The sequence below is a fragment of the Mesorhizobium sp. M4B.F.Ca.ET.058.02.1.1 genome (assembly GCF_003952505.1).
Classification (GTDB): Bacteria; Pseudomonadota; Alphaproteobacteria; order Rhizobiales; family Rhizobiaceae; genus Mesorhizobium.
The window spans coordinates 564606-619520 of record NZ_CP034450.1; the positions used below are offsets into that span (position 1 = coordinate 564606).

General features: G+C 63.6%; 57 protein-coding genes, 1 tRNA gene and 2 pseudogenes (2 of these 60 running past the window's edge). 30 read left to right on the plus strand and 30 right to left on the minus strand.

Annotation, left to right across the window (positions count from 1 at the left end; all coding sequences use genetic code 11):
* Positions 1 to 115, plus strand: the 3' end of a protein-coding gene (locus tag EJ073_RS02700; protein WP_245455456.1) for an alpha/beta fold hydrolase. 542 nt of this gene lie to the left of the window's left edge; the window shows 115 of its 657 coding nt (coding positions 543-657); the start codon falls outside the window, past its left edge; its stop codon occupies positions 113 to 115.
* On the plus strand, positions 112 to 426 hold the full coding sequence (locus EJ073_RS31940; RefSeq protein ID WP_245455457.1) for a hypothetical protein: 315 nt from the start codon (positions 112 to 114) through the stop codon (positions 424 to 426). The genes EJ073_RS02700 and EJ073_RS31940 overlap by 4 nt, the downstream gene beginning before the upstream one ends.
* 454 nt (positions 427 to 880) lie before the next feature.
* Here the strand turns inward: EJ073_RS31940 and EJ073_RS02710 are convergent, their stop codons facing one another.
* Both EJ073_RS02710 and EJ073_RS02715 read right to left on the minus strand, forming a co-directional pair.
* Positions 881 to 1120, minus strand: coding sequence for a DUF2188 domain-containing protein (locus tag EJ073_RS02710; RefSeq protein WP_126054328.1), 240 nt, complete (start codon positions 1118 to 1120; stop codon positions 881 to 883).
* 31 nt (positions 1121 to 1151) lie between these two features.
* Positions 1152 to 1430 (minus strand): DUF982 domain-containing protein, encoded by a 279-nt coding sequence (locus tag EJ073_RS02715; protein ID WP_126054329.1) that lies wholly within the window; start codon positions 1428 to 1430, stop codon positions 1152 to 1154.
* 238 nt (positions 1431 to 1668) lie between these two features.
* Between EJ073_RS02715 and EJ073_RS02720 the strand changes: the two genes are divergently transcribed.
* The 4 genes and pseudogenes from EJ073_RS02720 to EJ073_RS02735 all read left to right on the plus strand — a co-directional run bounded on the left by EJ073_RS02720 (position 1669) and on the right by EJ073_RS02735 (position 4301).
* Positions 1669 to 2226 carry a hypothetical protein gene (locus EJ073_RS02720; protein ID WP_126054330.1) on the plus strand — a complete coding sequence of 186 codons (558 nt, stop codon included), beginning with the start codon at positions 1669 to 1671 and terminating at the stop codon, positions 2224 to 2226.
* Positions 2227 to 2369: 143 nt separating this feature from the next.
* Positions 2370 to 2947 (plus strand): annotated as a pseudogene (locus EJ073_RS02725) (NUDIX domain-containing protein).
* Between the two features lie 93 nt (positions 2948 to 3040).
* Positions 3041 to 3126 (plus strand) — tRNA-Leu (locus EJ073_RS02730).
* Positions 3127 to 3404: 278 nt separating this feature from the next.
* Positions 3405 to 4301 carry an ankyrin repeat domain-containing protein gene (locus EJ073_RS02735; RefSeq protein WP_126054331.1) on the plus strand — a complete coding sequence of 299 codons (897 nt, stop codon included), beginning with the start codon at positions 3405 to 3407 and terminating at the stop codon, positions 4299 to 4301.
* A 594-nt stretch (positions 4302 to 4895) separates the two neighbouring features.
* Here the strand turns inward: EJ073_RS02735 and EJ073_RS02745 are convergent.
* From EJ073_RS02745 to EJ073_RS02755, 3 genes are all read right to left on the minus strand, one after another.
* Positions 4896 to 5543: an outer membrane protein gene (locus tag EJ073_RS02745; RefSeq protein WP_126054333.1), complete on the minus strand. Its 648-nt coding sequence runs from the start codon at positions 5541 to 5543 to the stop codon at positions 4896 to 4898.
* A gap of 91 nt (positions 5544 to 5634) precedes the next feature.
* The gene (locus EJ073_RS02750) at positions 5635 to 5847 is read right to left on the minus strand and encodes a hypothetical protein (RefSeq protein WP_126054334.1); all 213 of its coding nucleotides are present in this window, start codon (positions 5845 to 5847) and stop codon (positions 5635 to 5637) included.
* 53 nt (positions 5848 to 5900) lie between these two features.
* Positions 5901 to 6752 carry an alpha/beta hydrolase gene (locus tag EJ073_RS02755; RefSeq protein WP_126054335.1) on the minus strand — a complete coding sequence of 284 codons (852 nt, stop codon included), beginning with the start codon at positions 6750 to 6752 and terminating at the stop codon, positions 5901 to 5903.
* Between the two features lie 148 nt (positions 6753 to 6900).
* Here EJ073_RS02755 and ade point away from each other — a divergent pair, with 148 nt between their 5' ends.
* Positions 6901 to 8718 (plus strand): adenine deaminase, encoded by a 1818-nt coding sequence (gene ade, locus EJ073_RS02760; RefSeq protein ID WP_126054336.1) that lies wholly within the window; start codon positions 6901 to 6903, stop codon positions 8716 to 8718.
* Positions 8719 to 8736: 18 nt separating this feature from the next.
* Here ade and EJ073_RS02765 read toward each other — a convergent pair whose 3' ends face one another.
* The 3 genes from EJ073_RS02765 to EJ073_RS02775 all read right to left on the minus strand — a co-directional run bounded on the left by EJ073_RS02765 (position 8737) and on the right by EJ073_RS02775 (position 12608).
* Complete coding sequence (locus EJ073_RS02765) at positions 8737 to 9894, minus strand: alpha/beta hydrolase (protein ID WP_189347741.1); 1158 nt, start codon at positions 9892 to 9894, stop codon at positions 8737 to 8739.
* A gap of 132 nt (positions 9895 to 10026) precedes the next feature.
* Positions 10027 to 11100, minus strand: coding sequence for an alpha/beta hydrolase (locus tag EJ073_RS02770; RefSeq protein WP_126054337.1), 1074 nt, complete (start codon positions 11098 to 11100; stop codon positions 10027 to 10029).
* Positions 11101 to 11204: 104 nt separating this feature from the next.
* Positions 11205 to 12608: a hypothetical protein gene (locus EJ073_RS02775; RefSeq protein WP_126054338.1), complete on the minus strand. Its 1404-nt coding sequence runs from the start codon at positions 12606 to 12608 to the stop codon at positions 11205 to 11207.
* Positions 12609 to 12745: 137 nt separating this feature from the next.
* On the opposite strand from EJ073_RS02775, the gene ilvA reads away from it, so the two are divergent.
* Positions 12746 to 14002 (plus strand): threonine ammonia-lyase IlvA, encoded by a 1257-nt coding sequence (ilvA, locus tag EJ073_RS02780; protein ID WP_126054339.1) that lies wholly within the window; start codon positions 12746 to 12748, stop codon positions 14000 to 14002.
* Positions 13999 to 14556, plus strand: coding sequence for a DUF1697 domain-containing protein (locus EJ073_RS02785; protein WP_126054340.1), 558 nt, complete (start codon positions 13999 to 14001; stop codon positions 14554 to 14556). Before ilvA ends, EJ073_RS02785 begins: the two co-directional genes overlap by 4 nt.
* Before the next feature lie 11 nt (positions 14557 to 14567).
* Here the strand turns inward: EJ073_RS02785 and EJ073_RS02790 are convergent, their stop codons facing one another.
* Together EJ073_RS02790 and EJ073_RS02795 are read right to left on the minus strand one after the other, a co-directional pair.
* On the minus strand, positions 14568 to 14858 hold the full coding sequence (locus tag EJ073_RS02790; protein WP_126054341.1) for a DUF2218 domain-containing protein: 291 nt from the start codon (positions 14856 to 14858) through the stop codon (positions 14568 to 14570).
* A gap of 131 nt (positions 14859 to 14989) precedes the next feature.
* On the minus strand, positions 14990 to 15430 hold the full coding sequence (locus tag EJ073_RS02795; RefSeq protein ID WP_126054342.1) for a VOC family protein: 441 nt from the start codon (positions 15428 to 15430) through the stop codon (positions 14990 to 14992).
* 298 nt (positions 15431 to 15728) lie between these two features.
* Between EJ073_RS02795 and EJ073_RS02800 the strand changes: the two genes are divergently transcribed.
* From EJ073_RS02800 to EJ073_RS02815, 4 genes are read left to right on the plus strand one after another with little or no spacing between them, the layout of a single operon-like run.
* Positions 15729 to 16325 (plus strand): cold-shock protein, encoded by a 597-nt coding sequence (locus tag EJ073_RS02800; protein WP_126054343.1) that lies wholly within the window; start codon positions 15729 to 15731, stop codon positions 16323 to 16325.
* A 24-nt stretch (positions 16326 to 16349) separates the two neighbouring features.
* Complete coding sequence (locus tag EJ073_RS02805; protein ID WP_126054344.1) at positions 16350 to 16913, plus strand: DUF192 domain-containing protein; 564 nt, start codon at positions 16350 to 16352, stop codon at positions 16911 to 16913.
* 19 nt (positions 16914 to 16932) lie between these two features.
* Positions 16933 to 17700, plus strand: coding sequence for an alpha/beta hydrolase (locus tag EJ073_RS02810; protein ID WP_126054345.1), 768 nt, complete (start codon positions 16933 to 16935; stop codon positions 17698 to 17700).
* Positions 17701 to 17719: 19 nt separating this feature from the next.
* Entirely contained in the window at positions 17720 to 18220 is a 501-nt protein-coding gene (locus tag EJ073_RS02815) for a GNAT family N-acetyltransferase (protein WP_126054346.1), read from the plus strand.
* A gap of 67 nt (positions 18221 to 18287) precedes the next feature.
* Here EJ073_RS02815 and EJ073_RS02820 read toward each other — a convergent pair whose 3' ends face one another.
* The gene (locus tag EJ073_RS02820) at positions 18288 to 18887 is read right to left on the minus strand and encodes a hypothetical protein (protein ID WP_126054347.1); all 600 of its coding nucleotides are present in this window, start codon (positions 18885 to 18887) and stop codon (positions 18288 to 18290) included.
* Between the two features lie 123 nt (positions 18888 to 19010).
* On the opposite strand from EJ073_RS02820, the gene cysE reads away from it, so the two are divergent.
* Positions 19011 to 19859, plus strand: coding sequence for a serine O-acetyltransferase (cysE, locus tag EJ073_RS02825; protein WP_126054348.1), 849 nt, complete (start codon positions 19011 to 19013; stop codon positions 19857 to 19859).
* A gap of 140 nt (positions 19860 to 19999) precedes the next feature.
* Positions 20000 to 20203, plus strand: a complete 204-nt coding sequence (locus tag EJ073_RS02830; RefSeq protein ID WP_042644432.1) for a DUF3126 family protein — start codon at positions 20000 to 20002, stop codon at positions 20201 to 20203.
* Between the two features lie 77 nt (positions 20204 to 20280).
* Here the strand turns inward: EJ073_RS02830 and EJ073_RS02835 are convergent, their stop codons facing one another.
* Positions 20281 to 21012, minus strand: a complete 732-nt coding sequence (locus tag EJ073_RS02835; RefSeq protein WP_126054349.1) for a hypothetical protein — start codon at positions 21010 to 21012, stop codon at positions 20281 to 20283.
* 127 nt (positions 21013 to 21139) lie between these two features.
* Between EJ073_RS02835 and EJ073_RS02840 the strand changes: the two genes are divergently transcribed.
* Together EJ073_RS02840 and EJ073_RS02845 are read left to right on the plus strand one after the other, a co-directional pair.
* The gene (locus EJ073_RS02840; protein ID WP_126054350.1) at positions 21140 to 21484 is read left to right on the plus strand and encodes a hypothetical protein; all 345 of its coding nucleotides are present in this window, start codon (positions 21140 to 21142) and stop codon (positions 21482 to 21484) included.
* A gap of 19 nt (positions 21485 to 21503) precedes the next feature.
* Positions 21504 to 22031, plus strand: coding sequence for a gamma carbonic anhydrase family protein (locus EJ073_RS02845; RefSeq protein ID WP_126054351.1), 528 nt, complete (start codon positions 21504 to 21506; stop codon positions 22029 to 22031).
* A 31-nt stretch (positions 22032 to 22062) separates the two neighbouring features.
* On the opposite strand, the gene EJ073_RS02850 is transcribed toward EJ073_RS02845, so the two are convergent.
* From EJ073_RS02850 to EJ073_RS02865, 4 genes are all read right to left on the minus strand, one after another.
* Complete coding sequence (locus EJ073_RS02850) at positions 22063 to 22626, minus strand: ankyrin repeat domain-containing protein (RefSeq protein ID WP_126054352.1); 564 nt, start codon at positions 22624 to 22626, stop codon at positions 22063 to 22065.
* A gap of 271 nt (positions 22627 to 22897) precedes the next feature.
* On the minus strand, positions 22898 to 23503 hold the full coding sequence (locus EJ073_RS02855; RefSeq protein WP_126054353.1) for a transglutaminase-like cysteine peptidase: 606 nt from the start codon (positions 23501 to 23503) through the stop codon (positions 22898 to 22900).
* A 264-nt stretch (positions 23504 to 23767) separates the two neighbouring features.
* Positions 23768 to 24385: a PilZ domain-containing protein gene (locus EJ073_RS02860; RefSeq protein WP_126054354.1), complete on the minus strand. Its 618-nt coding sequence runs from the start codon at positions 24383 to 24385 to the stop codon at positions 23768 to 23770.
* A gap of 128 nt (positions 24386 to 24513) precedes the next feature.
* Entirely contained in the window at positions 24514 to 25152 is a 639-nt protein-coding gene (locus tag EJ073_RS02865) for a PAS domain-containing protein (protein ID WP_126054355.1), read from the minus strand.
* A 654-nt stretch (positions 25153 to 25806) separates the two neighbouring features.
* Between EJ073_RS02865 and EJ073_RS02870 the strand changes: the two genes are divergently transcribed.
* Entirely contained in the window at positions 25807 to 26850 is a 1044-nt protein-coding gene (locus EJ073_RS02870; protein ID WP_126054356.1) for a substrate-binding domain-containing protein, read from the plus strand.
* A 170-nt stretch (positions 26851 to 27020) separates the two neighbouring features.
* Here the strand turns inward: EJ073_RS02870 and EJ073_RS02880 are convergent, their stop codons facing one another.
* The 5 genes from EJ073_RS02880 to EJ073_RS31380 all read right to left on the minus strand — a co-directional run bounded on the left by EJ073_RS02880 (position 27021) and on the right by EJ073_RS31380 (position 31307).
* A complete protein-coding gene (locus EJ073_RS02880; protein WP_126054358.1) occupies positions 27021 to 27314 on the minus strand; it encodes a MoaD/ThiS family protein in 294 nt (97 codons plus the stop codon).
* Positions 27315 to 27322: 8 nt separating this feature from the next.
* Positions 27323 to 28402, minus strand: a complete 1080-nt coding sequence (locus EJ073_RS02885; protein ID WP_126054359.1) for an exo-alpha-sialidase — start codon at positions 28400 to 28402, stop codon at positions 27323 to 27325.
* A gap of 164 nt (positions 28403 to 28566) precedes the next feature.
* A complete protein-coding gene (locus EJ073_RS02890) occupies positions 28567 to 29580 on the minus strand; it encodes an ABC transporter permease (protein WP_126054360.1) in 1014 nt (337 codons plus the stop codon).
* The gene (locus tag EJ073_RS02895; protein ID WP_126054361.1) at positions 29577 to 31109 is read right to left on the minus strand and encodes a sugar ABC transporter ATP-binding protein; all 1533 of its coding nucleotides are present in this window, start codon (positions 31107 to 31109) and stop codon (positions 29577 to 29579) included. Before EJ073_RS02895 ends, EJ073_RS02890 begins: the two co-directional genes overlap by 4 nt.
* Positions 31110 to 31169: 60 nt before the next feature.
* Positions 31170 to 31307, minus strand: coding sequence for a hypothetical protein (locus EJ073_RS31380; RefSeq protein WP_189347889.1), 138 nt, complete (start codon positions 31305 to 31307; stop codon positions 31170 to 31172).
* A 272-nt stretch (positions 31308 to 31579) separates the two neighbouring features.
* Here EJ073_RS31380 and EJ073_RS02900 point away from each other — a divergent pair, with 272 nt between their 5' ends.
* The 4 genes from EJ073_RS02900 (at position 31580) to EJ073_RS02915 (ending at position 35007) form a co-directional block, all read left to right on the plus strand.
* Positions 31580 to 32311, plus strand: a complete 732-nt coding sequence (locus EJ073_RS02900; protein WP_126054362.1) for a rhomboid family intramembrane serine protease — start codon at positions 31580 to 31582, stop codon at positions 32309 to 32311.
* Positions 32312 to 32416: 105 nt separating this feature from the next.
* Complete coding sequence (locus EJ073_RS02905; RefSeq protein ID WP_126054363.1) at positions 32417 to 32848, plus strand: CBS domain-containing protein; 432 nt, start codon at positions 32417 to 32419, stop codon at positions 32846 to 32848.
* 166 nt (positions 32849 to 33014) lie between these two features.
* Positions 33015 to 34514, plus strand: a complete 1500-nt coding sequence (gene gatB / locus EJ073_RS02910; RefSeq protein ID WP_126054364.1) for an Asp-tRNA(Asn)/Glu-tRNA(Gln) amidotransferase subunit GatB — start codon at positions 33015 to 33017, stop codon at positions 34512 to 34514.
* Between the two features lie 4 nt (positions 34515 to 34518).
* The gene (locus tag EJ073_RS02915) at positions 34519 to 35007 is read left to right on the plus strand and encodes a GNAT family N-acetyltransferase (protein ID WP_126054365.1); all 489 of its coding nucleotides are present in this window, start codon (positions 34519 to 34521) and stop codon (positions 35005 to 35007) included.
* A gap of 47 nt (positions 35008 to 35054) precedes the next feature.
* Here EJ073_RS02915 and panC read toward each other — a convergent pair whose 3' ends face one another.
* Complete coding sequence (gene panC / locus EJ073_RS02920) at positions 35055 to 35918, minus strand: pantoate--beta-alanine ligase (RefSeq protein ID WP_126054366.1); 864 nt, start codon at positions 35916 to 35918, stop codon at positions 35055 to 35057.
* Complete coding sequence (gene panB / locus EJ073_RS02925) at positions 35915 to 36757, minus strand: 3-methyl-2-oxobutanoate hydroxymethyltransferase (protein ID WP_126054367.1); 843 nt, start codon at positions 36755 to 36757, stop codon at positions 35915 to 35917. The genes panC and panB overlap by 4 nt, the downstream gene beginning before the upstream one ends.
* A gap of 221 nt (positions 36758 to 36978) precedes the next feature.
* On the opposite strand from panB, the gene EJ073_RS02930 reads away from it, so the two are divergent.
* The 3 genes from EJ073_RS02930 (at position 36979) to EJ073_RS02940 (ending at position 38513) form a co-directional block, all read left to right on the plus strand.
* Positions 36979 to 37377 carry an NADH:ubiquinone oxidoreductase subunit NDUFA12 gene (locus tag EJ073_RS02930; protein ID WP_126054368.1) on the plus strand — a complete coding sequence of 133 codons (399 nt, stop codon included), beginning with the start codon at positions 36979 to 36981 and terminating at the stop codon, positions 37375 to 37377.
* 126 nt (positions 37378 to 37503) lie between these two features.
* A complete protein-coding gene (locus EJ073_RS02935) occupies positions 37504 to 38040 on the plus strand; it encodes a DUF2155 domain-containing protein (RefSeq protein WP_126054369.1) in 537 nt (178 codons plus the stop codon).
* An 86-nt stretch (positions 38041 to 38126) separates the two neighbouring features.
* Positions 38127 to 38513 (plus strand): hypothetical protein, encoded by a 387-nt coding sequence (locus tag EJ073_RS02940; RefSeq protein WP_126054370.1) that lies wholly within the window; start codon positions 38127 to 38129, stop codon positions 38511 to 38513.
* An 11-nt stretch (positions 38514 to 38524) separates the two neighbouring features.
* Here EJ073_RS02940 and aat read toward each other — a convergent pair whose 3' ends face one another.
* The 6 genes from aat to EJ073_RS02970 form a co-directional block, all read right to left on the minus strand.
* Positions 38525 to 39142, minus strand: a complete 618-nt coding sequence (gene aat, locus EJ073_RS02945; RefSeq protein WP_126054371.1) for a leucyl/phenylalanyl-tRNA--protein transferase — start codon at positions 39140 to 39142, stop codon at positions 38525 to 38527.
* A 28-nt stretch (positions 39143 to 39170) separates the two neighbouring features.
* Positions 39171 to 40514, minus strand: coding sequence for an acetyl-CoA carboxylase biotin carboxylase subunit (accC, locus tag EJ073_RS02950; RefSeq protein ID WP_126054372.1), 1344 nt, complete (start codon positions 40512 to 40514; stop codon positions 39171 to 39173).
* Positions 40515 to 40522: 8 nt separating this feature from the next.
* A complete protein-coding gene (accB, locus tag EJ073_RS02955; RefSeq protein WP_126054373.1) occupies positions 40523 to 40987 on the minus strand; it encodes an acetyl-CoA carboxylase biotin carboxyl carrier protein in 465 nt (154 codons plus the stop codon).
* A 26-nt stretch (positions 40988 to 41013) separates the two neighbouring features.
* A complete protein-coding gene (gene aroQ, locus EJ073_RS02960; RefSeq protein WP_126054374.1) occupies positions 41014 to 41448 on the minus strand; it encodes a type II 3-dehydroquinate dehydratase in 435 nt (144 codons plus the stop codon).
* Between the two features lie 145 nt (positions 41449 to 41593).
* Positions 41594 to 42400 (minus strand): DsbA family protein, encoded by an 807-nt coding sequence (locus tag EJ073_RS02965; protein WP_126054375.1) that lies wholly within the window; start codon positions 42398 to 42400, stop codon positions 41594 to 41596.
* Between the two features lie 60 nt (positions 42401 to 42460).
* A complete protein-coding gene (locus EJ073_RS02970; protein WP_126054376.1) occupies positions 42461 to 43870 on the minus strand; it encodes a M48 family metalloprotease in 1410 nt (469 codons plus the stop codon).
* Positions 43871 to 44004: 134 nt separating this feature from the next.
* Between EJ073_RS02970 and EJ073_RS02975 the strand changes: the two genes are divergently transcribed.
* Positions 44005 to 45153 (plus strand): aminotransferase class I/II-fold pyridoxal phosphate-dependent enzyme, encoded by a 1149-nt coding sequence (locus tag EJ073_RS02975; protein WP_126054377.1) that lies wholly within the window; start codon positions 44005 to 44007, stop codon positions 45151 to 45153.
* Between the two features lie 10 nt (positions 45154 to 45163).
* Positions 45164 to 46093, plus strand: coding sequence for a glutaminase (locus EJ073_RS02980; protein ID WP_126054378.1), 930 nt, complete (start codon positions 45164 to 45166; stop codon positions 46091 to 46093).
* Positions 46094 to 46230: 137 nt separating this feature from the next.
* Here EJ073_RS02980 and EJ073_RS02985 read toward each other — a convergent pair.
* Positions 46231 to 49181 (minus strand): annotated as a pseudogene (locus EJ073_RS02985) (Rne/Rng family ribonuclease).
* Positions 49182 to 49829: 648 nt separating this feature from the next.
* Between EJ073_RS02985 and EJ073_RS02990 the strand changes: the two are divergent.
* From EJ073_RS02990 to prfB, 3 genes are all read left to right on the plus strand, one after another.
* On the plus strand, positions 49830 to 51089 hold the full coding sequence (locus tag EJ073_RS02990) for an N-acetylmuramoyl-L-alanine amidase (RefSeq protein ID WP_126054379.1): 1260 nt from the start codon (positions 49830 to 49832) through the stop codon (positions 51087 to 51089).
* A gap of 211 nt (positions 51090 to 51300) precedes the next feature.
* On the plus strand, positions 51301 to 53724 hold the full coding sequence (locus EJ073_RS02995; RefSeq protein ID WP_126054380.1) for a penicillin-binding protein 1A: 2424 nt from the start codon (positions 51301 to 51303) through the stop codon (positions 53722 to 53724).
* A 128-nt stretch (positions 53725 to 53852) separates the two neighbouring features.
* A protein-coding gene (gene prfB / locus EJ073_RS03000; protein ID WP_126054381.1) for a peptide chain release factor 2 occupies positions 53853 to 54915 on the plus strand; the annotation gives its coding sequence in 2 pieces (ribosomal slippage) (positions 53853 to 53918 and positions 53920 to 54915; 1131 coding nt in all) (it continues 69 nt past the right edge of the window).

The window sequence follows — 54915 nt, forward strand, 5'->3', positions numbered from 1 at the left end:
GCGGCTGCTGCGCCGGATCATGGCGTATACGGTGGCGATACCGTTGAGTTTGAAATACGCGGAGCCGACAATGAGGTTCATCTTCGCGAGCAGGCCGTTCCAGGTGACTATATGACCGGAGGAGGCGGCTGGCTCGGGTTGCGGCCCGCCCATTTCCATGCAACCTCGACCGATGTTGTTGCGGTGGAACAGGATCTCGGCCGCATCGAGCAGCGCTATGGCGAGATCGCCATGCCTGCCGGCATTTTGTTCGGCACCGCCGACCGCGTCATTGGCATGGCTGTCCATGGCCAACCGATGCGGGACAGGCTCAAAGGGCTCGATTTCGAGGCCGTCGACGGCGTGGGCCACATGCCGCAATTCATCGAGCCGGAGCGCGTCGCCGCTTTCGTCAGGCGCATTGCCGAGCGGGCGTTTGCTGGCTGAACATCACCCAGCCCTCACGACAATTCACTGAACCTTCGACGTGACCATCGGGTCTGACCCATGTCGCATCAGGGAGCAAAACCAATGATGATGAGACTGCTTGCAGCCTCGGCTTTGACGATCGGCCTCGCCACATCGGCATTGGCCCAGTCGGCCGAGACAACGTCTGGAAGCCATCGCAACTGGCTGTTCGAAACGAAGACACGTTCCCCGTCGATCGCAACACCACGGCCAGCATTGCCGGCAGCGATGCGTCAGGCCTGAACACGCTGGGCAACCCCGGCCCGGCCGGGCCTTGCGCCTCTAGCACGTCCGGACCCGACGCCAATGCCGGGCAAGAACGTCAACGATCAGTATTGCGGCAAGTAGCAGACCGCACGCTTTCCAAGTGGCGGCAGGGTGCCATGGCGGGTATCGGCGGCCGCTGTGGCAAGGGCCGCGCCAGGAGCAGACGCTAGTCGGAAACTTCGGTTTGTGGCCGATCCCGGCCGTCGGCCAGTTCGTCGTGCCAATTGCCTTCGGCGTCCTCGTATTGGATGCCGTCCGTGGCGCCGGCGATCTGCTGCTCGGCCGAAGCGATCTCGGCGGCGCGCAGCGCGTCCTGGTGGGTAGGGAACGTCTCCGAAAAGGTCGCACCGACCTTGTAGGCCCAGCCGCCATCGTGCTCGACGATCTTGTAAGTCAGCTTCGCCATGAAGTCCTCCGGTTGAAAAGCCCCCTTTTGCTCAATGCAGCCGATCGTCGGGCAAGCGGTCGTCGGGCACCAGCACTTCCGATTCCTTGGCCGCCTCGATCAAGGCCCGGCGCGCATCCGCCGTCGAACGATATCCTTCCAGCACTTTGAGGCAAGTGTCGACGGCATCACGATGCCGCGGGCCGCGATTGAGCGGCCAAACCGTCATCAGGCATTCCGCCGCTTCTTTTGTGCTGCGGATCTGGCGATATTTGCCGACATGGCCGAGTTCGACCACCACCGGCTTTTCAAAAGGCTTGCTGTCCATCATGGCCGCAAACGCAAAGCAGCCAATTTGGTTGCAATCGTGTCTTCCAGGCTGCGCCCAAACGTCTCAGCGAAGTTGGTCAGCCCGCCGCCTTCATCCAATGCCGCATCGTCGTCACCGAGCGGGCAAGCTGCGGCGCCGGGTGGATTTCCTCGCCGAAGGTGGCCGCGTGCCAGCGAACGCCGCCGCATCTCTGGCGCGAAGCAGGTAACGTGATTAGACTTGAAGTCGGAGAGACCTAATGCCGGGCCCGTTCGAAGCCGTTAGCACATACTTCCATGCGAAGGATGGGAACCGTCCATTCTTGATGCGGCGCGCCTTTACTGGAGACATCCATCTGGAAATGGTCGTGAAGACCGAAGCCATCTCCTTTCCGAGTTCGGCCGACGGGGTGGCCGCGATCGAAGAGATTCTTAGTCGTGGTTTCGCCAATGATTTCGAGAACGTCTACACCTTCTGCCTTGCGCAACCAACGGAGGCCAATCGGCGCCATTTTCCATGCCACTGGCTGGTCGGTATGTCGGCCAAGAACAATGGTCCAATTCGGGTCGGGAGCGGGCGCTACGACTGGTATTTTACACGGGGTGCACAGTGCAAGGTCGAAAAGCTGGTCATCACCATAGATGTGATGCAGATATTTCCTGCTGATAAGCTTGACCGGATCATGGGCTGGATTACGAATCTGCCTTATCCCTGGTGCGAGCCCGGGGAGATGATGAGAGAAATGCCGCGCCTTGAAGGGCTTGCACCCATTCAGCGCTACCTGAAGGAGATTCGGCCAATTCCGCCGGAGCGCTGATGCCCCGGAAGAAAAGCCGCTAACAACCTGCACCAGACACGAGGCGGTGAAAAATGCCGCCCTGGACCAATGGCTGGCCCGATTGCATGAATGGCGGTTCGCGGCTAGGCCCGTGCGCGGGCACGGGTTCATCGGAGTTCATCATGGAAGATCGCATTCGCATCCGCTCGGAAGAGGTGCTGTCCGACGACTGGGCGGTCCTGAAGAAGACGGTGCTCGATTATCGCCGACGCGACGGGCAGTGGGAGACGCAGATCCGCCAGACCTACGATCGCGGCGATGGCGCGGTGATTCTGCCCTTTGATCCCGCTCGCTCGACCGTGCTCTTGGTGCGGCAGTTCCGGTATCCGGCCTATGTCACCGGCCATCGCGAACCCCTGATCGAGGCCTGCGCTGGCCTGCTCGACGAGAACGACCCGGAAACCTGCATCCGCAAGGAGGCGGAGGAGGAGCTCGGCTACCGGCTGAAGGACGTCGAGCGGCTGTTCGCGCCCTATATGAGCCGGGCAGCGTGACGGAGCGGCTCTGGTTCTTCGTCGCGCGCTACACCCCGGCCGACCGCATCTCGGCCGGCGGCGGCGCGCCGGAAGAGGGTGAGGATATCGAGGTGCTGGAGATGACGCTCGACGACGCGCTGGCCGGCATCGCCGACGGGCGCATTGTCGATGCCAAGACGATCATCCTGATCCAGCACCTGAAATTGTACCCGATCCCGGCTTGAAGGCTGCCGGGCGCCAAGTTCCGGCGCCAGCCCACGCAGCGTCCGCACATGGGCGGTTGACGTTTCGGCCCGAAGCCCCGAAAAGCAACGGGCGCGGACGTGGCGGAACTGGTAGACGCAAGGGACTTAAAATCCCTCGATCTCTGATCGTACGGGTTCGATTCCCGTCGTCCGCACCATCGCACTGGCGCGATCACGGAATTACGCTCAGCGCCCACCTTGCTAAGTTCCTCTGGCGGCGGACTTGATCCGCCTAGGGCCGGCGTCTTACCCCAAAGCCCCCCGCCCAACAGGCGCCGGCCTCTTTTTGTCAGAGATTATTGCGATCACTCCTCGCGAAACTCCTGGTTCTGTTCCGTTAGCGGTCGCTGAAATACCTTGTCGCGATTGAGCATTCACCCTAAACTCTGCCCTTCTCAAAGCGTGCCCAGTCCTCCGGTTTGACACAGGGTAGCGAATGCGCCGCGTTTTGCTTTTGCTTCCATTGGTGCTTTTGCACCTTCCGATTGCAACGCATGCCGCCGCTATCCACGACGCCGCCACGAAGGGCGATGTCGCGGCGATCACCGCAGCGCTCGACGCAGGTGCTGGCGTTGATGAGAGCGATGGGAAAGCGACACCACTCTATCTTGCGGTTAAGAGTGGGCATTTTGCGGCGGCAAAACTGCTCATGGATCGCGGTGCCGACGTCAACGCCGCCCCGACACCGCTTTTGGGTCCTGCTCTCATGCCGGCTTTGGCAAAACGCAGGATCGACTTGATCAAACTGTTGCTGGACGGAGGCGCAAATCCAAATTCGAAGCGCAGCCGCGAAAACGCTATCCACATCGCGGTCAATCTGGGTTGCCTCGATTGCGTGAGGGCACTGGTCGAGGCCGGCGCGGACGTCAATGCGAAGACAAAGGACGGCAAGACGCCGCTCCATCTGGCAAAATTCAAGGGGCTACGCGAAATCGCTGACTATCTCATGTCGCACGGCGTCATCTTGCCAACGCCGTCTCCGATCTCGATGAAGTTGGCTACCGCCGATATTGAGAAAGGCCGAACCTCCTTCACCCGACTATGTGCCGGTTGCCACAATGTCGAGCCACAGGGAGGAACCAAGACGGGGCCGAACTTGTGGAGTGTCGTCGGCCGCGATAAGGCTTCTATGACAAAAATGCGTTATTCCGACACCTTGCTGGGCTGGGAAGGCGTGTGGACGTACGAGGACCTGAACAAATATCTGCTTGAGCCCATGGTCACTACGCCAGGCGTTTACATGGAGATGCCCGGTGTTCCGGATGAGACTGAACGGGTCAATCTGATCGCCTACTTACACACACTCAGTGACAAGCCGATCCCGCTGCCCTGAACCCCTCGTCCTACCCCAGGAGGGCTTGGCCGGGTCGCTGTGTAAGGTCGTAATCGCGCATCAACCGACCTCCCGATACCTACTCCGATTTAGCAATCTCTCAGCTATGGACTCGATTGCTGTGTGGAAGCATTCTCGGCGCTCGGGGAGAGAAGGGCGTGGATAAATTAAACATAGGGGCTGATCAGGCTAAACGCTGGCGAGACCAGGCCCTGCGCGGTCGGAGGAGGCGCCTTTCGCGCGGCGCCGTGTCGTGGGCGCTGATCCTGGTGGCGATAATCATTCTCTGCGGTCTGATTGTGCTGAAAGCCCACTAGTAAGCGTCACTTCAGGCTTTGCGTGGCACTTTGGACACCCAAGGGTGGACACACAGAGAGACTTAAAATCACTCGATTTCCGATCGTACGGGTTCGATTCCCGTCGTCGCATCATGGTACTGGCGCGATCGCGGAATTACCCTTTTCGCCCATGTCGTTAGGTTAATCTGGTGGCGAACTTGATCCGCCCAGGCCGGCGTCTTTCAGGCCCCACCCATTCCCCCGCCCCCTGCGGGCGCCGGCCACCCCATTTCCGGGCGCAACAAGCCGGCCGCGATCAGAATTTGTAGCTCAAATTCACTCCCAGGGTGTGGAGCTTGACGTCCTGATCGCGGTCGTCCGGAATGTCGAAATGTTCCGAACGGAAATCGTAGTACCGGTATTGGGCGCCAACGACGAATTTGTCCGTGAGGGCAAAGTCGACGCCGGCACCGAGCGTCCAGCCGACATCTGTCCGCGTGTCTGCAACGCCATTGCGTGACGCTTCGATGCCGGCAAAGGCGATGCCGCCGATGCCGTAGACCAACACGCGGTCCATGGCGTAGCCGGCCTTGGCGTCGACGGAGCCGAACCATTTTATCTCGGCGCCGGCAGAATCTCCGAGACCGAGGTCCGCCGCGCCGTTGACCGAGGAATAGTTGAGGTCGGCCTGGGCGCCGAGAACCGCCTGGTCGAACTGCCAGAGGCCGGCGACGTGGCCGCCGATGAACCCGCCATTGAGATCCGGCGAGGCGGAAAACGGCGCGCCACCGGTCGAACTCATGTCGGAGCTTCCCCAGCCGTAGCCGCCCTGCAGGCCGGCATAGTAGCCAGTCCAGTCGAACCCCGGGGCGGTCATTGGCAGATCGGCGCCCAAGTCCGCCGCCTGGGCCGACCCGGACAGCAGCGCAAGTAAACCGGCACTGGCGAGCGTCAATCTACGCATCGAGTTCTCCGAAATGGCGGTTTCGAAAGACTCCCTGGTACAACCTAGCCTTATTCGCCGCAAAACGGAATTGGCTTCATTCAACAACGGTTTACGCCGGCGGGTCGCGCACCCGATCCTCCAGGTCGCGCTGTTTTTCGAGAGGCGACGCCAGACGGTTGAAGGCGAACTTGGCCAGCACGGAGCCGGCGATGAAAATCAGGATAGGCGCGGCCCATGTCCAGAACGAATGCGAGGTAAAGAATGCCAGTCCGGCAAGGCCGGCCGTCACTGCGAAGATTGCGAACCTGATCGTCCCTGCCATTTTCCGCCAATCCGAATGATCGTCAGCGACCGACGAACATTCCGGCTCGCTGGCTATTTGGCGTCGATGAAATCCAGCGCCGCCTTGCTGTATTCGTCCGGCGCCTGGAGCATGGCGAAATGGCTGGCGTTGGGCAGGATGATCAGCTTCGCACCAGGAATGACCGAGGCCATGTATTCGGTGTGCTCGCGTTTGATCGCCTCGTCATGGTCGCCGGCGACGATCGCCGTCGGCGTGGTAATCTTGCCGAGTTGTTCCTTGGTCCACGCCGGCTCGCTCTCCCACATGTGGCTGATCTGGGCCACGAAGGCGTCATACTGGTCCGGTGTCTTCGACATCTTCTTGTAGTCGAGCCCAGAGCGCTCGATGTAGGCCGCAAAGGTCTTGTTGGTCATCACGCCCGGATCGACGCCATCGGTGGTGACATTCGCCGCCTGCGCAAAGAGCCTTGTCAGCCGTTCCGGATGATGCAGCGCGATGTCGATACCGATAATGCCGCCATCGCTCCAGCCGACAAGCGCGGTCTTGTCGATCTTCAGGTAGTCGAGCAGCGCCAGATAGTCCGACGCCATCAGGTCGTAGCCATAGGGCTGCTCCGTGCGGGTGGAGCGGCCATGGCCGCGGCTGTCAGCGACAATGACCTTGTGCGTTTTGGCAAGCGTCGCCACCTGGCTCGCCCAGATGTCGGCGTGGCCAAGGCCGCCATGGATGAGCAGCACCGGGTCGCCCGCGCCGAACACAGTATAGTACATCTGGATGCCGTTGACCGGCGCATAGCCGCTTTGCTCGGGCTTGGGCATCGCCGCAGGTTCCGGCAAGGTCTGCCAGCGTTCCTCGGCGGATACAGACCCGGTTGATGCGAGGAGCAGAATGGCGGCGGCAAATGCTTTCCAGAAACGGGTCATCATTCCCCTCTTAGGTTGAGGCCGGATGAGCAGCATCGCCTTTTGCGTGAAATAGTCAACAATTGCGGTCTGCTGCAGGACCCCATGCAGACGGCTCTGGTTCCTTGCTCCGACTTTTGCCAGACTGGCGGCAGCAGAGGACTTGCCGATGACAAATGCCAAAACCGCCAACGCCGCAAAGCCCAAACCCTGGGCGGAAGTGGCGACGCATCTCGTCGATGTCGCGATGGGGCGCAAACCCGCCGATCTCGTCATCCGCAACGGCCGTTGGGTGAATGTTCATTCAGGCGAGATCGTCGCTGGCACCGACATCGCCATCGCCGGCGGGCGCTTCGCCTATTGCGGGCCGAATGCCGGCCACGCCATCGGGCTAGGCACCAAGGTGGTTGATGCCGGTGGGCGCTATCTGGTGCCCGGCCTTTGCGACGCGCACATGCATGTCGAGAGCGGCATGGTGACGGTGACCGAGTTCTGCCGTGCCGTGATTCCGCACGGCACCACCTCGATGTTCATCGACCCGCACGAGATCGCAAATGTGCTGGGCCTGGCCGGCGTGCGGCTGATGCATGACGAGGCCGTCGCCATGCCGATCAACGTGCATGTGCAGATGCCGTCCTGCGTGCCTTCGGCGCCTGGGCTGGAACATGCCGGCGCCGAGCTGACGGTCGCCGATGTCGCCGAGGCGATGACCTGGGAGAACATCATCGGGCTCGGCGAAGTAATGAATTTCCCGGGCGTCGCCGCCAACGACCCTGTCATGTCGGGCGAGATCGCCGCCACGGTGAAGGCCGGCAAGACGGTCGGCGGGCACTATGCCTCGCGTGACCTCGGCCTGCCGTTCCACGGCTATGTCGCCGGCGGTCCGGAGGACGATCATGAAGGCACACGAGCCGAAGATGCGATCGCGCGGGTGCGCCAGGGTATGAAGGCGATGTTGAGACTGGGCTCGGCCTGGTATGACGTCGCTTCGCAGATCAAGGCGGTGACGGAGAGCGGGCTCGACCCGCGCAACTTCATGCTGTGCACCGACGACAGCCATTCCGGCACGCTGGTCCATGAAGGCCATATGGACCGGGTGGTCCGCCACGCCATCGGCCAGGGTTTGAAGCCGGTGACGGCGATCCAGATGGCGACGCTCAATACCGCGCAGCATTTCAGACTGGAGCGCGAGATCGGCTCGATCGCGCCGGGGCGGCTTGCCGACCTGCTGATTGTCTCCGATCTGGCGGCAATGACCATCGACGAGGTCTATGCTCGCGGCGTCAGGCTGGCCAAGGGCGGCAAGCTCGACATCGACATCCCGGCCTACGACTATCCGAAGACAGCGAAGAACACGGTCAAGCTCGGCAGGAAGCTCAAGGCCGGCGATTTCGACGTGGCGGCGCCGAAGGGCGCCAACGAGGTGCGCGTGCGCGTCATCGGCGTGATCGAGAACCAGGCGCCGACGCGCGCGCTGGAGGCCGACCTGCCGGTCGAGGACGGGCTGGTCGGCATGGACCGTCGCAACGATGTGTGCCAGATCGCGCTGGTTGAGCGCCACCGCGGCACCGACGGTGTCACCAATGCCTTCGTCTCCGGTTTCGGCTACATGGAGGACTGCGCGATGGCGTCGAGCGTGGCGCATGACGCCCACCACATCATCGCCGTCGGCACCAGCAAGCGGGATATGGCGCTGGCCGTCAACCGGCTGGGTCAGGTCGGCGGCGGCGTCGTGCTGTTCTCAAAGGGCAAGGAACTGGCGCTGGTTGAGATGCCGATCGCCGGGCTGATGTCGGACGAGCGTGCCGAGATCGTCGCGGCCAAGGCCGAGCAGTTAACGGAGGCGATGCGCAAGATGGGCTGTTCGCTGAACAATGCCTACATGCAGCACTCGCTGCTGGCGCTGGTGGTCATCCCCGAACTAAGGATTTCCGATGTCGGCCTGATCGACGTGACGACGTTCCAGAAAGTCGACCTGTTTCTCTGATCGACCGACGCGCTTTGCCTATCCGCCAGTGGCGATGGTCAGCACCTTGAACGGCGTGGTGATGACCACTTCGGCGACCGATCCCACGGCCTTTCCAATGCCTTGGCCGATATTGTCAAACTCGGCCGAGTTGGGTTCGTTCGATCGCAGGGCAGCTGGTGTACGCAGTCGGTCGCCGAGCAGTTGCACCAGCATCGGATTGTCCGCGAACTTGGCATGGTTCAAACGGTCGCCGCCCTTGGTGTTGGTCAGATCCGCCACGACCACGCCATAGCTGGCAAGGTCGGCGGCATTGCCGTAGTCGCCGACGCGCGGCTTGTCGCCGGAAATCAGGGAAGACAGCTTCAGCGCGCGGTCGTCTCCCGAAAGCAGGATGGCGAAGGGCTTGTCGGGCTTGCCGTAGCGGATCATCTGCTTCTTGAAGACGTCGACGTCGATGTCCGGCGAGGCCAGGATGACATAGCCGATCTTGCCGCCGAGATCGCGGTCGCCGGTGATGGCGAGCTGGCGCAGCGCCTCCATCGTCAGCCACGTTCCCATCGAATGGGCGATGATATCGATGCTCTTGACGTGGGTCTTGGCCAGCATCCGCAGCGTCGCCTCGAGGTCGTCGCGCGCGGCTGTGGAGCTGTCCTTGTCGTAGATATAGCCGGTCGTCTTGCCGCTCGACGCCCAGGAAAACAGCACCGGCGTGCCTGGATATTTCGTGTCGTGCGCGATCTGGGTCAGCCGGAAGACGCCATCGTCGAAGCCGTTGTTGAAGCCGTGCACGAAGACCAAAGCGCGGTCGCCGCTTATGGCGATGTTGGCGCCGACGGCCTTGGCGAATTGCTGCTGGTCCCCATAGTGAACGACCTCGGTGGCGGTGAACTGCTTGGCCGGGTTGCTGTCGGCCGAACCCTTGGCGCGTTCGATGGCGCCGACCTGGTGCACCTTGGGGACGGTGACGTCGACGCGGGCGTAGCTGGTGGTCAGCGAGCGGTCTCCGTCGAACACCTGCCTTGGGTCTTTCGTCGCCTGCTGGCGGGTGGTGGCGACGAAGATCTCGTGCGTCGCGGCAATGTCGGAACCCGGCACCGTAACCGTCGTCTTGTTGAGCAGGTCATGCGTATTCGGGCCGGCGCAGCCCGCAACGAGCAGTGCCAAGGCAGCGACGAGAATAGTGTTCGAACGCACGATCACGCGGCTCTCGCGAAGCACGACGTCGATCCCGCGACGTCAATTGATATTTCGATAAGGCCGCAGCACGGCCGGGTCCAGTTCAAAATTGACGGATGGTGGGCAATCCTGATCGGATACGGCCTACCCTTACTGTCCGAGTTGGCTGATGCGGTCGGTTACAGCCTGATCACTGGCGAAGCCGTCATCCTCGCGCAGCCGCTGGCCAATCATCTTAACCAGCACCGGATTGTCGGCGAACTTGGTGTGGTTGAAGCTGTCCGATCCCTTGGCACTGGAGAGGTCGACGACCGTCACGCCATAGGTGGCGAGGTCGGCCGCGTCCTTGTAGTCGCCGACGCGCGGGCGCGAGCCGGCGATCAGGCCGGAAAGCCGCAGCGCGCGGTCGTCGTCGGACAGGAGCAGGATGAAGGGCTTGTCCGGCTTGCCGTAGCGGCGCATCTGACTCTTGAAGACATCCACGTCGATGTCGGGAGAGGCCAACACCACGTCGCCCAGCTTGCCGCCGAGGTCGCGGTCGCCGGTGATGGCGAGCTGGCGCAGCGTTTCCATGGTCACCCAGGTTCCCATCGAATGAGCGACGATGTCGATGCGCCGCGCGCCGGTCTGGGCGAGCATGCGCAGCGTCACCTCAAGCTGGTCGCGTGCGGCGCTGGCGCTTTCCTTATCGTAGACATAGTCGGTGGTCTTGGCGCCCGAGGCCCAGGAGAACAGCACCGGCGTGCCCGGGTAGCCGGAATCGTGGACGATCTGCGTCAGGCGATAGACCGCGTCGTCGAAGCCGGTGTTGTAGCCGTGGACGAAGACCATGACACGACCGCCGCGCGCTGCAATGTCGGCGTTGAGCGCGCTGGAGAATTTGGGCTGCGTGTCGTAGCCGACCAGCTCGGAGGCCATGAAATATTTGGTGGGATCGTCCGACTTGCCGCGCGAGCGTCGCTCGATCTGGCCCGTCTCGTGGACCGGCGGAACCGTGACGTTGACGCGGGCGTAGTTCAGCGTCGCCGAGCGCTCGCCGTCGAAGACCTTGTTCGGGTCGTCGGAACGCTTGCGCGTCGTGGCGATGAAGATCGAGTGGTTGCCGGCGATTTCTGTCACCGGCGTAGCCATAACGGCACTGCCGAGGATTTCCTCGGCTTTACGGCCGCCGCAGCCGGCCACCAGCAATGCAAGCGCAAGAATGCAAATCGTCTTCAAAGTCACGCCAAAATATCCAATCGGGCCCCCAAAGAGGCCGTCCACCCACCGCGATATCTCCCCGACAGCCGAAGTGCGGCGGAAGTAAGTCGTGTCCAGCCGAAAAGTGATCAGCGCCCGGCGACGGCCATTGCACTGTTGCGCGAAAGCCAGAACGGCGGCAGGAAGGCGGGAATGTTGGAGAAGGGCAGCACTTCCGGCTTCAGCCGGATGCCGAGCACATCGCCCATGAAGGCGCGGCGCGCCTCGATACGACTCCAGGCTTCCGAATAGCGCGCGGCGATCTCCTCGCGCAACGGTTCGTCGGCGAGCGCGATGCCGTCCTCGATGTTGGTGGTGAAATAATCGGTGCCGGTTGCGGGGATGACGTCGACCTGCAGCGCCATCCCCGATTTCAGTTGGATGCCGGAGCCTGAAAACACCGGCGAATGCATCCACTCGTCGATATGAATGAGATGGCCGGGATTGAGACCAACGCCGAAGAACGGGTCGCCGATGCGCTCGTGCACCGCTTTCCACAGCGCGCCGCCGGCGACACCGATGCCGATAGTCTCGTACCAGTCGACGGCGGCGGAAAAATAGGGCGCCACAAGCTTTTCGATGTAATCGCTTATGCCCCGCGGCAGCTCGGCGGCGCTCTCGACCAGGAAGCCGGCGCGGGCGTTTAGCGAACCCTGGATGCCGTAGGCCATGGTGATCGGATCGCCGCGCTTGATGATGTCGAGGCGGGGGCTCGGCAGCCCATAGGGGGCGCGCCTGCCGGCGGACAGCATCAGGTGGCAGCATTGCGGCAGGCCGTTGATGCCCATCAGCCGCGCCGCCTGCAGCTCGGTCATGTCGGGTTCGATGCCCTGGAGCACGTTGCGCAGGCCTTGCGAGGAGAAGGTCGCGGCGAATTCGAAGGACGCAAGCTGATCGGCCTCGTTGATCGCGCGCAGGCCGTCGGCAGGGTTCATCAAGAGATCGGCCGCATTCCGGACCGCGCCGTTGTTGCCGGCGAGCGCGCGCAGCGTGTCGGCGATGAAGGAGGGTAGGTCGAGCGTCGCCTCGCCAAAGCCGGCATCGCCAGCGCCGAACGACTTCCAGCCTATGGCGCCGATCCGGTGGCCCGACCTCAGCCCGCAAGCGGCCAGGATGTCCGGCAGCGCGTCGGAACGGTCGCGCGGCTGCGCCGGCAGCGAAAAGGTCTGGTAGAGGACGCGCTCATAGGGGCCGCCGCAGAGTTCGGCATAGCCCCAGCCCTCATTGCCGACCAGCAGTTTTGCTTCCCTGCCGGGAACGATGACCAGCAGCGTCTCCTCGAAGCGGGGGTCGTAGCCGCAGAGATAGGCGACGTTGGCGGCATGCTCGCGGTCGCCGTAGATGACGAAGCCATCGAAGCCGGCCTTCAAGCCGCGCGCAACCAGCGCTTCGATGCGCGCCTCGTAAGTGGCGCGTGGAATGAGCGGCATCACCGTCGGCTCGCCGAATTCCGGCAGCGACATGGTTTTCAGGGCAACCGACGCGACAGGCATGAACAAACGCCTCCAAGTGCTTGCAAATACCGGGAATGCCGGTAGCGGGGCTCATGGCCGGCGGACAATGGCCTTGCGGGACCGGATGTGCAATAGGCTTACATCAACCCGCCCAGTGCGCTTCGGGACAATTTGCCATGAACAGTTTTTCTTCTCGCGTTGCCACCGCCGCCGCCGCTATTCGCCAGATCTTCCCGGAAACGCCGCTGCAGGAAAACGACTATCTGTCGAAGAAAACCGGGGCGCGGGTGCTTCTCAAGCGCGAGGACCTGACGCCGGTACGCTCCTACAAGATCCGTGGCGCCTTCAATTTCTTCCGCAAGGCGCTGGCCGCCGGCAACAACGCCGAGCTGTTCGTCTGCGCCTCCGCCGGCAATCACGCCCAGGGCTTTGCCTTCGTGTGCCGCCATTTTGGCAAAAAGGGCGTGGTCTTTATGCCGGTGACTACACCTCAGCAGAAGATCGACAAGACGCGGCTGTTTGGCGGCGACTTCGTCGAGATCAGGCTGGTCGGCGACTTCTTCGACGATTGCTATCGCGCCGCGTTCGAATTCGCGGAAAGCGGCGGCGCGCATATGGTGCCGCCCTTCGACCACAAGGACATCATCGAAGGACAGGCGACCGTTGCCTATGAGATCGCGGACCAAATGCCGGGCGCGCGCATGCCCGATGTCGTCATGCTGCCGGTCGGCGGCGGTGGTCTCGCCGCCGGTGTGACGCACTACTTCGCCGACCAGCATCGCGAGGCGCGTTTTGTCTTCTGCGAGCCGGCAGGCGCGCCGAGCCTCAGCGAGAGCCTGTCCTCAGGCAAACGGATCAAGCTCTCCAAGGTCGACAATTTTGTCGACGGCGCCGCTGTCGCGGAGATCGGCCGTGAGCCGTTGCGGCATCTGAGGGAATTTGCCGCCGATGCGGTGCGGCTGATCCCGGAGAACCGGCTCTGCGCGACCATGATCGAGATGCTCAACGTTGAAGGCGTGGTGCTGGAGCCGGCAGGCGCCCTGGCGATCGATGCGCTCAAGGATTTTTCCCGCAAGGAGATCAGGGGCAAGACCATCGTCGCGGTGGTTTCGGGCGGCAATTTCGATTTCGAGCGGCTGCCCGACGTCAAGGAGCGGGCGCTGCGCTTCGAAGGGCTGAAGAAATACTTCATCATCCGCTTTCCGCAGCGGCCGGGCGCGTTGCGCGATTTCCTCGAAATGCTGGGGCCGGACGACGACATCGCCCGCTTCGAATATCTGAAGAAATCGGCGCGCAATTTCGGTTCGGTGCTGATCGGCATCGAGACCAAGGACCGCCGCAATTTCGATCTGCTGAGAGCGAATTTCGACGCCGAAGGCGTGCAATACCAGGACATCACCGACAACGAGACGCTGGCCGGGTTTATCATATGAGCGGGAAAGGAGCGGTCTTCGTCGCGCTGTTTTCCGGCATCAATGTCGGCGGCAACCGCATTGTCAGGATGGCGGAGTTGCGGACCTTCTTCGAGGAACTCGGCTTTTCCGATGTGGTCAGCTATGTGCAGAGCGGCAACGTCGTGTTCCGGTCAGCAAAGGGCGACGCCGCCGGTTTGACGAAAAAGCTGGAGGCCGCCTTCGAGAAGCAATGGGGGTTCCATTCGCGCATCATGGTGCGCGATGCCGGCTGGTTCGTGCGGCTGGTGAAGGAAAATCCCTATCCGGAGGTCTCCGACGATCCGACCAAGCTGCATGCCTATGTGCTGGAGCGCGGGCCGACGACCGAGGAGATCGCGCGGCTCGCCGAAAAATGCACCGGCCCGGAGCGCTTCGAGGTCAAGCGCGACGTGCTTTACCTGCATGCGCCGGAGGGGCTCGGAAAATCAGTGTTTGCCAATCTCATTCCACGCACCCTGAAAGTGCCGGGCACAGCCCGCAACTGGCGCTCGGTGCTGGCGCTGGTCGAGATGGCGGGCCAGACAGGCGCTTGACGCCAATCGGCTCACGCGGCCTTCTGCCAGTCGAAGGTCAGTTCCTCGCGGAAGGCAAAGCGCTTGATGTGGTCGGCGACGACCGTTTCCAGGCGTTCGAGCGATGTCGCGTCGTCGGCTGCCACGGCGATATGGAGCGCTTTGGCATCGGCCTCCATCACCGTGCGTCCCAGCGACGTCAGGTCGATAGCGCCGTGGTGCGGGTCGAACTCGACCGGAAATTTGTGCGCCCAGTGCTTGCAGAGTTGCTGCAGGTAGCGGCTGGCATGTTCGGTGGCGACATCGGCGCGACTGGTCGGCATGGATGAATTTCTCCCGGCGGATCAAGAAAAACGCCAGCCTCGTAAAGCTGGCGTCATGAGCGGATAGATAGGCGCCGTCTGGCGAAGCGCCAGAGCTTGGCGGTTAAATTGCCGTGGGATTGGCGAAACGCCTACCAGCTGCCTGTGTTCGGCATCGAGGCCCAAGGCTCGGCCTTGGCCTTTGCCGGGCCCTTCTGCAGCAGCTCGATCGAGATCCCGTCCGGCGAGCGGATGAAGGCCATGTTGCCGTCCCGCGGCGGCCGGTTGATGGTGACGCCGCTGTCCATCAGGTGCTGGCAGGTGGCATAGATGTCGTCGACCTCATAGGCGAGGTGGCCGAAATTGCGGCCACCCTTGTAGTCCTCCGGGTCCCAATTGTAGGTCAATTCGACCAGCGGCGCCTTCTCCGCGATGCCGCTCTTCTCGTCTCCCGACGCGGCGAGAAAGATCAGCGTGTAGCGCCCCTGCTCGTTCTCGTAGCGGCGCACTTCCTTCAGGCCGAGCTTGTTGCAGTAGAAGTCGAGCGAGGCATCGATGTCGGCGATGCGGACCATGGTGTGCAGATAGCGCATGGGATCTTTCTCCGGGCGTTGCGTCGCGGCGGAACATAGGGGCCACCCGACCAAAGGGCAATCGCCGGAACGCCGGAGCAAGAGGGGCAATCCGACAGTCAAGCCGAGCCGGAGCGCGGCACAGTCCGATTTTAGGACACGTCACCCCGGTTGCGGACATGCCGGCAAACGACAAATGAGGTATTCCAGTGTTCAACGGTGAAAAAAGGCACGTCAGGTCTTGCACACACCGGAAGCCGCGGTGTTAATCTGATGTCAAGAATCAGTTGCGGTTGTGTTGAAAAAAGGGGGCATTCTTATGGGGGAAAAGGCCTCTTTTACGGGGCGGGACGGAAGCCTTGACGGCGCCTTGAAGCGCGACAGCGGCGGCGAGGGCGCCGACCTTGTCGAAATCGCCGGCGCGATCAAATGGTTCGACGTGGCCAAGGGCTACGGCTTCATTCTTCCGGACGATGGTGCCTCCGGTGATATCCTCCTCCATGTGACATGCCTTCGAAAGGACGGGTTCCAGACCGCGCTGGAAGGCGCGCGTGTCGTTTGCCTGGTCAAGCAGGGCGAGCGCGGCCTGCAGGCCTTCCGCGTTCTTTCCATGGATGCCAGCACGGCGGTGCACCCGGCCGAGATGCAGGAGCAGCGCACACATGTCACCGTGGCGCCGGAGAGCGGACTCGAACGGGCGCTGGTGAAGTGGTTCAACCGCACCAAGGGATTCGGCTTCCTGACCCGGGGCGAGGGCACCGAGGACATTTTCGTCCACATGGAGACGCTGCGGCGCTATGGCATCACCGAGCTCAGGCCCGGTCAGGTCGTGCTGGTTCGTTTCGGCCGCGGCGACAAGGGCCTTATGGCTGCCGAAATTCACCCGGATATGGGCACCTTGCCGGTCTCGCATTAAGCGCAGTCCGGCCGAGGATCTTGCATGCTTCACAGGAACTGGCTGACGGCTGGCGCGGTCTGCGTCGCGATGGCTTTCGTCATCGCGGCCGCCGTCTATTTCTATTCACAGCGGCCGACTTCGGCCGATGGTCAGGCCATGATCCTGCCCGTCGACCCGACGCCGCTGGTGGCGGTGACGAAATCGGGTGAACGCTCCTTTTCGATCGAGATCGCCGACACATCCGATGAGCGAGAGGCTGGCCTGATGTTCCGCCAGCAGATGGCCGACGATCACGGCATGCTGTTCGTGTTCGAGGAGTCCAGGGACCTGACTTTCTGGATGAAGAACACGCCGATGCCGCTCGACCTGATCTTCGTCGGGCAGGACGGCAGGATCCGGGCAATCTTGCACGGCGAGCCGCAGTCCGAGGCGATCATCTCGCCCGGCGAACCGGTGCGCTTCGTGCTCGAGCTCAAGGCAGGCACGGCCGCCAAGGACGGTATCGCGGACGGCGACCTGTTGCGCCATCCGGCCATCGGCACGGCGTCGGGGCCGGCCAGGCCGGCGCCGGACAAGGGCGATGCGCCGAGCGTCGATCCCAACTGAACAATCCGGACCTTTGCCGATGCAGTATTTTTCGCACGACGGTTTCGACCTTGCCTATCTCGATCGCCAGCCGGCATCGGGCTACGGCGATCCGGTGCTGATGATCCACGGCTTTGCCTCCAGCCACTATGTCAACTGGGTGTCGCCCGGCTGGTTCAAGACGCTGAACGATGCCGGCTACCGGGCGATTGCCTTCGACAACCGTGGTCACGGCTCGTCATCGAAGAGTTACAACGAGGCCGACTACACGCCGGCGAAAATGGCTTCCGACGGGGCAGCCTTGCTCGATCATCTCGGTATCGAACGGGCCCATGTGATGGGCTATTCGATGGGCGCGCGCATCTCGGCTTTCCTGGCGCTGTCCGACCCGGACAAGGTGGCGACGCTGGTGTTCGGCGGCCTTGGCATCGGCATGGTCGACGGTGTCGGCGACTGGGACCCGATCGCGGCGGCACTTCTTGCCGAAGATCCAGCGGCGACGACGCATCCGCGCGGCCGCTCGTTTCGCGCCTTCGCCGACCAGACGCGCAGCGACCGCCGGGCGCTTGCCGCTTGTATCGCCACCTCGCGCGAACTGCTCAGCGAAGGTGACATGGCGCGGATTTTCCAGCCGACCCTGATCGCCGTCGGCACCAAGGACGACATTGGCGGCTCGCCGGACGAACTGGCGGCGTTGATGCCGAATGCAAGGGCATTCCACATCGAGGGCCGCGACCATATGCTGGCCGTCGGCGATAAGAGCTTCAAGCAGCGCGTGCTGGAGTTCTACGCCGAAAACCCGCTCTAATACGGCACCAGTGAGTGCCATGGTCGACCTTCTCGTCACTTACATGGAGATGACCGAGCCGCCGTCCGGCGAGGGCATTGCTGCCCGGCTGGCGGGTGCGACGGTGGGGCGGGAAACGCTCGATATCGGAGGCTATGTCAGCCTCTACCGCGCCGTCGGCGAGCCGCTGCAGTGGGATCAACGGCTGCGCATGGAGCCACGGGAGCTTGAACGGCTGCTCGCCAGTCCGGCGACGCATGTCCATGTCCTGCGCGTCGACGGCGAGGCGGCCGGCCTGTGCGAGTTCAACGGCGTTGGCCAATCCGTTGTCGAGCTCACCCATTTCGGGCTTGTGCCCGCTTTCCAGGGCCGTCGGCTCGGGCCGTTCCTGCTTGACCGGTCGCTTCGCGCGGTCTGGTCATATCGGCCCGAAAGGCTCTGGCTGCACACCGACACCTATGACCATCCCAATGCGCAGCCAGTCTACCGGCGCGCAGGCTTCAAGGCCTATGCCGAGCAGATGGAGACCTTGCCGGATTAGGCAATGCAGCTATTATTTTCCACGCAATTCCGGACGGAAAACCGTTACACACTTTTCCTGGAATTGCTCAAGCTTCGAGCGCCTGCAGCGATCGTGCAAGGTTCCGCCTGGCCTGGGGTTCGAACCGTTGCCGGAACTCGTCGGTGTGGAAGATATGCGGGCGGGCAAGGAAACTCTTCAGCACCGCGCCGCGTCCGGCACGCCACATCGGCTCCTCGACCCAATGGTATTCCTGGCGGACGGCCCGCTCGTAGGCATCGAAGGTCTCGGGCGCCGCACCCAGGATAGCGAGGTCCATGTCGAGCATGAGTGCCGCGTCGCTGGCGAAATCCTCATCGTCGGAGCGCGGCAGTTCGTGCGTGGCGGTGGCGAGGATCATCGCGGCGACGCGGCCGAGGCGCCCCGCGTCGGTGCGGCCGGCGAGTTTTTGCTCGGCAAGAGCGGCACTCTGCGCCTCGTTGTCCTTGGCCCGGCTGTCATAGATGGCGTCATGGAACCAGATCGCCGCCTCCACGGCTTCCGGGTCATGGAGCAGGCGTCTATAGTCCGCCGCAAGCTCCAGCATCGCCTCGATATGGGCGAGGCCATGGTAGCGGCGGTCCGTTGCCCGATAGAGGGCCGAGAGCTCGCTTTTCAGCGGCTCATCGATCAAGGGTTCGTTTTCCATGGCTGCTTGAATTCCCGTAAACCAAATCCATTTGACAGAGCACTAAGGAAAATTGAGTTCAATCCTGCTACGATCTGGCCTATATGTGCGGCCGGAGAATAGCCGGCAGGCCGGAGACCGTCGATGAACAGCATTACGATTGCCCGCCCCAGCATTGTGCAGCCGGTCGACCCGATCTGGCGCTCGGTCCGTGACGAGGCGATGGAAGCGGTCAACCGCGATCCGCTGCTTGCCGCGTTCCTCTATTCGACCATCCTCAACCAGGAAAGCCTGGAAGAAGCGGTGATCCATCGGCTGGCCGAACGGCTCGACCATCAGGACATCGGTTCCGACCTCATCCGGCAGACCTTCAATGCCATGCTGGCCGACGATCCGGATTGGAGCACGACGGTTCGCGTCGACATCAAGGCCTATTACGACCGTGATCCGGCCTGCGACCGCTTCATCATGCCGGTGCTCTACTTCAAGGGCTTCCACGCCATCCAGACGCATCGGCTGGCGCACTGGCTGTGGAACCAGGGCCGCCGGGATTTCGCGCTCTACCTGCAGAGCCGCTCCTCCTCGGTGTTCCAGACCGACATCAACCCGGCCGCCCGTATCGGCAAGGGCATTTTCGTCGACCACGCCACCGGCCTAGTCGTCGGTGAGACCGCGGTGATCGAGGACGATGTCTCGATCCTGCACGGGGTAACTCTCGGCGGTACCGGCAAGGCCGGCGGCGACCGCCATCCGAAGATCCGCCGCGGCGTGCTGATCGGCGCCGGCGCCAAGATCCTCGGCAACATCGAAGTCGGCCATTGCTCGAAGATCGCTGCCGGATCGGTCGTGCTATCGCCGGTGCCGCACAACAAGACGGTCGCCGGCGTGCCGGCGCGCGTCGTCGGCGAAACCGGTTGCGACCAGCCTTCCAGGCAGATGGACCAGCTTCTGCCGTCGCAGACCATGGACCACGTTGTCAGCTTCGATATCTGAGGCCGGGATGCCCGCGCGCGGCTGAATCCGGCTGTACGCGCGGAGCGGTTCCGGTTCTGTCGCCGGCTTGCCTTTACATCGCCATTGTCGGCGTGCCAGAAGCCGCGTTCAAATCAGCAAGCCGACGATCGGAGAAGACTTTGAAGCCGGACGAAATCAGAAAGCTGGACGCCTATTTCAAGCGCGTCTTCCAGAATCCCAAGCTCCAGGTGAAGGCGCGCCCGCGCAAGGAGGATTCGGCCGAGGTCTATGTCGGCGACGAATTCCTCGGCATCGTCTTCAAGGACGAGGATGATGGCGACTACAATTTCTCGATGGCGATCCTCGACATCGATCTGGGCTGAGCCCTCTGCCGGCCGGACCTGAGCCTGTGCGGTCCGGTCGATGCTTCCCATTGGAAACATGCAATGAATCTAATGGGCTAGCGCCCTGTCTTCAGGATGTGCGTAGCCTTCGCGGCGATTGCCGCGTCAAGCGCCTGCCAGTTGCCGAGAAACTCTCGGGGAAAGCGGTAGGTGAGGCTGAGGCCGTCGCCGACATGGATGTCGCGCTCGCAGGGCGCCAGCGATTCCTCCGCGCTCGGTCCGCTCAGGCAGCGGGCAACGAAAGGATCCTTGCCCGGGCGGGCGGCGACAGCAAGTACCTCGTTGAGATAACCTGACTTCTCGGTGAAGCCATAAAGCGTCGTGCCGCCCGGCCCCGAGGTGCCGGGCTGGACGATCAGCGCGCTGTAGATCGGGGCGAGGCGGCCGCTCATGTCGCGCGACATCATCTGTTGCTCGAAGGACAGGAACACGATGTTCTTGCGTTCGCCCTTGTGGTTGAAGTCGTCGCGCGCGGCGGTGCTGTAGCCGTCCAGTTCGGGATAGCGCATGTAGAGGTCGAGACGCGAGGCGATGCCGTCGCGCCGTGCCTGCTCGAAGCGAATGAAATTGGCTGGCACGGCAATGACATTGTTGCCGATCACGACTTCATGGACGGTCGTGTCGTCAGTGTAGCCGGCCATGGCGATCGAGCGTCCCACCCACTTGCCGCCGAGGCTGATTGCCACCGACAGCAGCGCCAGCGCCGCGAAGGTATAGAAGACCCGCTTCATCAGCGTGGAATCGACAACCTCGAATTCCGGGCCATTGACTGTCGCAACCTGCTTCATCGCTTCCCCGTTACCTCGGCCGCCTGACATCCCGGATGTCCCCTGGCGGCACACATGGCGCGGCATGGCACTTGCAGCGCGCCTGTCGGGCGCGACTGTGCGACGTCATGGTAAAAGGAAGGTAAAGATGGGTGCTGTGGAGCTCTGGCTCTTTACTTTCGCGGTCGGCCTCACCGCTAGCGGCATGGCCGGATCGACGATGGAACTGGCTTGCGGCCGACGGCTTGCCTTCACTGAACCCTACGTGTCGCCTTCACATATACTGCGATCGCTGGCCGCGACGGCATGCGCTGGACCCTTCATGCTCGCCAACGATGCGCTGGATGCCCACAGACGGGGCCGCATCACCATGCTTGCGCTGATTTCCTGCGGCTGCACGACGATAGCCTGGACGCTGGCGCTGGGTATCGTCCTGCTCGCCATTGCATCCTGGGCGACCGGTCTCCTAGGGTCGGCTCACTTCCCAGCGTGAGACGATTCGGAGACGGACAATGCCGACCTATACGATCGACGGAAAGGCTCCCACCTTCGAGGACGCCGACAGCAACTGGATCGCGCCGGACGCGACGCTGATCGGCGACATCAGCATCGGCCGCGATGCCGGCTTCTGGTTCGGTGTCGTCATCCGCGGCGACAACGAGCCGATCACCGTCGGCGCCGAGACCAATGTCCAGGAGCATACGGTGATGCACACCGATCCGGGCTTTCCGCTGACTATCGGCACGGGCTGCACGATCGGCCACCGGGCGCTGCTGCATGGCTGCACGATCGGCGACAACAGCCTGATCGGCATGGGCGCCATCGTGCTCAACGGGGCAAGGATCGGCAGGAACTCGCTGGTCGGCGCCGGCGCACTGGTTACCGAGGGCAAGGTCTTTCCCGACAATTCGCTGATCGTCGGCTCGCCCGCCCGCGTGGTGCGGGAACTTGACGAAGCGGCCGTCGCCAGGCTGCGCGGCTCGGCGGCGCACTACGTCGCAAACGGCAAGCGCTTCAAGGCCGGGCTGAAGAAGGCCTGAGTCCGCGACAGGTGGCGGGCATTGGCATCTCTCAGTGTTCATCCCGGCCAGCAGGCTTATCCAGCGCCCCGCGCAGCAATGCGGCGCCGGTTTCAAAGCCGGCATCGTCCGCTTCCTCCAGCGCCGTCGAACAATCATCGATGCGGGTCCTGAGCGCCGGGTCCGCGCCGGCCGCGAGAAGCAGGCGTATCGCCTCTACATCACGCATCGCCACCGCGTAGTGAAGCGGCGTCCAGTCGTTGACGCCGCGCATGTCGGGATCGGCGCCATGCTCGATGAGGGTACGGATGACGTCGTGCCTGTCTCGCCGCTCGGTCGACAGCGCTGCGATGATGGAAGGGAACCCGGCATGGTCCGCATAGTTCGGATTCGAGCCCGCCTCGATCAGCGCCGAGATGAAGGCAAGCGGGCTCCAGTAGATCGCGTACTCCAGCGGGTGGCCAAGGCCGAGCTCGAACGGCATGCGTTCGTCGAACCAGCGCGGCGCGCCGCCCAGGGCCGTGCCGAGAACCTCAAAGTCGCCGGCTTTGAAGGCATCGTCGATGGCCTTGAACAGCCGATGACGCTCACACCGGTCGTCGGGGATCTCCAGCATGGCTCTGATCCGCAATGATTGACCATATTGCTCTCAATCACCCCAGGCGCAAAGCCATTGTCGACCGGAGTGCTGCGCACCGCCAGAAATGGCGGAGCCGGCCCGGGGACAGGGCCGGCTCCTAAAACCCGGTCGTTGGGGACGGGGAGGGTGGGGACTCGACCGGGCTTTCTCCCTAAGCGCGCGGCGTGGATGCTACGCGCTTAATCTCTTTGTGCATGCCGCTGCCCCAAAATCGCTGCGCTGCTTTCGGGCGGCGTGCTTCGGCGGCCTAGCGGACGCTGGCGACCGCGTCCTCGCGGCCGTCATTGATCGTCACCCAAACGCCCGAATTCTCCGTCGACTGGCGCTTGAGGTAGGTGTAGTCGGTGTCGGTCCAGGCCAGCACCTTGGGTTGAAGATTGTCGAGGATGAACTCGCCAAGGCTGGTGCGCACGGTGAGCACCGCATGGCCGTCGCCGTTCGGCTGCCGCGCCACCGTCATCAGCAGGTCGCCGGCCGGCACGCCGATGTTCATCAGCGCGCGGCGCTTTTCCAGCGCGTAGTCCTCGCAGTCGCCAAAGCCGTTGTCGGGGTAGGACCAGACCTCTTCCTTGCCCCACATCTCCATGTCGGTGCGCGGCGTGATCCTGGTGTTGACGGAATTGTTGATGTTGACGATGGCCGCCCACAGCTTGCGGGTCAGTTCGATCGGCGCCTGCTTCGGCGTCCGTTCCTTGCATTCCTGCGGAAGCTTCTGGCAGAATTCGTAGTGGCCGACCGGCTGGGTAGTGCGACCGCCCGTGTGCATGAAAGCCGGTCCCGCATATGCCGTTGCCCAAGCGGAAAGCTGCATCGCCATTGCCATGAGCAACAGCTTGCCCCTCGTCTTCTTCATTGTTTTAGTCTCCCCGTTTGAGGAGACCATCTCATGACCGGATTTATTTGACGCAAAAACCCGAAGTAGACATTGAGTAAAACGCCAAGAGAATAAGCATAAAATTTGAATTAGTTTGAACTAAAATTCTTACGGCCCTTCGTCGGCCAGGATCTGACGAGCCGACCGTGTCATGCGCAGGGGCAATTCCGGTCGTGTGGGGCGCGAAAAAACAAAACCGGCCGCGATGGGCCGGTTCAGCTGCTGGTCTCGCGGGCCCGTTGCTCAGGCGCGCGGCGTGTTGAACTCGGAATCCAGGGTTTCCGGCCGCTGGATGACGGCGAATTCGACAGCGACACCATCCTCGAAATGACGCACCACCTGGCCGCGCATCGTGCCCAGCATGATCTGCACGCCGATCGCCGGCTTGACGTCGATCTCGACCGCGGCGCCCGAGAGCGACAGGTCGATGATGCGACACTGGTACTGGCGCCCGTCGGTGAGCTGGAGCACGCTCATCGGATTGCGCGGCGCGACGCGTTCGTGGCGGCGGTCTTCCGGCAGGTCGAGCTCGTGCTTGTTGGCAAGCCAGGTCAGCTGCGCGGCAAGCTTGTCCTTCTTGCGGTCCGAGGCGATGACGGTCATGGCGAAACCGTCCTGCGAGGTGCGGGTCACCACACCCTCGACGCGGCCGATGTGATCGATATAGGCGATGACCTTCTCACCCGGCATGCCGACGCGCTCGGTTCGAAGTGCGACGTTGCCCGGCGACATGTCGATCACCTGGCACGGGTGCTCGGTGCGGTCCTCCAGCATGAAGCGCCCGTAGATCTTGACGCGGACGCGCTGAAAATTACGCCTTTCGGCGCGGGACGGCGCAAAGTCGACCGCCGTTGACCTCATGACTGCCTACACCCCGTTGGCATTCCCCGCGTCAATGCGAGGAATTTCACCGGGAAAACTACAACAATGGAGGTTAACAAAGGGGAAAAGTGGACCCCCTTCGCAGTCGATCCGAATGCTGGAGGTGGCTACTCGCCGCGCCCGCCCTCGAACACCACCAGATGGCGGATGCGACGCGCGCGGCCGAGTGCCGGAAACGTTTCTGGCGGATCGAACTCTGAAGGCACAAGCGAGGGAACATTGATGGCAGGCCGGTTCTTCAGGAACATCGGCTCCTTGTCCGGATCGACGACGCGGATCGAATCGATCAGCGCGTCGGTGATCGGGTCGGCACCCAGCCAGAATGGTCTTTCGGCGGCGCTGATGACACCCAGGCAGCGCGGATTCTCGACGCCGCCGTCGAGCGGCAGGGCAAGCAGTTCGAACTTGTTGGATCGGCCGTTTCCACTGAAGCCCTCATAGGTGATCAGCACCACGGATTTCTGCTCGAAAACGCCGTGGACCAGCCGCGAGACAAGCCGCTGGTCCTTCTCGCGCCACAGCGAGGGGAAGGAGAACCCCTTCAGTTCGCGACCATAGGAGGCGCAAAGCCTGGTGCCGGCCAGCCGGAACACGGCCTCGCCGCGCGTATCCCTTTCCAGGATGAATGTGTCGGCCAAAAGCGACTTGATGTCGGCGGGCTCCACTTCCGAACGCTTCGGGGCGGGGCGCCCATCACGCAGCTGGTTCCAATATTGGAACAGCGTGATCGATCCGTTCTGGTTCATTGTGTGCTCTTTCGCGCAAACTGTCTTTTCATGTCCCATCGGCGAACAGACAGGGCGCCCTCCGATGACCTACATGCGTTGCGGAGCAGGATGCGTGCCAGCATCGTTAACACTTGTTCACGGGTCGGGGACGTTAAGGTTAACAAGTCGTTTACGTTGCGGCCGAGCCCCGCCTGTGGCACACCAAAACCACTCCAGAAGCGGTCGTTTCGCGACGATCGGCAGCACTTCGGTCAAGAGTTTCGGGGAGCAGGGGCTCGACCGGCCGTTCAAGGGGGAACCTTGGACGGCTTCTTTTTTGATTCGCGCATGCAGCGATTCGCGGCCTCTCGACAGGCGACAGCGTGATCCCGTTAACCGAAGCGCGTTCGTGCCGGAACGTTGCAGCAAGCTGGCGTGGCGACCTGAACCGGTCATTGCGTACTGCCCCTGTCCGCGGGTCTCTTCGTCTAGGCCCTCCTGCAAGGGCGGCGCGCATCTGGTCTCCACGGCGGCAGCAACATTTGCCAACGACGCGCTTCGAAAGAGAATAATCTGCGTTCCGGGCGGTTCCGCCGCCGCTGTACCTTTCGCGAATTCGCTCATCGAGGCGCGACGGCGGCGATCCCGCGGTCCGGAGACGTGCCTTGTCGGCGTTACTCCTGGGGAATTCTCATGAAGACTTCTATTCTCGGATTATTTACTGCCGGCCTGCTTGCCTGCGCCGTACCGGTTGGGGCGGCACACGCCGCCGGGGTCGCCGGTGCTCCAGCGCCCTTCGACAAGGGCGGCGTGAAGGTGGCGCTCGTCACCTTCATCTCGGCCGGCGATTTCTTCCAGGCCTATCAGGCCGGTGCGGCGAAACAGGCGAAAGCGCTCGACATCGACCTGCAGATCTTTTCCGGCCGGCAGGATGCGGCCGCGCAACGCGACCAGATAGAGCAGGCGATCAATCTCGGCGTCCAGGCCATCATCATCGACCACGGCCAGCCCGAAGCGCTGAAGGACGTTGCACAGAAGGCGCTCGATGCCGGCATCAAGGTCGTCGCCTTCGACGTCAATCTCGACAATCCGAAGATCCCGCAGGTCGAACAATCCGACCACGAGCTCGCCAAGGCAGCGCTCGGCCAGGCGCTCAAGGACAATGGCGCATCGTTCCAGGCGGGCTATGTCTATGTAGCGGGTTTCGCGCCGCTCGATCGTCGCAACGAAATCTGGGACGAGGTCAAGAAGGCCAATCCAGGCATTGTCGAGAAGGCGCGCTGGGGCACGGTCAACGACACGACCGCGGTGTCGACCGCCGATCAGACCAAGGCGGCGTTCCAGGCCAATCCCGATATCAGCGTTGTCTTCGCCCCCTATGACGAGTTCGCGCGCGGGGTGAAGCTCGCCACCGACGAACTCGGCATTTCGAGCAAGGTGAAGATCTATTCGGCCGACGTGTCCACCGCCGATATCACCGAGATCACCGCGGAACGAAGCCCGTGGATGGCCACGGCAGCCACCAATCCGGCCGTCGTCGGCGCGGTTTCGGTGCGGGCTGCGGCCAAGCTGATCGCCGGCGAGGATCCGGGCCACAACATCGTCGTCAAGCCGGTGCTGCTGACCCAGGAAGAACTGCGCAAGAACGGCATCAAGACGGTCGAGGACCTCGACGCCAAGCTTCCGGCCTTTGGCCAGAGCGACGCGGCCGCCGCCAGCTGGATCCCATCCAACTGATCTCTTCTCCCTCGCCTCGGGGGAGAAAAGAAATTGCCTGAAAGCTTGGCTCCCCTTTATTCGCCTGAGCGGTTCACTGTTTCACGGAACCAGTGAACCGCTCTATCTCTTTGTTTTGACGCAATTCCGGACGGAAAACCGTTTCACACTTTTCCTGGAATTGCCCTAACCTAACCGCCGCTGATTGCCGTCAGGATAAAAACCTCGGTGCCGGGCGCGAGCCTGGTTTCAAGGGTCGCTCTCTCGCCATCGACGAAGACGTTCATATGGCGGCGGATCGCTGGGCGGGAATCGCAGATTCGGTCGCGCATGCCGGGCCAGCGCGCGTCCAGCCCGTCGATCATTTCCTTCGTGGTCGAGGCCGGCAGTTCGACCCGGCGCGGCGCGCCAGGAAACAGGTCGATGAGCACGCCCGGGAGCCGCGCGACGACAAGGGGCACACTGTCGGCGGTGGCGTTCGACATTTGCGTTACTAGCCCACCACCATCGCCTCGACGGACAGGATCGCGGGCAGATGCTGAGCGATCTCCGACCAGTTTTCGCCTTCGTTGGCACTGGCGAAAAGCGAGCCGCCGCTGGTGCCGAAATAGACGCCGGCCGGCTCGAGGCTGTCGGTCGCCATAGCTTGCCGCAACACGCCTGCGTAGCAGTTCTCCTGCGGCAGGCCCTTGCGCTCGTCCATCCAGGTGGCGCCCGCATCCTCAGTCTTCCAGACCGCCGCCTTCGCGTCCGGCACATAGCGGCCGGCACTGTCGCCATTGAGCGGCAGAAGGAAGAGCGTGTCGGCGTCGCGCGGATGCGTGGCCGCAGGAAATCCGAAGGTCGAGGGAAGGCCCTTCTCGATGCTCTGCCAGTTCTTGCCGCCGTCGTCGGAGCGGTACATGCCGCAATGGTTCTGCTGGTAGAGCCGATCGGGCTTGCCGGGCGCCATCACCAGGCAGTGCACGCACTGGCCGAACTCTGGATAGTTTTGTCCTTCGGGGAGGAAGTCGGCGCGGGTGCCGCGGTTGCGCGGCTCCCACGTCTGGCCGCCGTCCCAGGTGTAGAACACGCCCGCGGACGAGATGCCCACCCAGATCTGCTCCTTGTCCCTGGGGTGCGTGACGATGGAATGAAGGATGAGGCCGGCGCCTCCCGGGGTCCAGTCCTTGCGGCTTGGGTGACGCTGCAGGCCCTCGATGTGGCTCCAGGTGGCGCCGTCGTCGTCGGAGCGAAACAGGCCGGCCGGCTGCACGCCGGCATAGAGGCTGCCGTTGCGCCTGGCGAGGCTCCATACCGCTTTGATCGGTTCCTCGCCAGCCTCGTAGGCCAAGCCCTCGCTGGAATGCGTCCAGGTCTCGCCAAGGTCGTCCGACTTCCAGACCGCCGGACCGAACCACTCGTTGCCGCCGGCGCCGTAGATCGCGCCGGTCTCGGGGTCGCCGACGACATGGTTCATAGGCCAGTGCTCGCAAAACGGACCGCGCAGCTTCCACGACCCGCGCTTGCCATTGCTCTCGGCGATGAAGGCGCCTTTTTTCGTGCCGATGAGGACCAGGACTTTTTCCGGCATTTTCTCCTCCCGTTGCATACCTACCATCAAGGACGGCGGAGCGCGGGCCTAGCCGACAGGGTCAGAGACTTTTTTGCAGTCTAACCCCGTCGAGGCCAAAGTGAGAAGATATGCCGCCGCAATTGCGGACGGAAAACCGCAACACACTTTTCCTGGAATGGCTCTCAACGCTTCTTTCCGAGGCCGAAGGTCGCCGCCAGCGCGCCGACCAGCACGACACCCTTGACGAAGTCCTGCGTGTAATAGGGGGCATTCAGCATGGTGAGGCCGTTGAGCAGCACGCCGACGAAGATGGCGCCGACGACGGTGCCGATCACATGCGGGCGGCGCTTGTCGAGCACGGCATAGCCGATCAACGAGGCGGCGACGGCGTCGAGCAGCAGCGAGTTGCCGGCCGAGACGTCGCCGCGGCCGACGCGCGAGGCGACGATGAGCCCGCCGAGCGATGCCCGCGCGCCCGAAATGACATAGGCCGAGAGGCGGTAGGCCTTGGTCGGCGCGCCGGAAAGATGCGCGGCCGTCTCGTTGCCGCCGATGGCGTAAAAGACGCGGCCCCAGCGCGTGCGCTCCATCAAGAACCAGGCAAGGAACGCGACGACCGCCATCACCACGACCGACATCGGAACCAGGTCGAAGAGCCGCGAGCGCCCGAGGATCAGGAAAGCCGGATCGTAGGCGCCGGGCACCGTCGAGCCGTCGGGAAGCACCATGCCGGCGGTGATCGAGCGGCCGCCAGTCGGGATCAGCTGCAGGCCAGCGAGCAGGAACATGGTCGCGAGCGTGGCGAGAAGATCCGGGACGCCGACGCGCACAATCAGCAGTCCGTTGGCCAGGCCGATCAAGGCGCCCATCAGCAGCACCAGCGCGATCGTCCCGGCGGCGTCCATCTGCCAGACGACCATGGCATAGCTCGCCGCCATCACCGAGGAGGCGGCGACGCTACCGACCGAAAGATCGAATCCATCCGCCGCCATGGTGATCGACACGCCAACGCCGAGGATGGCGACCACCGAAACCGCCTGCAGGATCGAGAACAGATTGGCCGAGCGGATGAAGGCCGGCTGCACATGCCAGAAGCCGATGACCATCAGGGCAAGCAGGACGAAGAGCGCGAATCGGCGGATCTCGCGCAGAAGCGAAGGACGTGGCGCGGCATGCGTTGTGGTCAGTTCGGTCATCTCGGGTCTCCGGCGGTCTCCTCTCCCTCGACCTTGTCGATCCGGTCGGTGAGCGAGCCATGGCCGTCTTCGGCCATATGAAGGGAATGGTTGCGCATGACGAGGATGCGGTCGGCAACCTCCAGCGCTTCCTCGGTATCGCTGGTCGCGATCAGGGTCGCCGAGCCGCTCTGGCTGCCGCGGATGGCGGCGATCAGGTCGGCGCGCGCGCCGACATCGACGCCTTGGAACGGTTCGTCGAGCAAGAGCAGCCGGCAAGGTGCCGCCTGCCAGCGGGCGAGCACGACCTTCTGCTGGTTGCCGCCGGAAAGTTCGTCCAACGTGTCGTCCGGTCCGCGCGCCTTGATGCCAAGCCGCACTATCGCCTCGGCGGAAACCTTTCGCTCGCGCTGGGTCCTGAGCAGGCCGCCTGGAAACCAGCGGCTGAGATGCGGCAGGGCGATGGTGCCGGCGATGGTGGCGCCGGGAACTTCCGGAGGCAGCAGCGATGATTGCCAGCGATCCTCGGCGGCCATGAAGACGCCCTTCTGGATCGACTGTCCTGGCCCGTTCGAAAGCCAGGGTTTTCCGTCGATCTCGAAATTGCCTTCGGCAAGGATTTCGAGGCCAAACAGCACGCGCAGCAGCCGGCTCTTGCCGGAACCAAGCGTGCCGATGATGGCGACGACCTCGCCCGAGCGGAGATCGAGGTCGAAGGGCTCGGCGCCAGCGACCAGCCTGGCACCCTTGACCGACAGGATCACCGGCGCGGTCGACGCCTTGTCGCGACGGGTGGCAGCTTCCAGCGGCCGGCCGATCATTGCGGCCACCGCCGCCGGGAAATCGATCGGCCTGGCAAAGGCGCCGACAATGCGGCCGCCGCGCATTACGACGGCGCGGTCGGCGATCGCGGCGAGATCGCCGAGCCGGTGCGAAATGTAGAGCACCGCCATGCCGCTTGCGCGCAACCGCCGGATGACGGCGAACAGCCGCTCGGCTTCGGTGGTCGAAAGGCTCGATGTCGGCTCATCGAGGATCAGGACGGAGGCGCTCGCGGCGACGGCACGGGCGATTGCAATCAATTGCCGCTCCGCCGGGCGAAGGTCGATGAAGTCGCGGTCGAGCGCCAGGTCGAGATCGATCAGTGCCGCGATCTCCTTCGCGCGCTTGCGGATCGACCTGTTCGAGACGAGAAAACGCCCGCCCGGGCTGCAAAGCTCGTCGAGCACAAGATTCTCGGCGACCGTCAGCCCGGGAGCACCCGCCTGGTCGGTTGCCTGATGCACCGTCGCGATGCCGGCGGCCTTGGCGGCGCTGGGCGAGGCGAAGGCAACGGCCCTGCCGTCCAGCATGATCGTGCCCGCATCGGGCGTGTACGAACCCGACAGGATCTTCACCAAGGTCGATTTGCCGGCGCCGTTGGCGCCCATCAGCGCCACGACCTCGCCGGGGGCGACGTCAAGGTCGGCGCCAGCGAGCGCGCGTGTCGGCCCGAAGGACTTTTCGATGCCGGTAACGGAGACGGCTATGGCTGAGGCGGCTTGTGGCAAGGTGCGTGAGCTTCGGGCTGATGGCGGTGCGCTGGGGGCGGAGGGTGATAGTCGCCTTTGTCACCTGTCATATTCCATGGTCGCCAGCCCGGCATTGCAGTCCGGCGAATAGACGATGCCATTGGCATCGACGAACACGTTGGTCGACTGGATTGCTTGCCGGCCGGTTGGGGCGCTTGTCAGCGTCTCGGAGACCAAGCTGCGACGCCGGCGGCGAGAGTCAACGAGAGGATATGCTTGATCATGTGGAGACCCCTTTGAAATCGGCCGCATTCTAGGGAGGAGTCTTGCTGCTTCCGAGAACGCGCGTTGCGAGTTTCGCGAACGCCAGAGCATTTCCACTTTGTCTCCTTTCGGGTTCTTAGCAAATGACGGCGAGGCTGCGGCCGCACGCTTTGGGAAACAGAATTGTTTCAACCCGGGCGCCCTTGCTCTAAAGCTCGCCGATCGAATCCCAGGATGCTTTGTCAATGAGCGAGCCGGTTAGCCCTTCGGAAATCGAACAGCAGGACGATGCGCCGGAACCGCGCCGCGAACCGGTGTTCAACCTGCCGTCGGTGGTGCTGGCGGTGATCGGCATCTGCATTGCCGTTCATCTGGTGCGCGTCTACCTACTGACCGACGACCAGGATTTCGCCCTGCTGGTGCGGGCGGCGTTCATCCCGATCCGCTATTCCGGCCGTTATGACCTCGAGGTTTATGCCTTCACCAGCCCCTTCACCTATGCGTTCCTGCATGGCGGCTGGGCGCATCTCCTGATCAACATGGTGTGGCTGGCGGCGTTCGGCTCGCCGCTGGCGAACCGTTTCGGCGCGCTTCGCTTCGCGCTGTTCTTTGCGGTGACGGGGCTTGCGGCGGTGGCATTGTTCTATGTCCTGCACCCGCTCGGCGAGGCGCCGCTGGTCGGCGCTTCGGGCGCGATTTCCGGCATGATGGGGGCGGCGGCGCGCTTCGCCTTCCGCATCGACCGTTCGTCGGGCAGAGGCGCCTTTGCCGGCGCGCCCTTGCCGATGACGGAGGTGTTCCGCTCGCGCGGCGTCGTCACTTTCCTTGGTGTCTGGATGGTGATCAACCTCGTCACCGGCCTGATAGGCTTTGCTCCAGGCGTCGACGGACAGATCGCCTGGGAGGCGCATATTGGCGGCTTTGTCGCCGGCTTCTTCGGCGTGCGCGCTTTCGACCGCCGCCAGCCGCTGGAGTGAGCCGCGCCGCACTTGAAATGCAAACAATCACGGCGCACCATGTTCACCGGAACGTGAATGCCGGTCAGGGCAGGAACCGGCAAGCAACAAGCTGAGGAGGACGCCATGACTGTTAAGGCAATTCTCGAGAAGAAGGGCCATGACGTGTTGACGCTCGGGCCGAACGAAAAGCTGAGCGAGGCCATCCGCATCCTGACCGAACACAGGATCGGCGCGCTGGTCATCACCAATGGCGACCACAAGATCGTCGGCATCCTCTCCGAGCGCGACATCGTGCGCGTGCTGGCCAAGGAAGGTGCCGCGGCGCTCGACATCGCGGTACGTTCGGCGATGACGCCGAAGGTGAAGATCTGCAACGAGAACCACACCGTCAACGAGGTGATGGAGATCATGACCAAGGGTCGCTTCCGCCATCTGCCGGTGGAAAAGGATGGCCTGCTCTACGGCATCGTGTCGATCGGCGACGTCGTCAAGCGTCGCATCGAGGATGTCGAGCGCGAGGCCGAGGAGATCAGGGCCTATATCGCCACCGCCTAGCAAACGTGGCGAGAACCGCCGGCCGCTGCCGGCCGGATAGGCGAAAGCGGCCGAAAAGGCCAGCGCGCGGCTTTGCGCTTGTCTCGCCGGGCGGTTTGCACTAGCGAAGGCCAACACCCAAATTCGCGAAAATCGCAATTCTCGCGAGCCACAAGCGCAGGCCACCATGAGCATCATCGATACCCGCACCCCCGACGCAAAACGACTGATCCCCGGCGCCACCGGCGACTGGGAAGTCATCATCGGTCTCGAAGTGCATGCCCAGGTGACCTCGGAGGCGAAGCTGTTTTCCGGGGCGTCGACCTCGTTCGGCGCGGCACCCAACGCCAATGTCAGCCTGGTCGACGCGGCGATGCCCGGCATGCTGCCCGTCATCAACGAGGAATGCGTCAAGCAGGCGATCCGCACCGGCCTTGGCCTGAAGGCCGAGATCAACCACAAGTCGGTTTTCGACCGGAAGAACTATTTCTATCCGGACCTGCCGCAGGGCTACCAGATTTCGCAGTTCAAGCAGCCGATCGTCGGCGAGGGCAAGGTCATCGTCTCGGTCGGCCCGGACCGCCAGGGCGAGTTCGAGGACATCGAGGTCGGCATCGAGCGGCTGCATCTGGAACAGGACGCCGGCAAGTCGATGCACGACCAGCATCCGACCATGTCCTATGTCGACCTCAACCGTTCCGGCGTGGCGCTGATGGAGATCGTCTCCAAGCCGGATATGCGCTCGGCCGACGAGGCCAAGGCCTATGTGACCAAGCTGCGCACCATCGTGCGCTATCTCGGCACCTGCGACGGCAACATGGACGAAGGCTCGCTGCGCGCCGACGTCAACGTCTCGGTGCGCAGGCCGGGCGGCGCATTCGGCACGCGCTGCGAGATCAAGAACGTCAACTCGATCCGCTTCATCGGCCAGGCCATCGAATACGAGGCGCGCCGGCAGATCGCCGTCATCGAGGATGGCGGCACGATCGACCAGGAGACGCGGCTGTTCGACCCCAACAAGGGCGAGACGCGCTCGATGCGCTCCAAGGAAGAGGCACATGACTACCGCTATTTCCCCGACCCGGACCTTCTGCCGCTGGAGTTCGACCAGGCCTATGTCGACGCGCTGGCCAAGGATCTGCCGGAACTGCCCGACGACAAGAAGGCGCGGTTGATCGCGGCGCTCGGCCTGTCGACCTATGACGCCTCGATCCTGGTGTCCGAAAAGCCGATCGCCGACTATTTCGAGAAGGTGGCCTCCGGCCGCGACGGCAAGCTCGCCGCCAACTGGGTGATCAACGATCTGCTTGGCGCTCTCAACAAGGCCGACAAGGACATTGAAAATGCTCCAGTTTCGCCCGAGCAGCTCGGCGCCGTCATCGATCTGATCAAGGAAGGCACGATCTCCGGCAAGATCGCCAAGGACCTGTTCGAAATCGTCTGGAACGAGGGCGGCGATCCGCGCCAGCTCGTCGAAAGCCGCGGCATGAAGCAGGTCACCGACACCGGCGCCATCGAGAAGGCGGTGGATGAGGTGATCGCCGCCAATCCGGACAAGGCCGACCAGGCCCGCGCCAAGCCGACCATGGCCGGCTGGTTTGTCGGCCAGGTGATGAAGGCGACCGGCGGCAAGGCCAATCCGCAGGCGGTCAACGACCTCGTCAAGGCCAAGCTCGGAATCGAATAAAGCGATGTTCGTCCGTACCGCCAGCGAGCGCGATCTTGTTGCGATCCGCGCGCTGCTGGTCGAGACGTGGCACGCGACGTATGACGCCATTTACGGCGCCGAGCCGGTCGGGGCGCTCACCGACGAATGGCATTCGATCGCCTCGCTCAAGGCCCGGCTGACGCGGCCGAACTCCGAATTCCTGGTCGCCGACGACGGCAGGCGACTCGGCGGCATGGCATTCGCCGCCGCCACTACCGACCCGAAGATCGTCCTGTTGAACCAGCTTTATGTGCACCCGTCCTGCCAGCGGCAAGGGATCGGCAAGGCGCTGCTCGATGAGGTCGAGGCCAGCTTTCCGGAAGCGAACAGGCTGCGCCTCGAGGTGGAGGAAGCCAACGCGGGGGCGATCGCCTTCTACCGGTCACAGGGATTTGTGGCCGCCGGCGAAACCAAGGATTGCGGCGGCGGTTCCGGGCTGCCGGCGCTGGTTTTCGAGAAGCCCCTCGGATAGTCAGCGCGGGAGACAGCGGCGCGGGCGAAAGGTCTGACCGCGCGCAGTCAGGGCGGCGACATGACGGCAGGAATCTCCACATTGTCGATCAGCCTGGTCGTGCCGAGCCAGACGGCCGCGAGCACGCGGCCGTCGCGGTCGCGCCGCCAGGGGGCGAGCGTCAGGCTTTCACGCGCCGCGACATAGTCCACCTTCCGGAAGCCTGCCTCGACAAGCGCTTGCCGAGCCGCGTGGGCCGCATCGGCTTCGTCGGCACCCGCGGCGAGCGCGGCCGCAGTCCGGCGCAAAACGACATTCAGCTTGCGAGCGACCGCAAGTTCCTTCTCGCCGAGATAGGCGTTGCGCGAGGACATGGCGAGGCCATCCGCATCGCGCACAGTCGGTGCGCCGACGATGGCGACGGGCAGGTCGAGGTCGCGGCAAAGCTGCCTGACGACGCAAAGCTGCTGATAGTCCTTCTCGCCGAAGATCGCATAGTCGGGAGCCGCTTGCAGGAAGAGCTTGGCCACGACGGTGGCGACACCGTCGAAGAAGCTAGGCCTGAAATCCGATTCCAGGCCGGAGGAGGGGCCGCCGACCGAAATCCTGGTGGCGAAGCCGGCCGGGTACATCTCCGCGACGCCTGGCGTGAAGACGAGATGCGCGCCGGCTTCGGCCAGCCGTTCGAGGTCGCGGGCAAGCTGGCGCGGATATTTGTCGAGATCCTCGGTCGGGGCGAACTGCGCCGGATTGACGAAGATCGAGACGACGCAGCGCTCGGCCTTTTCGAGCGCCATCCTGACCAGCGAGATATGGCCGTCATGCAGCGCGCCCATGGTCGGCACCATGGCGATGCCGAGGCCCTCGCGCCGCCAGTCGCGGATTTGCGCGCGAAGGGCGGGAACCGTTTCGGCGACGATCGGTCGACTCATACCTTGTCCTTATCGGGTGTGGCGGCAAAGACGTGGTCCGGGCCGGGAAACGCGCGGTCGCGCACCTCCGCCGCGTAGCGGGCGGCAGCGTCCGAGACGACATCGCGCAGGCTGGCATATTCCTTGACGAATTTCGGTACGCGGTCGACGGTCAGGCCGACCATGTCGTCGATGACCAGGATTTGGCCGTCGCAATCGCGGCTGGCGCCAATGCCGATGGTGGGGATGGCGATGGCGCGGGTAAGATCAGCCGCGACGCTCTCGACGGTGCCCTCGATGACCACGGAAAAGGCGCCGGCCTTTTCCACCGCTTCGGCGTCGCGGAACAGGGCGGCCACATTGTCTTCGGTCCGGCCCTTGATCTTGTAGCCGCCGTCCTTTTCCACCGATTGCGGCTGCAGGCCGATATGGCCCATGACCGGGATGCCGCCGGCCACGATCGCGGCGATCTGCCCGACCATGTCGACGCCGCCCTCGAGCTTGACCGCCTGGCAGCCCGTCTCCTCGACAATGCGCCGCGCCGAGGCGACGGCCTCAGCCACCGACGTCTCATAGCTGCCGGCAGGCATGTCGACGACCACGCAAGCCCTGTCGGAGCCGCGCATCACCGCCTGACCGTGCGCGATCATCATCTCCAGGGATGCGCCAAGCGTGGTCTTGTGGCCGTGCAGCACCATGGCGACACTGTCGCCGACCAGAAGCAGGTCGACGTGGGGATCGAGCAATCGGGCGACAGGATAGGTATAGGCGGTCAGGCAGACGATCGGCACGCCGCCCTTGCGGCGGCGAATGGCGTCGGCGCTGATCCGGCCACTGGCGGACAGGTCTTGAATCTTCACCTCCCTTGGCCGGGCACCAGGCCAGGCGCCCGTTGCCGGGCGAGCAGAGCTTTAGAAAGACAGGAACTGCTTGGCAAGCAGGGCTGCCGCTATCCGCGCGGCTGTATCGATTTAGCGCACGAACCATTTACATTGCGCCCCACGGCAAAACCCTTGCCTTCGCGATTGCGTGACGCCATAAGCAGGAGAAAGGCGCAGCCGCTGCCGCCGCGAGGACTTGGATGAAAGCTTTCCTTACGCAGTTTTTCACCTGGTGGAACAGCCAGACGCTGGGAACGCGGTTCCACACATGGCGCCACGGCAGGAAGGTCGGCCAGGACGAAGCCGGCAACGTCTATTACGAGGGCGGCATCGATTCAGAAGGCCGCACCCGTCGCTGGGTCATCTACCGGGACTATTCGGAAGCCTCGAAGATCCCGCCGGGCTGGCACGGCTGGATTCATCATCGCGTCGATGTGGCGCCGCCGAGCGACGACTATCGTCCGCGCGAATGGCAGAAGCCGCATTTGCCGAATCTCACCGGCAGCCCTGCGGCCTACCGTCCGCAGGGCTCGGTGCTGACCAACCAGCACCGCCCGCAAGTGACCGGCGACTACGACGCCTGGACGCCCGGCTCGTAATCGGCGGCCGAGGTGCTGATCGGTCCTTTGTCGCCACAATTGACGTTTAGCTGCTTGCTGATCTGAAAACGGCGACTAGCCTTGGGCGAGCAAGAATCACTCCGGGCGCAACCACCGGTATCCCGCATGAGCATCTTCAGCCGAATCTCGTTGGGCGCCGCGGCCGCGGCAACAGCCGCTGTCGCCGCCTGCACGGTGACGGTTGCCGCTGCGCAGACGCCGGCGGCGCCGGTGGCTGCCGAGCGCATCACCAATCCGGTCGCCGAGTTCGCCGGCATCGACAAAATCACCGGCCGGATCATCACCTTCGATGTCTATATCGACGAGACGGTGCAGTTCGGCGCTTTGCAGGTGACGCCGCGCATCTGCTATTCGCGGCCGGAGACGGAGGAGCCGAAGACCGATTCCTTCGTCGAGGTCGATGAGATCACGCTCGACCGCAAGATCCGCCGCATCTTCACCGGCTGGATGTTCGCCGAGAGCCCCGGCCTCAACGCCGTCGAGCACGCCGTCTATGACGTCTGGCTGAAGGGTTGCAAGCAGAAGTCGGACGTGCCGCCGCCCGAGGCCGCCAAGACCGGTGCGTCACAGGTCGATACGTCCAAGCCGAAGGCCGCCGCCGCTCCGGCTGCGACCGAGCCGGATAGCGGCGAGGCCAACTGATCCAACAGCAGAATCGGGGAACCGCTTCGTTCGCCACACGTTGGCAAAAGAGCGATTGCGCACTGTTGCGCATGGAGGATCTTGCGATGTCAGCAACCAAGCACATGACGGTCAGCAAGAAGGAATTGCTTGACCTCGAAAGGGGATTCTGGACCGGCGATGCGGCCTACTATGCGGCCAACGCCGATGCCGAATGCCTCGTGGCCTTTCCGGAGATGGCGCATGCGATCAGCAATGCCGATCTGGCTAAAACCGCCAGCAAGCCACGTCGCTGGCGCGATCTCGACATCGACCTAAAGGGCATGGTCGAACCCGGCAGCGACATTGTCATGCTGACCTACGAGGCGCACGCGACGCGCGAGAATGGCGAAATCTACAACGCGCTGGTCAGCACCGGCTACGTGCATCGAACCAATGGCTGGAAGATGATGTTCCATGCGCAAACGCCGATAGAGGCTTCAGCAAAAGGCTGATCGCTACGGCCTCATGGCGAGAAGATGGCTTCGCTCTTCAAGGCCTCGGCCAGCATCTTCTCATACTGGCCGCGCGGCACGTCGACGGCGCCGAAGCGCTTGAGGTGCTCGGTGGTGAACTGGGTGTCGAGCAGCGCGAAACCGCGCGCCTTCAAGCGCTCGACCAGGTGATAAAGACAGGTCTTGGAGGCGTCCGTTTCCCTGGCGAACATACTTTCGCCGAAGAAGACGCGCCCCAGCGAGACGCCGTAAAGGCCCCCGACCAGCCGATCCTCGCGCCAGGCCTCGACCGAATGGCAATGGCCGAGGCGATAGAGTTCGACGTAAGCCTCGCGGATCGGCGCGTTGATCCAGGTCGAGCGGCGCTCCTCGCGTCTCTCGGCGCAGCCGTCGATTGTCGCCTCGAAATCGAAATCATAGCGGATGTCGAAGGGGTGTCTGCGGATCGTCTTCTTCAGGCTGCGCGGTGTATGAAACCTGTCCAGCGGGATGATGCCACGCGTCTCCGGCCGCACCCAGAACACTTCCGGATCGCTGGCGCTTTCGGCCATCGGGAAGACGCCCGAGGCATAGGCCTTCAGCAAGAGGTCGGTCGGGATGCGATAGCCGGGCGCATAGGGACGGGTCATCGCGGCATTATAACTGCAAGTTCAGCGGCTATTCCTCTTTAGCCAGATATTTTTCCAGCCAGTGGATGTCGTAGTCGCCATTGGCGATGTCGGGGTTGCCGACCAGGTCGCGGAACAGCGGCAGCGTCGTCTTGATGCCGTCGACGACGAATTCGTCCAGCGCTCGGCGCAGCCGCATCATACACTCGACGCGGTTGCGGCCGTGCACGATCAGCTTGCCGATCAGGCTGTCGTAATAGGGCGGGATCTTGTAGCCGGAATAGACGCCGGAATCGACGCGGATGCCCAGCCCGCCCGGCGTGTGGAAATGGGTGATCGTGCCCGGCGAGGGGGTGAAGGTGCGCGGGTCCTCGGCATTGATGCGGCATTCGATGGCGTGGCCGTTGAACTTGATGTCCTCCTGCCTGACCGAGAGGCCGCCGCCGGAGGCGACACGGATCTGCTCATGCACCAGGTCGATGCCGGTGATCGCTTCCGTCACCGGATGCTCGACCTGCAGGCGGGTGTTCATCTCGATGAAATAGAACTCGCCGTCCTCGTAGAGGAATTCGATGGTGCCGGCGCCGGAATAGCCGAGATCGGCGACGGCCTTGGCGCAGATGCCGCCGATGCGCGCGCGTTCCTCGGCATTGAGCGCGGGCGAATTCGCCTCTTCCCAGACCTTCTGGTGACGGCGCTGCAGCGAGCAGTCGCGCTCGCCGAAATGGACGCCGCGGCCGGCGCCGTCGCCGAACACCTGCAGTTCGATATGGCGCGGCTTCTCCAGGTATTTCTCGATATAGACGGCATCGTCGCCGAAGGCGGCGCCGGCTTCCGAGCGCGCCGTCTGCAGGGCGATCTCGAGGTCGGCCTCGCTGCGCGCCACCTTCATGCCGCGCCCGCCACCACCGGCCGAAGCCTTGATGATCACGGGGTAGCCGATCTCGGCGGCGACGCGCTTGGCTTCCTTCTCTTCGCTGATCGCGCCGTCGGAGCCCGGCACGACCGGGATGCCCAGGCGTTTTGCGGTGCGCTTGGCCTCGATCTTGTCGCCCATGACGCGGATATGGTCGCCGGACGGGCCGATGAAGGTGATGTTGTGAGCGGCCAGGATGTCGGCGAACTTGGCGTTCTCCGACAGGAAACCATAGCCCGGATGCACCGCGTCCGCGCCGGTGATCTCGCAGGCGGCGACGATCTGGTGGATGTTGAGATAGCTGTCGCGCGACGGCGGCGGGCCGATGCAGACGCTCTCGTCGGCAAGCCTGACATGCATGGCGTCGGCGTCGGCCGTCGAATGCACCACCACGGTCTGGATGCCGAGTTCCTTGCAGGCGCGGAGCACCCTGAGGGCGATTTCGCCGCGATTGGCGATGAGGATTTTCTGAAACATTCCCGGCTCTACTCGATGACGACGAGAGGCATGCCGTATTCGACCGGCTGGGCGTCCTCGAAGAGGATCGCCGTCACCGTGCCGGCGCGCGGCGAGGGGATCTGGTTCATAGTCTTCATCGCTTCGATGATCAGCAGCGTCTGGCCTTCCTTGACTTTCTGGCCAATCTCTATGAACGGCTTGGCGTCGGGCGACGGCGCCAAGTAGGCGGTGCCGACCATAGGCGAGGGCACGGCGTTCTTGGACTGGTCGGCCGTTGCAGGCGCTGAGGCCGCAGCCGCGGGCTGAGCTGGCGCCGCCGGCGCATAAGCGGGCGCGGGAGCGGCCACCGCGTGCACGGTCTGCGACTGACGCGACACGCGCACCTTCAGGTCACCGAGCTCGACCTCGATCTCGGTAAGATTGGTGTCGTTCAGTATGCCCGCCAGATCGCGGATCAGCTGCTGGTCAACACCGGTCTTCTTTATAGACATTTTCGAGCCTTCTGTTTGTTGGCCGGTCAAAGGCGTGCCGCCAGCGCCTGCAGCGCGAGCGTGTAGCCGAGCGGCCCGAACCCGCAGATCATGCCGACGGCGACCGGCGCGACCATGGAGACGTGGCGGAACGGTTCCCGCGCATGGATGTTGGAGAGATGGACTTCGGCGACGGGCAGCGGCGCGACAGCGCGGATGGCGTCGTGAATGGCAATCGAGGTGTGGCTGTAGGCGCCCGGATTGATGACGATTCCGACGGCTTTGTCGCCGGCTTCCTGGATCCAGTCGACGAGGTCGCCCTCATGGTTCGACTGGCGGAAGTCGATCTCCAGCCCAAGCTCGGCGCCCGCCTTCTTGCAGTCCTCGGCGATCGCGGCAAGCGTCATGCCGCCATAGATGCCCGGCTCGCGCTTGCCGAGCGCGTTGAGATTGGGACCGTTCAGGACGAAAACCGTTTTCAAGAATGCTGACCTTTCCCGGCGCCGGCCGCAAGCCGGCGCCCTGGGCTTCTATAATGGGCATAGACGCCCGCGAAAAGAGCGCAAGTGCGTTCTTTCGCTGTCCACAGCGGGCGGAAAGTCGCCCGCCGCAAGGGCTTGGGGCCGATCAGAGCGCGGCCTTCGCCGCCTCGATCTTTTCGGCAAGGACATCCTTCCCGAGCGCGCCGAACACCACCTCGTTGCCGACCACATAGGAGGGCGTGCCGGTGATCGACAGCTTGGTGGCAAGATCATAGGTCCGGGACAGCGCTTCGTTGATGCTGGGGTCCTTCATCTTCTCGCGCAGCTTCGCCTCGTCGGCGCCGAGCGAGACCGCGATCTTGATGGCGATCGACTCGGTGGCGCGGCCCTGGCCGCCAAGCAAGGCGGTGTGGAACTCGCCGTATTTCTCCGGCATCATCAAATGGAAGGCCATGGAGACGACGCTGGCCTTTTGCGAATCCGGGCTGAGGATCGGGAATTCCTTGAGGACGAAGCGCAGGTCGGAGTCGGCCTTGGTCAGCGCCTGCATGTCCTCGATGGCGCGTTTGCAGAAGCCGCAATTGTAATCGTAGAATTCGACGATGGTGACCTTGCCGTTCGGATTGCCGACGATGCCGTCAAAGGCGGAGTTGAAGATCTCGTCCTTGGCGTTCTTGATGACGCCGAGGGCGGCAATGCGCTGCTCTTCCTTCTGCTTGGCCTCCAGCGCCTCCTGCACCTCGAGCAGCACTTCCGGGTTCTTGAGGAGGTAGTCGCGGATGATGCCCTCGACCTCGGCCCGGTCGATCTTGCTGTCCGAGGGCGCGGCGGCCTGGACGACCTGCGTCGTGTCGGCCTTGGCCGCCTGAGGGCTGCCGGCGACGAAGCCGACCGCCAGCATGGCAAGGGCGGCCACCACACCCGTCGTGCCAAGCAAGATTGCCTTGTTCATGATCCTCGATCCCTTTTGCCTGTTCCAGTCCGCTTCCGTTGCCCGGAGCGGCCGGAAGGTTCACTTGGTTTTGCCCGAAGGCCCGTAGTTTATGATATCCTGGGCGCGAAGCCAGCCAGGCTCGCCGCGCTTCATCTTCTGTTGCGCGCGCATGGCGAAAATCTTCGCGTTCCGGTAGTCGCCGGAATAGAAATGGCCTTCGGCCGTGGCAAGGTCCGCCGCCGGTATGTTGCCGAGTTCGCCATAGGCCTGCGCCAGATAGCGGTAGCCGACGGCGTTCTCCTTGTCGCGCCCAAGACCGTTGTTGATCTGCACCACGGCCTTTTTCAGGGCATCCGGCGTGCCGATCGCCATCAGAGCCTGGCCGAGCGAGACCGGCAGCAGCCCGGACCTCGCGGGATCGAGGCTGACCGCCTTGGCATATGCGTCAGCGGCATCCTTGGGCTTGTTCGCCTTCATCAGGATGTCGCCGCGCAGTTCCTGGAAATAGGGGTTCTTCGGCTGTTCCTTGATCAGTGCGGACGTCTTGACGAGCGCGGCATTGAGGTTGCCGTAAAGATAGGCGAGCTGCGCCTCGCCGTAGCGCGAGGCGAGGCTGCCCGGATTCTTGCGCATCAGGCGCGAGGCGGCCGCCTGTCCCTGCATGTAGGCGGCGATCTTGATGCGCATCATGTCATGCCGCTGCTGCAGAGCCGGCGGGTCGAGCTTGTCGACGTAGGGGCTTTGCTTGACCAGCGCCTCGAGGTTGGCGATGCGCTCCTGCGGCATCGGGTGGCTTATCCGGTAAGGGTCGACCTGCGTGCCGGACAGCGACAGCGCGTTCTGGAAGCGGGAAAAGGTCTTCAGCATGCCCATGCCGGACTGGCCGGTGGCGTTGAGGTAGCTGATCGCCGAGCGATCGGCAGTCGTCTCCTCGGTGCGCTGATAGGCCAGGATGCTGCGCTGCGCCATCTCGCCGCCGCCCGCCGCGACGCCCATGCCGGCGCCGGCCAGCCCACGGCTGTTGGTGGTGGCGCCGGCCACCATGGCGCCAGCGCCGAGCAGCGTGGCAATGATGGCCATCGTCTTGGCGCGCTCGAGCTGGTCGCGCAGCTTCTGCTGGTGGCCGCCGGCGATATGGCCGGCCTCGTGAGCCATGACGCCGATGATCTCGTTGGGCGTTTCCGCCGTCATCAGCGCGCCGGTGTTGATGAACATGCGGCGTCCGGTAACGAAGGCATTGAAGCTCGGATCGTTGACCAGCACGATATCGATGCCGTCATTGGCCAGCCCAGCCGCCTTGAAGATCGGCCGCGCGTAGTCGCGTACCAGTGCCTCGATCTCGGCGTCGCGCACGATGGGGACGTTTTGCGCAAATGCGCTGACCGAGCCGGAGACCGCGACGGCGGCCGCAAGCAAAAGCGTGGCGAAGCCGCGCGCGGTCCTTGCAACGGTCGATCTGGCAGTGGTCGATCTGGGTCGGCTCAACATGACAGGTCCACTGGTAGACGAGCGGGCGGAGGATGAAAAGTCGGCACCGAAAACTTCCTGCGCTTGTGATCCCCACATCAATCGGGCATTTGTGCGGCGCGGCCAGGGCGGATCCTGGCGTGTTGGATTTGAAAATGATTGTTTCGCTTTCGCGCCGCGGCGAGGTCGAGCCGTTCCACGCCATGGATATTCTGGCCGAGGCCAACCGGTTGAAGGCGACCGGGGCGCCGGTGGTTTCGATGGCGGTCGGGCAGCCGTCCGACCCGGCGCCGGCCGGCGTGCGGCAGGCCGCTGCGAATGCCCTGAAGGTCGGGCGCATCGGCTACACCGACGCGCTGGGTCTGGCCGATCTGCGCCAGGCTATCGCAAGGCACTATGGCGACCATTACGGGATACATGTCCCGGCGGCGCGAATCGCCGTCACCACCGGATCGTCCGCCGCCTTCAACCTGGCTTTCCTCGCGATGTTCGATCCAGGCGACCGTGTCGCGATCGCCGCGCCAGGCTATCCAGCCTATCGCAACATCATGGCCGCACTCGGTATCGAGATCGTCGAGATCGAACTCGGCGGCGATGCATATCTTCATGCCGAGCATCTGAGGACCGCGCACCGCGAAGGGCCGCTGAAGGGGGTGCTGTTCGCCAGTCCGGCCAATCCGACCGGTGCGGTGATTCCGGCCGACGAGCTCGCCGCGCTGGTTTCGACGGCCGAAGAACTCGGCATCGCCGTTATTTCCGACGAGATCTACCACCGGCTCGCCTATGCCGCGCCGGACACGACGGCGCTCGCCTACGGCTCGGCCGTAACGGTGATCAATTCGTTCTCGAAATACTATTGCATGACCGGCTGGCGCATTGGTTGGATGGTGCTGCCGGAACCACTGGTGCGTCCGGTCGAGCGCATCGCCCAGAGCCTCTATATATCGCCGCCGGAACTGTCGCAGATCGCCGCGATCGAAGCGTTCAAGGCGACAGAGGAGCTGGAGGCGGTGAAGGCGCGCTACGCTTGGAACCGCGAGCTGCTGATGAAGCGGCTGCCGGAGCTCGGCTTCGCGCTCGCGGCACCCATGGACGGCGCCTTCTACGCCTTCTGCGATGTCACAAGGCACACCAATGACAGCATGGCCTTCGCGCGTCGCATGCTTGCCGAGGCGCACGTGGCGGCAACGCCCGGCCGCGACTTCGATCCGCTTCAAGGTCATCGCACCATGCGCTTTTCCTATGCCGGCAGCCACGACGACATGGTCGAGGCGATGGCGCGCATCGAGCGCTGGCTGAAATAGCGGGGAGACCATGCCGGAACTCGAACAGGCGCTTGCCGAAGTCGCCGCCGAAATGGCCGAGCGCACGGATCGCGGCGACGTCGCCACCTATATCCCGCAGCTCGGCAAGGTCGACCCGAAGAAGTTCGGCATCGCGGCGGTCACCAATGACGGCCGCGTGCTGCTTGCCGGCGACGCCGAGGAAGCCTTCTCCATCCAGAGCATTTCCAAGGTGTTCACGCTGACGCTGGCGCTCGGCAATGTCGGCGATGCGCTGTGGCAGCGCGTCGGACGCGAGACGTCGGGCAATCCGTTCAACTCGATCGTCCAGCTCGAGCATGAGAACGGCATTCCGCGCCACCCGTTCATCAATGCCGGCGCCATCGTCGTTTCGGACATATTGCTCGCCGGCCACCAGCCGCGCGAAGCGATCGGCGAGATCCTGCGCTTCATCCAGTTCCTGGCCGACGATGACACCATCATCATCGACCGCGAGGTGGCGGCCTCCGAACGTGCCACCGGCTACCGCAATTTCGCTTTAGCTAACTACATGAAATCCTTTGGCAATCTCCACCATGCGCCGGAACTGGCGCTGGGTGTCTATTTCCACCATTGCGCCGTTGCCATGAGCTGCCGGCAATTGGCAATGGCCGGCCGCTTCCTTGCCAATGGCGGCAAGAACCCGGCGACCGGGCATTCGGTGGTGTCGGCCGAGCGGGCGCGCCGCATCGGTGCGATGATGCTGACCTGCGGCCACTATGACGGATCCGGCGATTTCGCCTTCCGCGTCGGCATCCCCGGCAAAAGCGGCGTCGGCGGTGGCATATTGGGGATCGTGCCGGGGACGGCTTCGCTCGCGGTCTGGTCGCCTGGCCTCAATGCCAACGGCAATTCCAAGCTGGGCTCGATCGCGCTGGAGAGGCTGGCGAAGATGATGAACTGGTCGATCTTCGCGCCTTAGGGCTGCCGACATTCAGGTTGTGCCGGCCTGACTTCAAGGCTTGGACCACGGCGGCATAACCACAAAAAAATCCCGCGCCGTTTTTGACGACGCGGGATTTCTTTTGGTCAAGAAACTACTCCAAACCTTTGAAAGGCTTAAAAGAAGCCTTTCCGCTGCCACCAGCCGGCGCGCTTCGGCTTGTCCTCGGTTTTTGTCTCATCGGCAACGCTCGACGAGACCACTGGCACGGCCGGAGCATTTGTCGACGCGGGCTTGCGCCTGGTCGGGCGGGCTGGCTCGTCCTCGGAGGGAGCAGCAGGCGCCGCCTCGACCGGAGCCGGGGGGGTTCAATCGTTGCCTCGGGCACGGCCTCGGCTACCGTCTCCGCAACAACGGCCTCCGCGGCCTCCGCGGTCTTCTTCGACCTCGAGGCGCGCTTGGGCTTCTTCGGCTTTTCGGCACTCGGCGCGTCGTCATTGGCGGGAGCAGGAACGGCCGGCTCCTCGACGGGCGCGGCGGTCACGGTCTCGGCCACCACGGTTTCGTCTTCCGACGCGACGTTTTCGACGCCGTCGACCTCTTCGCCGGCGGCCGCATCGGCAGCGTCTTCACCCTCCTCGCGGCGATTGCGCTTGCCGCCGCGCTTGCCGCGCCGGCGCTTCTTGCCGTGGCTGTCTTCCGCTGCTTCGGCCGTTTCGCCAATGCCGACCGTAGCTTCATCGCCCGCTTCGGCTGCCTCGTTGCTCGCGGCGGCGGAAACGCTATCCGCCGGCGCCGGCGTTGAGACTACTCCAGCGCCATGCTCGCGCTCGCCGTGCTCGCGATCGCGATCCTTGCCGCCGCGCCGCCGGCGGCGCTTGCGGCGCTTGCGGTCACGGCCTTCGCCGTCCTCACCGGACCTCTGCTGCTGCGGCTGCTGCTGGGACTGGCGCGGCTGTTCCGCCTGGGCGGGCGCCTCCTCCTCGTCCTCGATGACGATCTCGTCCTCGGGCTCCTCCGGCTCGACATAGGCCGGCAGACTGCGCACTTCGACGAAGCCCTCGGGCTTTTCGGCGATCGCGCCACGGAAGATCGCATAGTGCTGCGCGCCGACCGTGTCGTCGGCCTCGATCGTGATGGTCAGGCCGAAGCGGCTTTCGAGTTCGACCAGCGTGCCGCGCTTGTGGTTGAGCACATAAAGCGCGGTCGCTGCCGGCGTGCGGACCGTGATGTGGCTGCGCGAATCCTTGAGCAGGAATTCCTCTATCGCCCTGACCACCATCAGCGCTACCGAGGAGTCGGAACGCACATGGCCGGTACCGCCGCAATGCGGGCAGGGCTTCATGGTAGATTCCAGCACGCTGGCGCGGATGCGCTGGCGCGACATCTCCATCAGGCCGAAATGCGAGATGCGGCCAACCTGGATGCGGGCGCGGTCGTTCTTGAGGTGATCCTTCAGCCGCTTCTCGACGGAGCGGTTGTTGCGGTTCTCCTCCATGTCGATGAAGTCGATGACGATCAGGCCGGCAAGGTCGCGCAGCCTGAGTTGCCTGGCGACTTCCTCGGCGGCTTCCAGATTGGTGTGGAGCGCCGTGTCCTCGATCGAGTGCTCCTTTGTGGAGCGACCCGAATTGACGTCGATAGAGACCAGCGCCTCGGTCTGGTTGATGATGATGTAGCCGCCGCTCTTCAGCGTCACCTGCGGCTGCAGCATGCGGTCGAGCTGCGCCTCGATGCCGTTGCGCACGAAGATCGGGGTGGTGTCGCGATAGGGCTGAACCACCTTGGCGTGGCTCGGCATCAGCATGCGCATGAAGTCCTTGGCCTCGCGATAGCCGTCCTCGCCGGAGACCAGGATCTCGTCGATATCCTTGTTATAGAGGTCGCGCACCGAGCGCTTGATCAGGCTGCCTTCCTCGTAGACCAGGGCAGGGGCCGTGGACTGCAGAGTGAGGTTGCGGACATTCTCCCAAAGCCGCATCAGATATTCATAATCGCGCTTGATCTCGGCCTTGGTGCGGCTCTCGCCGGCCGTGCGCAGGATGACGCCCATGCCCTGCGGCACTTCGAGGTCGGCGACGACTTCCTTCAGCCGCTTGCGGTCCTGGGCGTTGGTGATCTTGCGCGAAATGCCGCCGCCGCGCGCGGTGTTCGGCATCAGCACCGAATAGCGGCCGGCGAGCGACAGATAGGTGGTGAGTGCGGCGCCCTTGTTGCCGCGCTCTTCCTTGACCACCTGGACCAGCAGGATCTGACGGCGCTTGATGACTTCCTGGATCTTGTACTGGCGGCGCACCGGCTTGCGGCGGTTGCGCACCTCTTCAAGCGCATCCTCGGCGCCGACCGATTCGATTTCGTGGTCGTCCGGATGCGAGGACTGCACCTCTTCCAGCATGCCGCGATCGTCGCTGGAGGGGGCTTCGCCGTTCTGTTCGGCTTGCGGGGCCGGTTCGGAAATCACGTCGGCTTCGACGCTAGCGGCGATCGAGGTAGGGCCACCCTCGGATGTTTCGCCACCGTCGTCCGCGGTGGCATTGTCGCCATGCTCCGCGCCGCCGTGATCCTTGCCGCCATCCTGCGAGCCGGCGTCGGCATCATTGGACTGAATCTCGATGGTCTCGGCGATCGTCTCGACGACCTCTTCGCCGCTTTCACCGGCAGCCTCGCCGCTTGCGACCTCTGCGGCGCTGTCGCCGGGCTCCTCGGAACCGGCGGCGCTGGCCTCGCGCTTGTGTTCGCCACGGTCGCGGTTCTTGCCGCCGCGCCGGCGACCGCGCCGGCCGCGATCGCGGGCCTGGTGCTCCTCGCCGTCGCCGTCCTCATCGTCTTCGTCCTCGGCCTCCTGCGCTTCCGCGCGCAACAGTGCCTGACGGTCGGCGACCGGGATCTGATAGTAGTCGGGGTGGATTTCACTGAAGGCGAGGAAACCGTGACGGTTGCCGCCATACTCGACAAAAGCTGCCTGAAGGGACGGTTCGACGCGCGTTACGCGGGCGAGGTAGATGTTTCCTTTGAGCTGCTTCTTGTCCTGGGATTCAAAGTCGAATTCTTCAATACGGTTACCGCGAATGACGACAACGCGTGTTTCCTCCTGGTGGGAGGCGTCTATCAGCATCTTGTTGGGCATTATTTCGTTTCCTCCCGGCAGCCGCCAGCCGCAGCTTGCGGGGCAAAGCCCGCTGCTTCGGTCCTGGAACATGGATGCCGGACAATTGAACGTCCGCCGGCCGCCGCTTGAGCGCCATGGCGGTGCCGCCCGCAGCCACGATGGCGCGGTTTGCTGCGGACCTTTCCATGATTGCGCTTGAAGCCATTGGCACCAGCAGAACCTTTTGAACCAAAGCCCGGACGAACCGGACCAGCTTGTTTGCTCATACAGAGCCGGCGCGGGACACCCCGGCCGTTTTCCTCACGCAAGCGATTCCCCCGCCACGGGCGCACGCCTGCGAAATTCGTCGCGATCACCTGAAGCCTTTTCGCTGGAAGCGAAAGGAGCCGCCTTTCATCTGACCTGTAGCAGGAAGCTGCGGAGGAAGCGGTTCCAGGATTGCAGTGATCCACCATCGCTTTTATGATTTGGCGGCAGGGAAGGCAACCCCGATTTCGGATGCCGGCAAAAAGGAGTTCCCTAAGGGAAGCCCGGCCTTCAATTCCTTGCGCGAAAAGGCTTGGTTAACCTTCTCTGGATACCAATCGTTAATCGAGTTCGCGGCCTTGCCGGCACTTCGATGCAACGACCGGCGCCTGGCGCCAAACCGGGAGCAACTGAAAGAACATGGGACTGGCAGGCACCGCAAACAAGGGTCGTTGCGCAGCCTGGCCTGTCTTGCATGCGGCCTGCGCGTTTTTGCTTATGGCGGTTTTCCTCGGCCTGTCGGGCGTTTCCCGCGCCGGAGACGCGCCGCTCGGCGCCACCAGCTACAAGATGGCCGGCGATGCCACCAAGATGCGCATCGTCATGACTTTCGACCGCGAGCCCGACATTAAATGGTTCCTGCTGCGCGGCCCCAATCGCCTCGTCGTTGACCTGCCGCGCACCAGATTCGCCATGAGTGCCAAGGATGTGAAGGCGCGCGGCCTGGTCCGGGCTGTACGCTACGGCGATCAGGGTGAGGGGTCACGGCTGATCCTCACCAGCAAGGGGCCGTTTGCGGTCGACAAGCTCGACGTACTCAAGAACGACGACGGCGGCGGCTATCGCATCGCCATCGACATATCGGCGGCCTCCGCGCGGGAATTCGATGCCGCGCTCGCCAACCAGGCGTTGACCACCGGCTCGACGGTGTCAACCGACAAGGGCGGCAGGGTCGGAACCGGGCCGATCTCCAATCCCGGCCATCGCTTCACCGTCGTCATCGATCCCGGCCATGGCGGCGTCGACGGCGGCGCCGAGGGTCTCAACGGCACCATCGAGAAGAATGTCACGCTCGCCTTCGCCACCGAGTTGCGCGACCAGCTCGTCGCGGTCGGCAAATACGATGTGTTCATGACGCGCGAGACGGACGAGTTCCTGCGGCTGGACGACCGGGTGCGCATCGCCCGCCAGCATGAGGCCGACCTGCTGATATCGATCCACGCCGACACGATCAGCGTCAAGGGCATTCGCGGCGCCACCGTCTACACCGTCTCCGACAAGGCTTCCGATCCCGAGGCGCAGGCGCTCGCCGATCGCGAGAACCTCTCCGACCAGTTCGCCGGCATGGAGATCAAGGACGACAACAAGGAAGTGACCGACATCCTGATCGACCTGATCCGCCGCGAGACCCACAGCTTCTCGATGAGCTTTGCCCATACGCTGGTCGGGCAGCTTTCGACCAGCGTCGGCCTGATCAACAATCCGCAGCGCTCTGCCGGGTTCAAGGTGCTGAAGGCGCCTGACGTGCCTTCAGTGCTGGTCGAGCTGGGCTATCTCTCCAACGCCAAGGACGAAGCGCAACTGCTCAGCGCCGACTGGCGCGGCAAGGCCGCGCAGAGCATAACCAACGCCGTCGCGCTGTTCGCATCAGCCAAGGCCGGAACGGGGACCGGAGGCTGAGGTGGCTGCCGCCTGCAACCAGAGGCGGCGTTGCACGGCGACAACACCCGGCGCTATAATTTCCCGAGAGGGAAGCCGAAAACCCGGTGCTGCCGTATTTTGTCCACATGGTGGCGACATGGGTTTTCCATTGCGGATTGGGACCGTCCCGGAAGCTTGCGCCAAAGGCGGCTTCGTTTAGGAAATTCCCGAACCACGGACTGGAGCGGGCATGATTCGTCTCATCGGCTATTTCTTCGGCATCGGAACGACGCTGGCCCTTATCGTGGCCGCCGGCGTGGCGATCTACATCAGCCATCTGGCGAAGGATCTGCCCGACTACGAGGCTGGCCATGCGTCGGATGGCTCGCTGATGGCTGAATATGCGCGCGAGCGCCGTCTCTATCTGCCGATCCAGGCGGTCCCGGATCGTGTGAAGGCCGCCTTCCTCTCGGCCGAGGACAAGAATTTCTACAACCATCCCGGCATTGACGTGACCGGCCTCGGCCGCGCCATCATCGTCAACCTGCAGAATTTTGGGTCGGGCAGACGCCAGGTCGGTGCCTCGACGATCACCCAGCAGGTGGCGAAGAACTTCCTGCTCACCTCGGACCAGACCTACGAGCGCAAGATCAAGGAGATGATCCTGGCCTTTCGCATCGAGCAGGCCTACTCGAAGGACCGCATCCTCGAGCTCTATCTCAACGAGATTTTCTTCGGCTTCGGCGCCTATGGCGTGGCCGGCGCGGCGCTGACCTATTTCGACAAGTCGGTCAACGAGCTCACGGTGGCAGAGGCGGCCTATCTCGCCTCGCTGCCGAAAGGCCCCAACAACTATCACCCCTTCAAGCATGCCGACCGCGCGCTGGAGCGCCGCAACTGGGTGATCGACCAGATGGTCGAGAACGGCTATGTGACGCGCGAGGAAGGCGACAAGGCCAAGGCCGAGCCGCTTGGCGTGACGCCACGCCGCAACGGCTCATACCTGTTCGCAGGCGAGTATTTCACCGAGGAAGTGCGCCGCCAGATCATCGCCCGCTACGGCGAGAATGCGCTCTACGAGGGCGGTCTTTCGGTGCGCACGACGCTTGACCCGAAGATACAGCTCATTGCCCGCAAGGCGATGCAGAACGGGTTGCTGAAGTACGACACACTGCGCGGCTATCGCGGACCAGTGACCCACATCGACGTTTCCGGCGACTGGGGCGTGCCGCTCGGCAACGTCAAGGGTCTGGAGGACGTGCCCGAGTGGGCGCTTGCCGTGGTGCTTGACAGTTCCGACACCGGCCTCTCCATCGGCCTGCAACCGGCGCGTCAGGTCTCGGGCGACATCGTCAAGGAGCGCGTCGAAGGCACCGTCAGCAAGGACGACATGGGATTTGCCATGCGTCACATCGTTGACGGCAAGAGCGTCAAGGCAAAATCGCCGGCGGACGTGCTGCAGCCCGGCGATGTCGTCTTCGTGCAGAAGAACGAAGGTTCGGACAGCGCCTACAGCCTGCGTCAGGTCCCGGAAGTGGAAGGCGGCCTGGTCGCCATGGATCCGCACACCGGTCGCGTACTCGCCATGGTGGGCGGCTTCTCCTATGCGCAATCGGAGTTCAATCGGGCGACCCAGGCGATGCGTCAGCCGGGCTCCTCATTCAAGCCGATCGTCTATTCGGCCGCGCTCGACAATGGCTACACGCCGGCCTCGGTGATCATGGACGGCCCGATCACCATCCAGAGCGGCAACACGACATGGACGCCGAAGAATTATGACGGCACCGCTGCCGGTCCGGCGACATTGCGTTCCGGCATCGAAAAGTCGCGCAACCTGATGACGGTGCGGCTCGCCAACGACATGGGCATGAAGCTGGTTGTCGAATATGCCGAGCGCTTTGGCGTCTATGACCATCTTGCACCCTACCTGCCGATGGCACTCGGCTCCGGCGAGACGACGGTGATGCGCATGGTGTCGGCCTATTCGATCATGGCCAATGGCGGCAAGTCGATCAAACCCTCGCTGATAGACCGCATCCAGGATCGCTATGGCAAGACCGTGTTCAAGCAGGACGAGCGCGGCTGCGAAGGCTGCAACGCCGCTGAGTGGAAGAACCAGACTGAGCCGGAGCTGGTGGACAATTCCGAGCAGGTGCTCGATCCGATGACCGCCTACCAGATCACCTCGATGATGGAAGGCGTCGTACAGCGCGGCACCGGCGCCACCATCGCCGAACTCGGGCGTCACATCGCCGGCAAGACCGGCACGACGAATGACGAGAAGGATGCCTGGTTCATCGGCTATACGCCGAACCTGGTTGTCGGCCTCTATATGGGCTTCGACACGCCAAAGGGTCTCGGCAAGGGCGCGACCGGTGGCGGCCTCGCGGCGCCCATCTTCAAGGACTTCATGCGCGTGGCGCTGGACGGCACGCCCAATGTCGACTTCCAGGTTCCGGAAGGCATGAAGCTCATCGCCATCAACCGCAAGACCGGCATGAAGGCAGCCGAAGGCGAGGCGGGCACGATCATCGAAGCTTTCAAGCCAGGCACCGGCCCGGCCGACAGCTATTGGGTGATCGGCATGGGAGCCGACGGTTCGAACGGCGCCGGCGGCGCGCTGTCGCCGCAAGCCACGCAGGCCATCCAGGATGGCGGCGGCGGACTTTACTGACGTCTGCGAGGCTACGGAATGGCCGGCTGATCACAGCCGGCCATTATTGCTTTACAGGCGGCGGTGCCGTGCCTATGTATCGCGCCTATCCCAGACAAGAACCAGACAACAGGACAGAACTGGCAGCCATGCGCGCGGAAACGCAGAACATCGTCGACGAGATCAGGCAGGCGATAACCCTGCTGAGGAGGCATCTTTGACTGGGACCAGGCCATCAAGCGGCTTGAGTACCTGAACGTCCGCGCCGAGGATTCCAGCCTCTGGAACGAGCCGCTGGAAGCGCAGAAGCTGATGCGGGAGCGCCAGGAATTGGAGGACGGTATCGCCGCCGTCAAGGGCCTGACGCAGGCGCTGGAAGACAATATCGGCCTGATCGAGCTTGGCGAGGAAGAGGGCGACGAAGGCGTCGTGGCCGAGGCCGAAGCGGCGTTGCGCTCGATGCAGGGCGAAGCCAAGGCCCGCCAGGTCGAGACGTTGCTGTCGGGAGAGGCCGACGCCAATGACACCTATCTCGAAATCCATGCCGGTGCCGGTGGCACCGAGAGCCAGGACTGGGCCTCGATGCTTTTGCGCATGTACACGCGCTGGGCGGAGCGCCGCCGTTTCAAGGTCGAAGTGCTGGAAGTGCATGACGGCGAAGAGGCGGGCATCAAGTCGGCCACGGTGCTGATCAAGGGCCACAATGCCTATGGCTGGCTGAAGACCGAATCCGGCGTCCACCGGCTGGTGCGCATCTCGCCCTACGACAGCAATGCGCGGCGCCACACCTCCTTCGCCAGCGTCTGGGTCTATCCGGTCATCGACGATACGATCGAGATCGCCGTTTCCGAATCGGATGTCCGCATCGACACCTACCGTTCGTCGGGATCGGGCGGCCAGCACGTCAACACCACCGATTCGGCGGTCCGCATCACCCATCTGGCGACCGGCATAGCGGTCGCCTGCCAGGCCGAGCGTTCGCAGCACAAGAATCGGGCCAAGGCCTGGGAGATGCTGCGCTCGCGCCTCTACGAAGAAGAGCTGAAGAAGCGCGAGGCGGTGGCCAACGCCACCGAGGCGTCGAAAAGCGACATCGGCTGGGGCCACCAGATCCGTTCCTACGTGCTGCAGCCCTATCAGTTGGTGAAGGATTTGCGCACCGGCGTCGAAAGCACCAGCCCGTCGAGCGTTCTCGACGGCGATCTCGACGAG

What these genes read in the sequence shown, in the direction of transcription:
- aat (WP_126054371.1), bottom strand. Translation starts at nt 39,142, where the DNA reads ATGACCCGTCCCTATGCGCCCGGCTATCGCATCCCGACCGACCTCTTG.
- EJ073_RS02790 (WP_126054341.1), bottom strand. Translation starts at nt 14,858, where the DNA reads ATGCCGACCAGTCGCGCCGATGTCGCCACCGAACATGCCAGCCGCTAC.
- EJ073_RS02715 (WP_126054329.1), bottom strand. Translation starts at nt 1,430, where the DNA reads ATGATGGACAGCAAGCCTTTTGAAAAGCCGGTGGTGGTCGAACTCGGC.
- EJ073_RS02710 (WP_126054328.1), bottom strand. Translation starts at nt 1,120, where the DNA reads ATGGCGAAGCTGACTTACAAGATCGTCGAGCACGATGGCGGCTGGGCC.
- EJ073_RS02975 (WP_126054377.1), top strand. Translation starts at nt 44,005, where the DNA reads ATGATTGTTTCGCTTTCGCGCCGCGGCGAGGTCGAGCCGTTCCACGCC.
- EJ073_RS02990 (WP_126054379.1), top strand. Translation starts at nt 49,830, where the DNA reads ATGGGACTGGCAGGCACCGCAAACAAGGGTCGTTGCGCAGCCTGGCCT.
- EJ073_RS02795 (WP_126054342.1), bottom strand. Translation starts at nt 15,430, where the DNA reads ATGCGCTATCTGCACACCATGGTCCGCATCGCCGACATCGATGCCTCG.
- accC (WP_126054372.1), bottom strand. Translation starts at nt 40,514, where the DNA reads ATGTTTCAGAAAATCCTCATCGCCAATCGCGGCGAAATCGCCCTCAGG.
- EJ073_RS02820 (WP_126054347.1), bottom strand. Translation starts at nt 18,887, where the DNA reads ATGGAAAACGAACCCTTGATCGATGAGCCGCTGAAAAGCGAGCTCTCG.
- EJ073_RS02965 (WP_126054375.1), bottom strand. Translation starts at nt 42,400, where the DNA reads ATGAACAAGGCAATCTTGCTTGGCACGACGGGTGTGGTGGCCGCCCTT.
- EJ073_RS02840 (WP_126054350.1), top strand. Translation starts at nt 21,140, where the DNA reads ATGGGTGCTGTGGAGCTCTGGCTCTTTACTTTCGCGGTCGGCCTCACC.
- EJ073_RS02800 (WP_126054343.1), top strand. Translation starts at nt 15,729, where the DNA reads ATGGGGGAAAAGGCCTCTTTTACGGGGCGGGACGGAAGCCTTGACGGC.
- EJ073_RS02775 (WP_126054338.1), bottom strand. Translation starts at nt 12,608, where the DNA reads ATGCCTGTCGCGTCGGTTGCCCTGAAAACCATGTCGCTGCCGGAATTC.
- EJ073_RS02845 (WP_126054351.1), top strand. Translation starts at nt 21,504, where the DNA reads ATGCCGACCTATACGATCGACGGAAAGGCTCCCACCTTCGAGGACGCC.
- EJ073_RS02755 (WP_126054335.1), bottom strand. Translation starts at nt 6,752, where the DNA reads ATGACCCGTTTCTGGAAAGCATTTGCCGCCGCCATTCTGCTCCTCGCA.
- EJ073_RS02835 (WP_126054349.1), bottom strand. Translation starts at nt 21,012, where the DNA reads ATGAAGCAGGTTGCGACAGTCAATGGCCCGGAATTCGAGGTTGTCGAT.
- EJ073_RS02880 (WP_126054358.1), bottom strand. Translation starts at nt 27,314, where the DNA reads ATGTCGAACGCCACCGCCGACAGTGTGCCCCTTGTCGTCGCGCGGCTC.
- gatB (WP_126054364.1), top strand. Translation starts at nt 33,015, where the DNA reads ATGAGCATCATCGATACCCGCACCCCCGACGCAAAACGACTGATCCCC.
- accB (WP_126054373.1), bottom strand. Translation starts at nt 40,987, where the DNA reads ATGTCTATAAAGAAGACCGGTGTTGACCAGCAGCTGATCCGCGATCTG.
- EJ073_RS02870 (WP_126054356.1), top strand. Translation starts at nt 25,807, where the DNA reads ATGAAGACTTCTATTCTCGGATTATTTACTGCCGGCCTGCTTGCCTGC.
- EJ073_RS02735 (WP_126054331.1), top strand. Translation starts at nt 3,405, where the DNA reads ATGCGCCGCGTTTTGCTTTTGCTTCCATTGGTGCTTTTGCACCTTCCG.
- EJ073_RS02900 (WP_126054362.1), top strand. Translation starts at nt 31,580, where the DNA reads ATGAGCGAGCCGGTTAGCCCTTCGGAAATCGAACAGCAGGACGATGCG.
- EJ073_RS02865 (WP_126054355.1), bottom strand. Translation starts at nt 25,152, where the DNA reads ATGAACCAGAACGGATCGATCACGCTGTTCCAATATTGGAACCAGCTG.
- EJ073_RS02785 (WP_126054340.1), top strand. Translation starts at nt 13,999, where the DNA reads ATGAGCGGGAAAGGAGCGGTCTTCGTCGCGCTGTTTTCCGGCATCAAT.
- EJ073_RS02915 (WP_126054365.1), top strand. Translation starts at nt 34,519, where the DNA reads ATGTTCGTCCGTACCGCCAGCGAGCGCGATCTTGTTGCGATCCGCGCG.
- EJ073_RS02745 (WP_126054333.1), bottom strand. Translation starts at nt 5,543, where the DNA reads ATGCGTAGATTGACGCTCGCCAGTGCCGGTTTACTTGCGCTGCTGTCC.
- EJ073_RS02855 (WP_126054353.1), bottom strand. Translation starts at nt 23,503, where the DNA reads ATGAAGAAGACGAGGGGCAAGCTGTTGCTCATGGCAATGGCGATGCAG.
- ade (WP_126054336.1), top strand. Translation starts at nt 6,901, where the DNA reads ATGACAAATGCCAAAACCGCCAACGCCGCAAAGCCCAAACCCTGGGCG.
- EJ073_RS02850 (WP_126054352.1), bottom strand. Translation starts at nt 22,626, where the DNA reads ATGCTGGAGATCCCCGACGACCGGTGTGAGCGTCATCGGCTGTTCAAG.
- EJ073_RS02905 (WP_126054363.1), top strand. Translation starts at nt 32,417, where the DNA reads ATGACTGTTAAGGCAATTCTCGAGAAGAAGGGCCATGACGTGTTGACG.
- EJ073_RS02970 (WP_126054376.1), bottom strand. Translation starts at nt 43,870, where the DNA reads ATGTTGAGCCGACCCAGATCGACCACTGCCAGATCGACCGTTGCAAGG.
- EJ073_RS02750 (WP_126054334.1), bottom strand. Translation starts at nt 5,847, where the DNA reads ATGGCAGGGACGATCAGGTTCGCAATCTTCGCAGTGACGGCCGGCCTT.
- EJ073_RS02890 (WP_126054360.1), bottom strand. Translation starts at nt 29,580, where the DNA reads ATGACCGAACTGACCACAACGCATGCCGCGCCACGTCCTTCGCTTCTG.
- EJ073_RS02930 (WP_126054368.1), top strand. Translation starts at nt 36,979, where the DNA reads ATGAAAGCTTTCCTTACGCAGTTTTTCACCTGGTGGAACAGCCAGACG.
- EJ073_RS02940 (WP_126054370.1), top strand. Translation starts at nt 38,127, where the DNA reads ATGTCAGCAACCAAGCACATGACGGTCAGCAAGAAGGAATTGCTTGAC.
- ilvA (WP_126054339.1), top strand. Translation starts at nt 12,746, where the DNA reads ATGAACAGTTTTTCTTCTCGCGTTGCCACCGCCGCCGCCGCTATTCGC.
- EJ073_RS02720 (WP_126054330.1), top strand. Translation starts at nt 1,669, where the DNA reads ATGCCGGGCCCGTTCGAAGCCGTTAGCACATACTTCCATGCGAAGGAT.
- EJ073_RS02815 (WP_126054346.1), top strand. Translation starts at nt 17,720, where the DNA reads ATGGTCGACCTTCTCGTCACTTACATGGAGATGACCGAGCCGCCGTCC.
- EJ073_RS02935 (WP_126054369.1), top strand. Translation starts at nt 37,504, where the DNA reads ATGAGCATCTTCAGCCGAATCTCGTTGGGCGCCGCGGCCGCGGCAACA.
- EJ073_RS02980 (WP_126054378.1), top strand. Translation starts at nt 45,164, where the DNA reads ATGCCGGAACTCGAACAGGCGCTTGCCGAAGTCGCCGCCGAAATGGCC.
- EJ073_RS02885 (WP_126054359.1), bottom strand. Translation starts at nt 28,402, where the DNA reads ATGCCGGAAAAAGTCCTGGTCCTCATCGGCACGAAAAAAGGCGCCTTC.
- cysE (WP_126054348.1), top strand. Translation starts at nt 19,011, where the DNA reads ATGAACAGCATTACGATTGCCCGCCCCAGCATTGTGCAGCCGGTCGAC.
- EJ073_RS02805 (WP_126054344.1), top strand. Translation starts at nt 16,350, where the DNA reads ATGCTTCACAGGAACTGGCTGACGGCTGGCGCGGTCTGCGTCGCGATG.
- EJ073_RS02860 (WP_126054354.1), bottom strand. Translation starts at nt 24,385, where the DNA reads ATGAGGTCAACGGCGGTCGACTTTGCGCCGTCCCGCGCCGAAAGGCGT.
- panC (WP_126054366.1), bottom strand. Translation starts at nt 35,918, where the DNA reads ATGAGTCGACCGATCGTCGCCGAAACGGTTCCCGCCCTTCGCGCGCAA.
- EJ073_RS02810 (WP_126054345.1), top strand. Translation starts at nt 16,933, where the DNA reads ATGCAGTATTTTTCGCACGACGGTTTCGACCTTGCCTATCTCGATCGC.
- EJ073_RS31940 (WP_245455457.1), top strand. Translation starts at nt 112, where the DNA reads ATGACCGGAGGAGGCGGCTGGCTCGGGTTGCGGCCCGCCCATTTCCAT.
- EJ073_RS02995 (WP_126054380.1), top strand. Translation starts at nt 51,301, where the DNA reads ATGATTCGTCTCATCGGCTATTTCTTCGGCATCGGAACGACGCTGGCC.